59 protein-coding genes and 1 tRNA gene (1 of these 60 running past the window's edge) are annotated in these 57,671 nt (G+C 52.0%); 31 read left to right on the plus strand and 29 right to left on the minus strand.

Going from position 1 to position 57,671, the window contains the following annotated elements; translation table 11 throughout:
- The first annotated feature begins 28 nt into the window (after window positions 1-28).
- From mdtH to SJI19_RS18810, 3 genes are all read left to right on the plus strand, one after another.
- Window positions 29-1,234: a multidrug efflux MFS transporter MdtH gene (mdtH, locus tag SJI19_RS18800; RefSeq protein WP_323479800.1), complete on the plus strand. Its 1,206-nt coding sequence runs from the start codon at window positions 29-31 to the stop codon at window positions 1,232-1,234.
- A 157-nt stretch (window positions 1,235-1,391) separates the two neighbouring features.
- Complete coding sequence (gene grxB / locus SJI19_RS18805) at window positions 1,392-2,039, plus strand: glutaredoxin 2 (protein ID WP_323479871.1); 648 nt, start codon at window positions 1,392-1,394, stop codon at window positions 2,037-2,039.
- A 95-nt stretch (window positions 2,040-2,134) separates the two neighbouring features.
- On the plus strand, window positions 2,135-2,713 hold the full coding sequence (locus SJI19_RS18810; protein ID WP_416347569.1) for a lipoprotein: 579 nt from the start codon (window positions 2,135-2,137) through the stop codon (window positions 2,711-2,713).
- 4 nt (window positions 2,714-2,717) lie between these two features.
- On the opposite strand, the gene SJI19_RS18815 is transcribed toward SJI19_RS18810, so the two are convergent.
- Window positions 2,718-3,299: a molecular chaperone gene (locus tag SJI19_RS18815; protein ID WP_323479801.1), complete on the minus strand. Its 582-nt coding sequence runs from the start codon at window positions 3,297-3,299 to the stop codon at window positions 2,718-2,720.
- Window positions 3,300-3,820: 521 nt separating this feature from the next.
- Here SJI19_RS18815 and SJI19_RS18820 point away from each other — a divergent pair.
- From SJI19_RS18820 to SJI19_RS18840, 5 genes are all read left to right on the plus strand, one after another.
- Window positions 3,821-4,018, plus strand: coding sequence for a hypothetical protein (locus tag SJI19_RS18820; protein ID WP_323479802.1), 198 nt, complete (start codon window positions 3,821-3,823; stop codon window positions 4,016-4,018).
- A 1,126-nt stretch (window positions 4,019-5,144) separates the two neighbouring features.
- On the plus strand, window positions 5,145-5,954 hold the full coding sequence (locus SJI19_RS18825) for a winged helix-turn-helix domain-containing protein (RefSeq protein ID WP_323479803.1): 810 nt from the start codon (window positions 5,145-5,147) through the stop codon (window positions 5,952-5,954).
- A 340-nt stretch (window positions 5,955-6,294) separates the two neighbouring features.
- The gene (locus SJI19_RS18830; protein WP_323479804.1) at window positions 6,295-7,617 is read left to right on the plus strand and encodes a flippase; all 1,323 of its coding nucleotides are present in this window, start codon (window positions 6,295-6,297) and stop codon (window positions 7,615-7,617) included.
- Entirely contained in the window at window positions 7,586-8,536 is a 951-nt protein-coding gene (locus tag SJI19_RS18835) for an ATP-grasp fold amidoligase family protein (protein ID WP_323479805.1), read from the plus strand. Before SJI19_RS18830 ends, SJI19_RS18835 begins: the two co-directional genes overlap by 32 nt.
- Window positions 8,537-8,846: 310 nt before the next feature.
- Window positions 8,847-8,936 (plus strand) — tRNA-Ser (locus SJI19_RS18840).
- A 129-nt stretch (window positions 8,937-9,065) separates the two neighbouring features.
- Here SJI19_RS18840 and phoH read toward each other — a convergent pair.
- Window positions 9,066-9,857 (minus strand): phosphate starvation-inducible protein PhoH, encoded by a 792-nt coding sequence (gene phoH / locus SJI19_RS18845; protein WP_323479806.1) that lies wholly within the window; start codon window positions 9,855-9,857, stop codon window positions 9,066-9,068.
- Between the two features lie 803 nt (window positions 9,858-10,660).
- Here phoH and putA point away from each other — a divergent pair.
- A complete protein-coding gene (gene putA, locus SJI19_RS18850) occupies window positions 10,661-14,635 on the plus strand; it encodes a trifunctional transcriptional regulator/proline dehydrogenase/L-glutamate gamma-semialdehyde dehydrogenase (RefSeq protein ID WP_323479807.1) in 3,975 nt (1,324 codons plus the stop codon).
- 149 nt (window positions 14,636-14,784) lie between these two features.
- On the opposite strand, the gene fliZ is transcribed toward putA, so the two are convergent.
- The 3 genes from fliZ to SJI19_RS18865 all read right to left on the minus strand — a co-directional run bounded on the left by fliZ (window position 14,785) and on the right by SJI19_RS18865 (window position 17,612).
- On the minus strand, window positions 14,785-15,294 hold the full coding sequence (fliZ, locus tag SJI19_RS18855) for a flagella biosynthesis regulatory protein FliZ (RefSeq protein WP_323479808.1): 510 nt from the start codon (window positions 15,292-15,294) through the stop codon (window positions 14,785-14,787).
- Between the two features lie 61 nt (window positions 15,295-15,355).
- Window positions 15,356-16,078 carry an RNA polymerase sigma factor FliA gene (locus SJI19_RS18860; RefSeq protein WP_323479873.1) on the minus strand — a complete coding sequence of 241 codons (723 nt, stop codon included), beginning with the start codon at window positions 16,076-16,078 and terminating at the stop codon, window positions 15,356-15,358.
- Window positions 16,079-16,241: 163 nt separating this feature from the next.
- The gene (locus tag SJI19_RS18865; protein ID WP_323479809.1) at window positions 16,242-17,612 is read right to left on the minus strand and encodes a flagellin; all 1,371 of its coding nucleotides are present in this window, start codon (window positions 17,610-17,612) and stop codon (window positions 16,242-16,244) included.
- Window positions 17,613-17,891: 279 nt separating this feature from the next.
- Here SJI19_RS18865 and fliD point away from each other — a divergent pair, with 279 nt between their 5' ends.
- From fliD to SJI19_RS18885, 4 genes are all read left to right on the plus strand, one after another.
- Window positions 17,892-19,337, plus strand: coding sequence for a flagellar filament capping protein FliD (fliD, locus tag SJI19_RS18870; protein WP_323479810.1), 1,446 nt, complete (start codon window positions 17,892-17,894; stop codon window positions 19,335-19,337).
- Between the two features lie 55 nt (window positions 19,338-19,392).
- Window positions 19,393-19,782 (plus strand): flagellar export chaperone FliS, encoded by a 390-nt coding sequence (gene fliS, locus SJI19_RS18875; protein WP_323479811.1) that lies wholly within the window; start codon window positions 19,393-19,395, stop codon window positions 19,780-19,782.
- A gap of 138 nt (window positions 19,783-19,920) precedes the next feature.
- Window positions 19,921-20,304: a flagellar protein FliT gene (gene fliT / locus SJI19_RS18880; protein ID WP_323479812.1), complete on the plus strand. Its 384-nt coding sequence runs from the start codon at window positions 19,921-19,923 to the stop codon at window positions 20,302-20,304.
- Window positions 20,305-20,524: 220 nt separating this feature from the next.
- On the plus strand, window positions 20,525-20,686 hold the full coding sequence (locus tag SJI19_RS18885) for a YnfU family zinc-binding protein (RefSeq protein WP_323479813.1): 162 nt from the start codon (window positions 20,525-20,527) through the stop codon (window positions 20,684-20,686).
- An 84-nt stretch (window positions 20,687-20,770) separates the two neighbouring features.
- On the opposite strand, the gene SJI19_RS18890 is transcribed toward SJI19_RS18885, so the two are convergent.
- A complete protein-coding gene (locus SJI19_RS18890) occupies window positions 20,771-20,974 on the minus strand; it encodes a hypothetical protein (RefSeq protein WP_323479814.1) in 204 nt (67 codons plus the stop codon).
- A 497-nt stretch (window positions 20,975-21,471) separates the two neighbouring features.
- Here SJI19_RS18890 and SJI19_RS18895 point away from each other — a divergent pair, with 497 nt between their 5' ends.
- Together SJI19_RS18895 and SJI19_RS18900 are read left to right on the plus strand one after the other, a co-directional pair.
- A complete protein-coding gene (locus tag SJI19_RS18895) occupies window positions 21,472-21,753 on the plus strand; it encodes a type II toxin-antitoxin system RelE/ParE family toxin (protein WP_323479815.1) in 282 nt (93 codons plus the stop codon).
- A gap of 12 nt (window positions 21,754-21,765) precedes the next feature.
- A complete protein-coding gene (locus tag SJI19_RS18900) occupies window positions 21,766-22,047 on the plus strand; it encodes a HigA family addiction module antitoxin (protein ID WP_323479816.1) in 282 nt (93 codons plus the stop codon).
- 155 nt (window positions 22,048-22,202) lie between these two features.
- Here SJI19_RS18900 and fliE read toward each other — a convergent pair whose 3' ends face one another.
- On the minus strand, window positions 22,203-22,514 hold the full coding sequence (gene fliE / locus SJI19_RS18905) for a flagellar hook-basal body complex protein FliE (RefSeq protein ID WP_323479874.1): 312 nt from the start codon (window positions 22,512-22,514) through the stop codon (window positions 22,203-22,205).
- 233 nt (window positions 22,515-22,747) lie between these two features.
- On the opposite strand from fliE, the gene fliF reads away from it, so the two are divergent.
- The 13 genes from fliF to fliR all read left to right on the plus strand — a co-directional run bounded on the left by fliF (window position 22,748) and on the right by fliR (window position 33,821).
- A complete protein-coding gene (gene fliF, locus SJI19_RS18910; protein ID WP_323479817.1) occupies window positions 22,748-24,472 on the plus strand; it encodes a flagellar basal-body MS-ring/collar protein FliF in 1,725 nt (574 codons plus the stop codon).
- Entirely contained in the window at window positions 24,469-25,461 is a 993-nt protein-coding gene (fliG, locus tag SJI19_RS18915; RefSeq protein WP_323479818.1) for a flagellar motor switch protein FliG, read from the plus strand. Before fliF ends, fliG begins: the two co-directional genes overlap by 4 nt.
- On the plus strand, window positions 25,454-26,143 hold the full coding sequence (gene fliH / locus SJI19_RS18920) for a flagellar assembly protein FliH (RefSeq protein ID WP_323479819.1): 690 nt from the start codon (window positions 25,454-25,456) through the stop codon (window positions 26,141-26,143). Before fliG ends, fliH begins: the two co-directional genes overlap by 8 nt.
- The gene (fliI, locus tag SJI19_RS18925; RefSeq protein ID WP_323479820.1) at window positions 26,143-27,510 is read left to right on the plus strand and encodes a flagellar protein export ATPase FliI; all 1,368 of its coding nucleotides are present in this window, start codon (window positions 26,143-26,145) and stop codon (window positions 27,508-27,510) included. The genes fliH and fliI overlap by 1 nt, the downstream gene beginning before the upstream one ends.
- 80 nt (window positions 27,511-27,590) lie before the next feature.
- Window positions 27,591-28,031, plus strand: a complete 441-nt coding sequence (gene fliJ, locus SJI19_RS18930; RefSeq protein ID WP_323479821.1) for a flagellar export protein FliJ — start codon at window positions 27,591-27,593, stop codon at window positions 28,029-28,031.
- Complete coding sequence (locus SJI19_RS18935; protein ID WP_323479822.1) at window positions 28,031-29,470, plus strand: flagellar hook-length control protein FliK; 1,440 nt, start codon at window positions 28,031-28,033, stop codon at window positions 29,468-29,470. Before fliJ ends, SJI19_RS18935 begins: the two co-directional genes overlap by 1 nt.
- Window positions 29,471-29,626: 156 nt before the next feature.
- Window positions 29,627-30,115, plus strand: a complete 489-nt coding sequence (gene fliL / locus SJI19_RS18940; RefSeq protein WP_323479823.1) for a flagellar basal body-associated protein FliL — start codon at window positions 29,627-29,629, stop codon at window positions 30,113-30,115.
- 4 nt (window positions 30,116-30,119) lie between these two features.
- A complete protein-coding gene (fliM, locus tag SJI19_RS18945; RefSeq protein ID WP_323479824.1) occupies window positions 30,120-31,133 on the plus strand; it encodes a flagellar motor switch protein FliM in 1,014 nt (337 codons plus the stop codon).
- On the plus strand, window positions 31,126-31,569 hold the full coding sequence (gene fliN / locus SJI19_RS18950; protein WP_323479825.1) for a flagellar motor switch protein FliN: 444 nt from the start codon (window positions 31,126-31,128) through the stop codon (window positions 31,567-31,569). The genes fliM and fliN overlap by 8 nt, the downstream gene beginning before the upstream one ends.
- Window positions 31,570-31,971 carry a flagellar biosynthetic protein FliO gene (gene fliO / locus SJI19_RS18955; protein WP_323479826.1) on the plus strand — a complete coding sequence of 134 codons (402 nt, stop codon included), beginning with the start codon at window positions 31,570-31,572 and terminating at the stop codon, window positions 31,969-31,971.
- An 11-nt stretch (window positions 31,972-31,982) separates the two neighbouring features.
- Entirely contained in the window at window positions 31,983-32,738 is a 756-nt protein-coding gene (fliP, locus tag SJI19_RS18960; protein WP_416347571.1) for a flagellar type III secretion system pore protein FliP, read from the plus strand.
- A gap of 29 nt (window positions 32,739-32,767) precedes the next feature.
- A complete protein-coding gene (gene fliQ / locus SJI19_RS18965; RefSeq protein ID WP_323479828.1) occupies window positions 32,768-33,037 on the plus strand; it encodes a flagellar biosynthesis protein FliQ in 270 nt (89 codons plus the stop codon).
- Between the two features lies 1 nt (window position 33,038).
- Window positions 33,039-33,821 carry a flagellar biosynthetic protein FliR gene (gene fliR, locus SJI19_RS18970; RefSeq protein WP_323479829.1) on the plus strand — a complete coding sequence of 261 codons (783 nt, stop codon included), beginning with the start codon at window positions 33,039-33,041 and terminating at the stop codon, window positions 33,819-33,821.
- Window positions 33,822-33,919: 98 nt separating this feature from the next.
- On the opposite strand, the gene flgL is transcribed toward fliR, so the two are convergent.
- The 11 genes from flgL to flgB all read right to left on the minus strand — a co-directional run bounded on the left by flgL (window position 33,920) and on the right by flgB (window position 44,183).
- On the minus strand, window positions 33,920-34,888 hold the full coding sequence (flgL, locus tag SJI19_RS18975) for a flagellar hook-associated protein FlgL (protein ID WP_323479830.1): 969 nt from the start codon (window positions 34,886-34,888) through the stop codon (window positions 33,920-33,922).
- Window positions 34,889-34,939: 51 nt separating this feature from the next.
- On the minus strand, window positions 34,940-36,595 hold the full coding sequence (gene flgK, locus SJI19_RS18980) for a flagellar hook-associated protein FlgK (protein ID WP_323479831.1): 1,656 nt from the start codon (window positions 36,593-36,595) through the stop codon (window positions 34,940-34,942).
- A gap of 138 nt (window positions 36,596-36,733) precedes the next feature.
- A complete protein-coding gene (gene flgJ / locus SJI19_RS18985) occupies window positions 36,734-37,738 on the minus strand; it encodes a flagellar assembly peptidoglycan hydrolase FlgJ (RefSeq protein ID WP_323479832.1) in 1,005 nt (334 codons plus the stop codon).
- A complete protein-coding gene (locus SJI19_RS18990) occupies window positions 37,738-38,859 on the minus strand; it encodes a flagellar basal body P-ring protein FlgI (RefSeq protein ID WP_323479875.1) in 1,122 nt (373 codons plus the stop codon). The genes flgJ and SJI19_RS18990 overlap by 1 nt, the downstream gene beginning before the upstream one ends.
- A gap of 61 nt (window positions 38,860-38,920) precedes the next feature.
- Complete coding sequence (locus SJI19_RS18995; protein ID WP_323479876.1) at window positions 38,921-39,547, minus strand: flagellar basal body L-ring protein FlgH; 627 nt, start codon at window positions 39,545-39,547, stop codon at window positions 38,921-38,923.
- Window positions 39,548-39,833: 286 nt separating this feature from the next.
- A complete protein-coding gene (flgG, locus tag SJI19_RS19000) occupies window positions 39,834-40,616 on the minus strand; it encodes a flagellar basal-body rod protein FlgG (RefSeq protein WP_323479833.1) in 783 nt (260 codons plus the stop codon).
- Window positions 40,617-40,636: 20 nt separating this feature from the next.
- Window positions 40,637-41,392: a flagellar basal body rod protein FlgF gene (locus tag SJI19_RS19005; RefSeq protein ID WP_323479834.1), complete on the minus strand. Its 756-nt coding sequence runs from the start codon at window positions 41,390-41,392 to the stop codon at window positions 40,637-40,639.
- Between the two features lie 20 nt (window positions 41,393-41,412).
- Window positions 41,413-42,618, minus strand: coding sequence for a flagellar hook protein FlgE (gene flgE / locus SJI19_RS19010; protein ID WP_323479835.1), 1,206 nt, complete (start codon window positions 42,616-42,618; stop codon window positions 41,413-41,415).
- Between the two features lie 53 nt (window positions 42,619-42,671).
- A complete protein-coding gene (gene flgD / locus SJI19_RS19015; RefSeq protein ID WP_323479836.1) occupies window positions 42,672-43,349 on the minus strand; it encodes a flagellar hook assembly protein FlgD in 678 nt (225 codons plus the stop codon).
- Between the two features lie 12 nt (window positions 43,350-43,361).
- Window positions 43,362-43,760, minus strand: a complete 399-nt coding sequence (flgC, locus tag SJI19_RS19020) for a flagellar basal body rod protein FlgC (RefSeq protein WP_416347572.1) — start codon at window positions 43,758-43,760, stop codon at window positions 43,362-43,364.
- Window positions 43,761-43,772: 12 nt separating this feature from the next.
- Complete coding sequence (gene flgB / locus SJI19_RS19025; protein WP_323479838.1) at window positions 43,773-44,183, minus strand: flagellar basal body rod protein FlgB; 411 nt, start codon at window positions 44,181-44,183, stop codon at window positions 43,773-43,775.
- A 164-nt stretch (window positions 44,184-44,347) separates the two neighbouring features.
- Between flgB and flgA the strand changes: the two genes are divergently transcribed.
- From flgA to SJI19_RS19040, 3 genes are all read left to right on the plus strand, one after another.
- The gene (gene flgA / locus SJI19_RS19030; protein ID WP_323479839.1) at window positions 44,348-45,175 is read left to right on the plus strand and encodes a flagellar basal body P-ring formation chaperone FlgA; all 828 of its coding nucleotides are present in this window, start codon (window positions 44,348-44,350) and stop codon (window positions 45,173-45,175) included.
- Window positions 45,176-45,252: 77 nt separating this feature from the next.
- Window positions 45,253-45,549: a flagellar biosynthesis anti-sigma factor FlgM gene (gene flgM, locus SJI19_RS19035; RefSeq protein WP_323479840.1), complete on the plus strand. Its 297-nt coding sequence runs from the start codon at window positions 45,253-45,255 to the stop codon at window positions 45,547-45,549.
- 8 nt (window positions 45,550-45,557) lie between these two features.
- Window positions 45,558-46,001 (plus strand): flagella synthesis protein FlgN, encoded by a 444-nt coding sequence (locus SJI19_RS19040; RefSeq protein WP_323479841.1) that lies wholly within the window; start codon window positions 45,558-45,560, stop codon window positions 45,999-46,001.
- 231 nt (window positions 46,002-46,232) lie between these two features.
- Here the strand turns inward: SJI19_RS19040 and SJI19_RS19045 are convergent, their stop codons facing one another.
- From SJI19_RS19045 to cheA, 11 genes are all read right to left on the minus strand, one after another.
- On the minus strand, window positions 46,233-46,814 hold the full coding sequence (locus tag SJI19_RS19045) for a flagellar protein FlhE (protein ID WP_323479842.1): 582 nt from the start codon (window positions 46,812-46,814) through the stop codon (window positions 46,233-46,235).
- 32 nt (window positions 46,815-46,846) lie between these two features.
- A complete protein-coding gene (flhA, locus tag SJI19_RS19050; protein WP_323479843.1) occupies window positions 46,847-48,928 on the minus strand; it encodes a flagellar biosynthesis protein FlhA in 2,082 nt (693 codons plus the stop codon).
- A gap of 1 nt (window position 48,929) precedes the next feature.
- A complete protein-coding gene (gene flhB / locus SJI19_RS19055) occupies window positions 48,930-50,072 on the minus strand; it encodes a flagellar biosynthesis protein FlhB (protein ID WP_323479844.1) in 1,143 nt (380 codons plus the stop codon).
- A gap of 157 nt (window positions 50,073-50,229) precedes the next feature.
- On the minus strand, window positions 50,230-50,868 hold the full coding sequence (cheZ, locus tag SJI19_RS19060; protein WP_323479845.1) for a protein phosphatase CheZ: 639 nt from the start codon (window positions 50,866-50,868) through the stop codon (window positions 50,230-50,232).
- Between the two features lie 12 nt (window positions 50,869-50,880).
- Window positions 50,881-51,270 carry a chemotaxis response regulator CheY gene (gene cheY / locus SJI19_RS19065; RefSeq protein WP_323479846.1) on the minus strand — a complete coding sequence of 130 codons (390 nt, stop codon included), beginning with the start codon at window positions 51,268-51,270 and terminating at the stop codon, window positions 50,881-50,883.
- Window positions 51,271-51,308: 38 nt separating this feature from the next.
- On the minus strand, window positions 51,309-52,358 hold the full coding sequence (locus SJI19_RS19070; protein WP_323479847.1) for a chemotaxis response regulator protein-glutamate methylesterase: 1,050 nt from the start codon (window positions 52,356-52,358) through the stop codon (window positions 51,309-51,311).
- A complete protein-coding gene (gene cheR / locus SJI19_RS19075; protein WP_416347570.1) occupies window positions 52,355-53,215 on the minus strand; it encodes a protein-glutamate O-methyltransferase CheR in 861 nt (286 codons plus the stop codon). Before cheR ends, SJI19_RS19070 begins: the two co-directional genes overlap by 4 nt.
- A gap of 33 nt (window positions 53,216-53,248) precedes the next feature.
- On the minus strand, window positions 53,249-54,868 hold the full coding sequence (locus tag SJI19_RS19080) for a methyl-accepting chemotaxis protein (protein WP_416347573.1): 1,620 nt from the start codon (window positions 54,866-54,868) through the stop codon (window positions 53,249-53,251).
- Window positions 54,869-54,911: 43 nt separating this feature from the next.
- Window positions 54,912-56,591 (minus strand): methyl-accepting chemotaxis protein, encoded by a 1,680-nt coding sequence (locus tag SJI19_RS19085; protein WP_323479850.1) that lies wholly within the window; start codon window positions 56,589-56,591, stop codon window positions 54,912-54,914.
- 141 nt (window positions 56,592-56,732) lie between these two features.
- Window positions 56,733-57,230 carry a chemotaxis protein CheW gene (gene cheW / locus SJI19_RS19090; RefSeq protein WP_323479851.1) on the minus strand — a complete coding sequence of 166 codons (498 nt, stop codon included), beginning with the start codon at window positions 57,228-57,230 and terminating at the stop codon, window positions 56,733-56,735.
- Window positions 57,231-57,265: 35 nt separating this feature from the next.
- On the minus strand, window positions 57,266-57,671 hold the 3' end of the coding sequence (gene cheA, locus SJI19_RS19095; RefSeq protein WP_323479877.1) for a chemotaxis protein CheA. The gene runs 1,640 nt beyond the window's last position; 406 of the gene's 2,046 nt are visible here — the last part of the coding sequence; its start codon lies off the right edge, out of view — the gene reads right to left on this strand; the stop codon is at window positions 57,266-57,268.

The raw sequence follows: 57,671 nt of genomic DNA on the forward strand, positions 1-57,671 counted from the left end.
TATTAGATCATTTGATTCGTGGAGATGTATGTCATCGGTATCGCAAGCCAGGAGCTTAGGTAAGTCTTTTTTGCTGTTGGATAATATGTTAGTTGTTCTGGGTTTTTTTGTCGTGTTTCCGCTCATTTCCATCCGATTTGTTGATCAGTTAGGCTGGGCGGCGTTATTGGTGGGGATCGCCCTTGGTTTGCGCCAACTGGTTCAACAGGGGTTGGGGATTTTTGGCGGCGCCATTGCTGACCGGCTGGGTGCAAAACCCATGATTATTACGGGAATGTTGTTGCGCGCGATGGGCTTCGCCATTATGGCTATGGCGGATCAGCCCTGGATACTCTGGCTTTCTTGCATTCTGTCGGGGCTTGGTGGAACGCTGTTTGATCCACCGCGAACTGCGCTGGTGGTGAAGCTGATTCGGCCTAATCAGCGTGGGCGTTTTTTTTCGATATTGATGATGCAGGATAGCGCTTGCTCGGTGATCGGTGCGCTTATTGGCAGTTGGCTGCTGAAATACGATTTCCATCTGGTGTGTTGGGCAGGCGCGCTAATGTTTATTCTGGCGGCTATTTTTAACGCCTGGCTGTTACCAGCTTATCGTATTTCGTCGGTGCGCGCGCCGATGTTGGAAGGGATGCTGCGGGTCTTAAAGGATCGTCGTTTTGTCACTTACGTACTGACGCTGACTGGTTATTATATGCTGGCAGTGCAGGTGATGTTGATGCTGCCGATCAAGGTCAATGAAGTGGCGGGCCACCCCTCGGCGGTGAAATGGATGTACGCGATTGAAGCGGTGCTGTCACTGACGTTGCTCTATCCCATTGCCCGCTGGAGCGAAAGGCATTTTAGTCTGGAACTCAGACTGATGTGCGGGCTATTGATCATGACATTGAGCCTGTTCCCCATCGGTTTGATCGACGATCTGCAGATGCTGTTTAGCTTGATTGGGTTGTTTTATGTGGGGTCGATCATTGCCGAACCCGCACGGGAAACCCTGGGTGCCTCGTTGGCCGATAACCGCGCCAGAGGCAGCTACCTGGGTTTTAGCCGTCTGGGTCTGGCGTTGGGCGGTGCCATCGGTTACAGCGGCGGCGGCTGGTTGTATGATGTTGGCCACCAGCTTGCCCTGCCCAGCCTGCCTTGGTTTATGCTGGGTTTTATCGGTTTGGCGACCCTCTTGGGCCTGTATCGGCAATTTCACCAGCGCCGGATTGAACCGGCCATGCTTAGCGGACGCTAATAGACTGGGCAACACGTGGGGCGACAGGACCGGCAATATTGGTTATCCTTTGACAATGACGACCCTCACCCTTTTTGGGTGCGGGCGATCGCGAGCGCATTTCCTAGCCGACTTTACGCCTAGGCCCTTTGGCGTCTACCAGGAGAAGATCGTGATGATGAAACTCTATATATATGAGCATTGCCCGTTTTGTGTTAAGGCCAGATCCATATTTGGTCTGAAAAATGTTCCCGTCGGCCTAGAGGTACTGCTTAACAATAATGAGGCCACGCCAATCAGTATGGTGGGTCAGAAAATGGTGCCTATTTTGCAGATGGAAGATGGCAGTTATATGCCGGAAAGCATGGATATCGTGCATTATATCGATCAGCAGTATGGCCGGCCGCTACTTACCGGGACCCATAATCCAGCGATTGCCGAATGGCTGGCGATGAATCATGTCAGCGCCTATCCGCTGGTATTGCCGCGCAATGCCAATGCCCCGTTTGAGGAGTTTGCGACCCCAGCTGCGCGCGCCTACTTTTCCATTAAAAAACAGACGGTTAACGGAAGCTTTGAACAGCATCTTGCTCATAGTCCGACGTTAATCAACCAGGTTAACCAGCAATTTCGAGAACTGGAGCCGTTAATCGAGCAGACCCACGCTTGCAATGGCGAACTGTCGGATGATGATATTCATTTATTTTCGCGCCTGCGTACCTTAACCCTCGTCGCCGGACTGGACTGGCCAACCCGGGTAGCGGATTATCGCGATAATCTGGCGCAACTGACCCAGGTTAACCTGTTGACCCGTATGGCTCAATAATCACCCGCCTGGTGTTACCACCCTGCGGGCCGCAACCTGCGCGATGGCCAATACCAGCATTCACTACTCATCATTACACCACCATCGGGGACACAATGAACAAGCGGACTGTTGCGGTATTGGCCATAATGTTCGGCTGCACGTTGGCCAGCGGCCTGTTAAGTGGCTGTAGCAAGCTGACGCAATACCAGATAAGTGAGCAGGATGTGAACGGTTATCTGGCGAAACATAATAATTTCAAGAAGGACATTGGCGTTCCAGGACTGGCTAATGCCCAGATTGTCGTCACTGGACTGGCCAGTGAAATTGGCCGTGCCGAACCGAATAAAGTACGGTTGACCGGCGATGCCAAGGTGAATATTGACACCTTATGGGGATCACAGCAGGCCAATGCAAAACTGACGCTACAAGCCCAGCCGGTTTTCGACAAAACGCAGGGCGCGATTTATCTCAAGGATATGCAATTGCTGGATTACCAGGTGCAACCGGCTAACGTAGAGACCACGTTTAGCGCGTTAAAACCTTATCTGGATCGTTCGCTCAAGTCTTACTTTGACAATACGCCGGCCTATACCCTGGATGCCGGACGCAGTAAGAACGAAGCCCTGGCCAAAAAACTGGCTCAGGGACTTGAGGTTAAACCAGGCAAGCTGGTGATTGACTTAGGTTATTAGGGAATTATGATTGCGGCACATCGTCCGGCGTCTCGTCCAGCTCTTCGCGCAGAGCCTGCAGTGCTTCCCGTGAGACGATCGCTAGCGTGCGGTAAAAATCACCGTTAGCGCAGGCCTCGACTTTGCCGAGGAAACCCTGGCTCCAGGGCAGTAAATAGCTATCAAACAGCTGGCGTTGCGCCGCTGTTTCATCAAGCTGTGCATGATCTTCAAGCCAGGATCCCGCCAGCAGCAATGCGCCGAAATGGTCCGCTGGGCCGTCGCCACGGGGCATGGCTAACTGCTGTAAAAAGGGTATGACCTCGGGCGCCCCTTGTGCAACCCAGTCGCTACGCAACGGGGACACGGCCGCATCAGGGCCGCCATCCGCTGCATTATTAATAAACAGTCGCGTATAGTCAGCGGCCAGCGCCGGCAGATCACAGCTTTTCTGTAACCGCTGCAATAAATCGTCCTGTTCCAGAGGCCAATGGACCATCAGCTTACCCTCGGCAATTAACGCCAGCAACGGTGCCAACGTGGCATCCTGCGGATGGCGGTAAAATAACGTGCCTAATACACGACAGACCATGGAAAAATCATTCATCTTAGTGTCCGTTTCATTTGTTCAGTACGACAAAAGTCGCTTGTTTAACATCAAATGCCATTTAATGGTACCTGAAAAAACAAGATTATTCATAATGGGCTATAGCCAACATAAAGTTAACGGGGGATTTTTAAGAATTCACTCAGAAAAAAAACCGATAAACATTCCACTCCAAGTGCTATTCCTCTGCAAAAACCTGTCAATGCCAAATAGGGTAATTTCCTCGTTTACATCCGAAGGCAGCCTCAAAAATGTTAAGCGTTAAATGGGCGGTTACTGCCAAGTAAAATATATAAAATTTTATAAAATAAAATCAATGCCCGCATAAAGATAAAATCTAACAAAAATCGTGTGATTTCACATAAACCTAATTTTTTCATGAAATTAAGAATTAGCGTCATCCAGAATGACGAACGATTTTACTCTTGTTTATGATATTTCACATAAGGTATGATAAACCTCCCATAAAAATGGGTACTCATAGGTAGAATTTTCTCGTAATATGAATCGAGGAGGTTCCAATGAAACAATCACGTTCTAGCGACAATCCGATCACCGCCATTTCGATGCAAGCTATGGCAGGCCCACAAGTTTGCGGGTTTTGCCGACAACATGGATTTTTTAACACCATAGATGGATTTTATAAGTGTCACTCGCACTTTGGCGATATGAATACATTGATGGCGTCTATAAGTGTCACTCGCGCTTTGGCGATATGAATACATTGATGATGATGTGCCTGAACGTACTTGAAGATCAAAAAGAAGTTTGTATAAGAGCGTTTGACATCTAATATCATTCAGGAGACCATGCAAAATAGTGGTGAAATCATATCACCGAAGCAAGAGGGCACAGTATGAACTACCTGCTCACAACATCTGGACTCGGCAGGCCTGTTCCATTTTTGGTCTCAGTGAATATGGCTTGTGCTAATTGCGTGATGAACATCACCAAATAGCCTGCTGGTTTATTGAGTTAACAGCAAATCATCCTAATTGAGGATGTAGCCGATAGCATTTATTTCTGCATAACATTAAAGGCTATCGTCAGATACCATAACCGGGTTTACCGAATCGATTGCGTGCTAAAGCTGAAGTTACAGACTACATTAATAAAAAGGATTATTTGTCCTCATACGGCTTGGTTAGTTGTCGTTGAACACGTAAACCCTACTTGGCCAATTGACTTTACATGATCCATTAGGTGATATAAAAAATCAATTAAATTCAATATGATAAATTATTTTTTGAAAAATTTTCATCTTGAATAACAACTTTTTTATGACGTCAGGACCGATGATCCGCTATTTTGGCCCACTGATAGAATAGCCAGGAGAGTTCTCATGTATTCGCCGTGGTAATAGGCCAGAACAGATAAGTGGTAAATGAAAAAATGGAGCATTAAATAAAAAATAATGTGACTTTATATTCAAAAAAAACAGTTCCTAGTCGGATACTTATATACAGCGATTTAGCTGTAGGGCACGTTACGTACTGGCTAAATCAATACATGTTTAGCTATATTATGCAGTGCCAAATTTTGCAACGCAATGGTTATGGACTTAACACCACAGACCAACCAATATGGACTTAAACAGCGAAACATCAATGCAACCGTTTGCATCGATGTAAATCGATTACACTAAATACTTCCGTTTAACATGGGAGGATCCCCGCATTTCATATGCGTTATTAGGAGGTGATATGAAAAAATTATGGTGCTGATTTTATAATAAAAAAAATAAAATATTACTGACTTGTGCGTTACAAGTCTTGTAAATTTTAGGTTGCAGTGTAACGTGCAAGTAGAAAATGATAATAAAAAATAAGCTTGAGGTATTTGGAAATGAAACTTACACAACCCATTACTATCAATCATCTTGATGTGAAAATTGCACCCAGCACACATAATCGTCTTCGTTGGAAAGAGTACCAGATACTCAGCGTCCTGGTTCAGCGCTCACCAGAAGCGGTTAGCAGGGCTGATTTAATTGACCAGATATGGAAAGGAACATACTGTTCCGATTCAACCATTAACCAAACAATAAAATCCATACGCCAAAAGATCGGTGATGAAAAACATGAAATCATAAAAACCATACCGCGCATCGGTTATATAATAGAAGAAAATCAAATGGTTAATATTGTATTTAATGATAATCATCATACCGGAACAAACGAGACAGAATCTTCCGTGAATACCGCACCGAAAGAGGCAATAGTGAAGGATGACATCACTGAAACTAAAAAAAACACTGTCCCTGAGGAAGACATTCATACCCAACCGATCTGGATTTTACCTTCACATTCCAGGATATCTAAAGCTGCCACGACACCACCGATGAGTGGAATACATAGGTTAATAAATTCAATAGTTTATTTTTTTCATAAATTTCAGAGGAAAAAAACAAAAGTGATATTGTATACTTCCCTATTGATTATGCTAGTGGTGTTCAGTATGTACAGCTTTCCCGCTGTTAAGCAAACGTTTGATAACCGCAACCAGGCGCGGGTGGAATTTAATCAAACTTCGGCATTCAGTGTTACCTGTCCATCAGGGCACAGCAATGAAACTAATGCGGAGTTGACCTGCAATAACATGATAGTTAAATTCGACGATGTGGCTTTTGATTGTCTTACATTAAAAAACAAATAGTTATCACCACGCGTTTTCTGCATATATCCAACGTTAAAAAGAGCAAGAATATCCATTCTTGCTCTTTTTTTATTGTATAAATCTTTCAATAACCCACATTGAGATGAAATTGTTAAAAATACCGTTACATTTTATATAAAAATTTATATTACTTTTATTATTTTGAATAAATTTTACTTTTTTTTATTTGTGTGCGAGATGAACGAAGTATATTTTTTTAATCATTCGGCAAGTTATATTCCGGACGTATGTCTTATGGTCGCCCCTGCGGTTTAGTACCCATTAATACTGCAGACAGCAAAGTTATTGCGCAATTCCATTCAATGACATCAGGGGAAGCATGAGGGCGATTATATTTAATTCGTGTTGGATTATACTGGAAAAATGTTGCTTAGCTGCTGCGGGCATCATCTCTGCAATGTATGTTGCACGTTACTTGGGGCCAGAAAATTTCGGCACACTAAGCTATTTGATTTCAATCATTGCGTTAATACTCCCCTTTATACAAATGGGAAGTGACAATGTTTTATTTAATCGCATTGCAAAAAAACCGTTTAGTGGCATGAGTTTAATGGCGGCGTCGCTTCGATTAAAATTTATTCTATTTATTATTTTCAGTACAGGTTTACTGATTTGGGCCCACTATTTTTTACCGCGCCCACAGTTAGCCATTTTGGCAGTGCTTTTATTGGGTACATTTTTTACCTTATGCGATATCTACAAATTGTACTATGACGCGACATTAGCATCGAAAATGAATCTGATCATTAACAATAGCGCATTGGTTATATTTGTTGCTGTTAACCTATCATTGGTTTATATGCATATGGGTCTGTTCTGGTTCGCAGTTTCGTTAGTGGGCAGAAGTTTTATTCCTTTTGTGGTCCGCGGGTGGATATACCAACATAGCTCAATGGCAAAAAAAACCAGCCACAGAGGACCGTTAAAAACAAAGTACCGCAATTTTTACAATTTGTATTTATTAAAAGTCGGTTTTCCCCTGACGTTATCAAGTCTGGCGATAGTGATTTATACCCGGATAGACCAAATTATGCTGGCGAAGTTTGTGGGTTACCATGCGGTAGGATTGTATAGCGCAGCCATGGCGATTGCACAAGGTTGGGTATTGGTGCCCATGGCGATAATAACCTCTTTCATGTCATTAATTGCGGCCGAAAGAGATAATAGCCGGGCCAATGACCGTATCCGTCTGCTTTATATGATTACCTTGACACTCAGTGCACCAGTCATCATTGCAATAGGTTTTTTTAGTCAAGATATCATAAAAATAGTCTACGGTGAGGCCTATGCAGCCTCAGCATCAATCATGTTGATATGTACACTGACCGCCCTGTGCGCTGTGCTAGGCACCATCTCATACCGGATTATCCTCATGTATTCCGGCTACCGTTTTGTCGCATTTAAAATGCCGGTTATTGCCTTACTTAATGTTGGCCTTAATTATCACTTTATTCCTCTATTTGGCATAAAAGGGGCGGCACTATCTACGTTGTTTTCTGAACTGATGTCTCTACTTGTACTTAATGCAATATTTAAAAAAGGGTTAGTCACTCAGCAATTATTCAGTGCCTACAAAAGCATTCCAAAATTTATAATTGAGGTGCAAAATTATGTTAAATCTTATCGCCAGACAAGCCGCTAAATTACTTCCTGATATGTTATTTCATCAATTGCAGTATACGGTGGTTTTTAAAAAATTGAGGTATAACCCCATATTACATATTCTCACCCGGCAAGCTTATAAGTTTCTTCCGGATATGTTATACCATCAATTAAGATATGCCCGCATTTTTAAACACTGGCCAAATTTTAGTAAACCCACTACGTTTAGTGAAAAAATCGTCATCCGCAACTTTCGACCAAAACCCATTTATACTAACCTGGCCGATAAATTTAAGGTGCGGAACTATATCGCCGGGGCTATAGGTGAAAAGTATCTGATTAAACTGCATGCCTGCTGTAGCGAATTGACTCCGGCGATCTATGAATCCTTACCTGACGCGTTTGTCATAAAAGCGAATCATGGCTCGGGTTTTAATTTAGTGGTACCTGATAAATCACAAACCACTTTTTCCCAACTGAGTACCCTGACCCGGTATTGGACGGAAAAAAATTTTTATAAAATAAACAGAGAAAGACATTATAAAGCGATCACCCCGTGCATTATGGTGGAAGAGTTATTGCAACAAGACGGCCATGTGCCTAACGACATTAAATTCCATTGTTTTAATCAGCAGGGTGAGATGAATATCTTTATCCAGGTCGACTATGACCGTTTTGGTGTGCATCGGCGCGACGTGTTTGATACCCAGTGGAATAAAACCGATATCAGGATGGGATTGCCCAACAGCACTACGCCGATGGACAAGCCGAAGAACCTGACAGAAATGGTTGCTCTGGCTACGAGGTTAGCCTCGGATTTTAACTATGTACGGGTGGATTTCTATGAAGCGGACGGTAGCGTGTATTTTGGTGAATTAACCTTCACACCTGGCGCAGGGTTGTGCAGAATGTATCCAGAGGGTACGCAACACCAATGGGGCAGCTTGTTTGCCGAGTAATCCTACATCACGGTTTATTAGAAGAATAAATGCATTTACTTAGGCGCCTTTTAAGTGCGCCTGAGTCACGTGGTTTTATACGGGAAATGGCGATACCCTGTGACGTTTTTTCTGGGTGCCGTTATTTCCTGTTTTTTCGACGACGTCACTACTATGCCGCCTTCTTACCCTACCCTGCCCCGCGGATCAGCGTTAACAGGCCAGAGTGCTCAAAGCCTGAGCAAACGGTACTTGCGTGAAAAATTATACTTGACCGGAATCCGGCTAATCCCTATAGTACCGCCCCGTTAGCCCTCGTGGTTAACAGCGTGGTGAGGTGTCCGAGAGGCTGAAGGAGCACGCCTGGAAAGTGTGTATACGAGAAATCGTATCGAGGGTTCGAACCCCTCTCTCACCGCCATAATTTAGCTGATACTCGTCGCTACCTTTGGTTGGGCGGGGTCAAGAAGACGTGATGTAAAAAAAGCCCGGATAATTATCCGGGCTTTTTTTTGAGTGTCAAAAATTGACGGTATGTTACGCGATAGGTTTAGCGATAGGCATTTAGCGTGCGCTGGCACAACGCCGAACGTACGCAATCCTGTTGACCAAAACGTATTACGCCGACCATGTCATCATCTTGTGAAAAACGCTCCAGCGCATCCTGCAGGCCGGATTTCACGCCTCTGGGTAAATCACACTGCGTAATATCACCATTGACGATAACCGTCACATTTTCGCCCAGTCGGGTTAAAAACATTTTCATCTGATTGACCGTCACATTCTGCGCCTCATCTAAAATAACCACCGCATTTTCAAATGTGCGACCCCGCATATAGGCAAACGGCGCGATTTCAACTTTACCGATTTCCGGACGTAGGCAATATTGCATAAAAGACGACCCGAACCGGCGCAGTAAAATATCATAAACCGGTCGAAAATAAGGGGCGAATTTTTCAGCTATATCCCCCGGCAAAAAACCCAGATCCTCGTCAGCCTGTAATACCGGACGGGTAACGATAATACGCTCAACCTCTTTGTGGATTAAGGCCTCGGCTGCTTTTGCAGCGCTAAGAAAGGTTTTCCCGCACCCCGCCTCTCCGGTAGCAAATATCAGCTGCTTGGTATCGATAGCGTGTAAGTAAGCGTCTTGTACTTCATTACGTGCCTCAATTAACGTAGTATCGCGACTGTCGCGCGCCATGCCAATCGATTCAATCCCGCTCATATGAACAAGAGATGTGACCGAGTCCTCTTCCCGCATTTTGTGGTTGCGTGACTCACGCCGGATAACACGTTTTGCTTCACGACGAGCCTTGATCACAACTTTTTGTCTTCCCATAAGTGGCACCTTACAGTTTGTTTCACCATTCACAGGGCGTGGGCCTTGTGACTACGCTTCACATTCAGATGAGGTTGTGGCTCCCTTTAAAGCCAATAATGTACTTTACATACGTTGCGTTGCCGCAAGGCGGCAACGCTGCCAATCCCCAGAAGACGGACCGGGATTGACACCGGGGGTATCATCAGAAAATAGTGAGTGCTGCGATGGCATGCATCGATTAAGTGTAATATTGAGGGGGGTGATAAAAGTGCTGCTGGAATAACAAGTGTCGGTATGGCAACCGCCGTGAATCGGTGGTGCGGTGAATAATAAAACAGGTGGTGTGATCAGCCCATAAAAGGACATTATCATTAGCATTCCCCGCGTTGAGGTTACCTTCTCTTATCAGGTCAGCCGTTTTAAAACAGATTTTTTAAAACGTCGCTGCCTTAAGAACCCGCGTTTTTTTAATCCACACTTGATGCTTTTAGTATAATGACATTGCAACATTTTGTGGGTTATATGCAACCTTTTTTTTCGATTGAACAATAAATAATCGGTATTAACCCCGAGATATCGACCCCTTTTGCCCATCGGAGGTAGTGATAAAAGAAATAATAGGTCGTCGATACCCGCGCAAATAATTGATTTATCCAACGGCATGAGGCAATAACCCTCGCGGCGGTATCGATTACACTTTCTTACACTCTTAATTCACCCACACGGGAAAGGCAACCATAAGATAAAGGAATGTTAATGGGGTTGCACAAAGTTGCAACATTGGCGATAGTGAGTCATCTTCTGCTGGCCAGGATAGCAACATGGCGACGACAACCATGGGCGTCAAGCTTGACGATGCCGCCCGAGAACGCATTAAACTGGCCGCCAGCCGGCTCGATCGCACGCCACACTGGTTAATTAAACACGCTATTTTCCTTTATCTCGACACGCTGGAGAATGACGCGGCGAGCGCTACAGTGGAGTCGTTGCCGGTCGACGATACCGACGAGGTCCAGACACGACTTTCGTCGCCGGCGGACCCACCACAACCTTTTCTGGATCTTGCCTGGCAGATTTTGCCACAGTCGGTACTGCGCGCGGCCACCACCGCGGCATGGCGGCGACCGGAAAGCGATATTATTCCGTTATTGGTCACCCAGGCCCGCCCGTCCCCTTCCCTTGATCAGCCCATCAACGCCTTGGCGTTGCGTCTGGCGCAAGGTCTGCGACAACAGAAAATACAAGGTGGTCGCGCCGGCATGGTGCAAGGTTTTTTGCAGGAGTTCTCACTCTCCTCCCAAGAGGGGGTCGCGTTAATGTGTCTGGCAGAGGCGCTACTGCGCGTACCGGACAAACCGACCCGTGACATTCTGATCCGCGACAAGATCAGCCAGGGCGACTGGCAGCGCCACTTGGGGCGTAGTCGGTCGGTGTTCGTCAACGCCGCCACCTGGGGCCTGTTATTCACCGGCCGCCTGGTGTCCACCCATAACCAAACCAATCTGTCGCACTCCCTCAACCGTATCATTGGCAAACGCGGAGAGCCGCTGATCCGCAGGGGGGTGGATATGGCCATGCGCCTGATGGGCGAGCAGTTCGTCACCGGCGAGAATATGGGCCAGGCATTAGCCAACGCCCACCGACTTGAACAGCAGGGCTTTCGCTACTCTTACGATATGCTGGGCGAAGCTGCGCTGACGGAACAGGACGCCCAAGCCTACTTCGTCTCCTACCAACAAGCCATTCATGCCATCGGCAAGGCGTCCAACGGCCGGGGCATTTATGAAGGTCCGGGCATCTCCATCAAACTGTCCGCGCTGCATCCGCGCTATTGCCGCGCACAGTATGGCCGGGTGATGGACGAACTTTATCCGCGTCTGCTGGCATTGACACAACTGGCGCGTCACTACGATATCGGCCTGAATATCGACGCGGAGGAAGCGGATCGGCTGGAACTGTCCCTCGACCTGCTGACTAAACTGTGTTTTGAGCCGGACCTGGCGGGCTGGAACGGTATTGGTTTTGTTATCCAGGCGTACCAAAAGCGCTGTCCATGGGTGATTGACGAGTTGGTCGATTTGGCGCAACGAAGCCGCCACCGCCTGATGATCCGGCTGGTGAAAGGCGCGTATTGGGATAGCGAGATCAAACGCGCACAGGTGGATGGGCTGGAGGGTTATCCGGTATATACCCGTAAAGTCTATACCGACGTCGCTTACCTGGCGTGTGCGCGCAAACTGCTGGCGGTGCCGCATCTGATCTATCCGCAATTTGCCACGCACAACGCCCAGACCTTGGCAGCGATTTATTACTTCGCTGGTGAGAATTATTATCCTGGACAGTACGAATTCCAATGTCTGCATGGCATGGGCGAACCCTTGTACCATCAGGTGGTGGGGGCTACCTCGGCGGGAAAACTCAACCGACCTTGCCGAATCTACGCCCCGGTGGGCAGCCATCAAACCCTGTTGGCCTACCTGGTGCGGCGACTGTTGGAAAACGGCGCCAACACCTCGTTTGTTAACCGCATCGCCGACGCTAACTTATCCCTTGAGACGTTAATCACCGATCCGGTGGCACAGGCCTTGGCTCTGGGGGAACAAGAAGGACAACTGGGCCGGCCACACCCCAAAATACCGCTGCCGCGCCAGCTTTATGGCTCATCGCGCCTTAATCCGGCCGGCATCGATTTGGCCAATGAGCAGCGCCTTGCCTCGCTGTCCACGGCATTGCTTAACCATGGTGCCCAAAGTTTCCATGCTGGGCCGATCTCCGATGACCCGTCGCATGACGCCCCCCCCCAAGACGGGACACACCAGATCCTCAACCCGGCAGATTCCCGGGACAGGGTCGGCGTTTGCCGGGATGCCGACACCACCGACGTGCAACACGCGCTGGCGAGCGCAGCGGCCAATGGTGAGCTGTGGTCGGCAACACCACCCTTGCAGCGGGCGACTATTTTGTGCCGTGCGGCGGAGCTGTTTGAACAGCAGATGCCGCTGCTGATAAGCCTGTTAATCAGAGAAGCGGGTAAAAGCCTGACCAATGCGATCGCGGAAGGACGCGAAGCAGCGGATTTTTTACGCTATTACGCCGGTCAAATTCAGTATTTTGAGCAAGAGGACTGCCGTGCGCTGGGTCCGGTGGTCTGCATCAGTCCGTGGAATTTCCCGCTGGCGATCTTTACCGGCCAGGTGGCCGCCGCACTGGCCGCCGGCAATGCCGTGCTGGCCAAACCGGCGGAACAGACGCCGTTGGTGGCGGCCCAAGCGGTCAGGTTGCTGCTGGCTGCCGGAGTCCCTGCCGGTGTGCTGCATCTGCTGCCCGGCGCAGGTGAAACCGTGGGCGCCACGTTGGTGGCAGACGCACGGGTACGCGGTGTGATGTTTACCGGTTCAACCGCCGTGGCGCGGTTATTACAGGCTTCTTTGTCCACCCGCTTGGATCCCGATGGACGCCCGGTGCCGCTGATCGCCGAAACCGGTGGCTTGAATGCCATGATTGTCGACTCTTCAGCCTTAACCGAACAGGTGGTGAACGACGTCATTGCCTCGGCGTTCGACAGCGCCGGACAGCGCTGCTCCGCCCTGCGTCTATTATGTCTGCAGGACGATGTGGCCGACCACACGTTACACATGCTGCGCGGTGCCATGGAGCAATACCAATTGGGCGATCCACAATATCTGTCTACTGATATCGGCCCGGTGATTGACGCCGACGCCGCGTTGTCGATCACCGCGCATATCGCCGCCATGGGGCTGGCCGGACACCGGGTATGGCAACCGACGACGGCGCAGGCCACTGCGCAGGCCCTTAGCGCATTTGGCACGTTTATCCCCCCGACGCTGATTGAATTGGATGACGTCGCGCAGTTAACGCAGGAGGTATTTGGTCCGGTATTACACGTGGTGCGCTATCAAGGTCGCGATTTACCGGCGCTGCTGACCCACATCAATGCCAGCGGCTACGGCTTGACCCTGGGGCTACATACCCGTATCGACGAAACCATCAATCAGGTGATCGCCCACGCCAAGGTCGGCAATTGTTATATCAATCGCAATATCGTTGGTGCCGTGGTAGGGGTGCAGCCGTTTGGCGGCGAAGGCTTGTCTGGTACCGGGCCAAAAGCCGGCGGGCCGCTTTACCTCTATCGTCTGCTTTCCCGACGCCGTTGCGACCAGCAGTTGGCAGCACTGCGCGCACTGGATGCCGGACGAGAAACTGCCGGTGCGCCGCGTCCGCTACCGCCGGCGCATCAGGCGCTGATCGCCTGGGCGCAAACCCGACGCCCCGCGGAGCAACTCGCGCTCTGGCAACGTTTTGGGGCCCTGTCGGAAGCCGGCACGGTTCGCCCGCTCATCGGCCCCACCGGCGAGCAAAATACCTACCGACTGCTGCCCAAGGAACGGGTGTTATGCCTGGCTGACGAGGAACATGATCTGCTCAATCAGTTGGCGGCGGCGACCAGCCAGGGATCAACCGTGCTCTGGACCGATACACCCGTCACTCGCGCCCTGCTTCCAACCTTACCGCCTGCGGTACAGCAACAGATCGCAATAAATACCGACTGGCTGGCCGCCGACCGCCCGATTGACGCGGTTCTGTTCCATGGCGATGCGGATCGGTTGCTGTCGTTATGCAGTCAACTGGCGCGCCGCCCCGGCCCACTGGTTCAGGTACAGGGTTATACCCGTGGTGATACGGCTATTTTGCTAGAGTCGTTGCTCATTGAACGCGCGGTAAGTATTAATACTGCCGCCGCCGGTGGCAATGCCAGTTTAATGACCTTGGGATAATATAGAGTGGAGGTAATAGCGATAATATGCCGTTGGCAATGCCCTGTTGATAATAATGTAACAGGAATTGTCAATGTCCCGCCATTGCACTAACAGGTTGATAGCGTTCAATGGCAGGGCACAGTCAAGGTTTTCAGAACTAAAACGTACTAGAAATTACGTTGCCAATTCAGGTACTGATCATATTTACGCAGCGCTATGCGGTAATTACTCCGTCCAGCGTCGGGGACATCCTCAATTAACGATAACGAACCACTCGGCTGTGAAAATTTATCATGCGGGTAGTTACAGGTCGCCAATATTTCATCCAGCCGCCTCAACCGCACCACATATTCCCGAATAGTACTATGGCTCATTGCCGTTTGTTCAAATAGATATTGCTTGAACGCTTTAATATCAAAATAGTTGGTCGCACTATCACAAGATATGACACTGCAAAACCGACACAGGGCGGTCAGCTCTTGACTAAGTGTGAGCCACACAGCATCGTCCACCAGTTGGTCCATGCCGGCAATGGCTTCTTTGTTGATAATCTGTCCGCGAAATACCAGCGTCATTCTGTCCAGTGGCTTACCGCATTGGCAGCAGTGGGTCTGAGTATGTTTAAAATCTTTGAGATAACGGCTCAGAGGCCGTTTCTTTTCCACTTTGGCTAACATGTCGTTTTCCCTAGTGCTAACGATGTGCTTAAGAAAATACGTCTCCACTTATTCTAACGCCTTAGAGATCGTTATTTAATCGAGCACGCAAGCGTTTAATTGCCTGGCTGTGCAACTGACTAACCCTAGATTCACCGACTTCCAGCACGGCACCGATTTCTTTCAGGTTCAGTTCTTCTTGATAATACAAAACCAGAACCATCTTTTCCCTTTCCGGCAGTGCGTCAATTGCGTCGATTACCCGTTCACGAAGTTTGCCCTCCATTAATAAATAAAGGGGGTTAGATTCTTCATGTCCCGGCATAAGGTTATCGGCACTATCGCCATGATCTTCACACCATTCGTCATAAGAAAATAACTGACTGTTATTAGTATCGAATAATATCTGCCGATACTCTTCCAGGCTGATATCCAGCGTCTGGGCCACTTCCTGTTCGGTCGCACTGCGGCCGAGCTGTTGTTCAGTCCGGTGAATAGCCTGCGCCACTTCGCGCCCATGGCGTCGCACGCTTCTGGGTACCCAGTCGCGGCTGCGCAGTTCATCAAGCATCGCACCACGTATGCGTTGTACCGCATAGGTGGTAAACGCCGTGCCCTGCAATGAGTCATAACGTTCCACCGCGCTCAGCAGGCCGATCCCCCCCGCCTGCAGTAAATCATCTAATTCTACGCTGGCAGGCAGACGAACCTGTAGCCGCAAGGCCTCGTGACGGACCAAAGGAATATAGCGTTGCCATAGGGACTGTTTATCTATTACGCCCGTGGCTGTATACAGATCGTTCACCATGACCACCTTACTTTGACCGTTTTATCGCCGTTATTATCCGGTTAGCGGCGAAGATCAATCGCTGGAATAGTCGTGTTATTACCCCTCTATTTGATAATGCCAGGCCAAAAAAAAAACCCCGCCGACGCGGGGTTTTGTGCAGCATAACGTGAAAACTAACTTATTTCAGCAGGGACAATACGGTCTGCGGAACCTGGTTAGCCTGTGCCAGAACCGAGGTACCGGCCTGTTGCAGGATCTGCGCTTTGCTCATATTTGACACTTCCGTCGCGTAGTCAGCATCTTGAATACGGGATTGCGCTTCGCTCAGGTTGCTGGTGGTGCTGGTCAGGTTATTGATTGTAGAATCAAACCGGTTTTGCACCGCACCCAGGTTGGAACGCAGGGTGTCAACTGTGGCCAGTGCGGTATCCAGTTCTTTCAATGGGTTTTTGTCAGCGGCCTGAAGTTTTTTGCTGGAATCATAGCTAACAGCAGTAATGGTCTTGGTACCATCGGCAGCGGTGGCAGTGGAGACGTCAGCTGCGTAATATGCACCATTACTGCTATCTTTAACAAATGTATGTCCGTTCTTGTCCTGTACCAATGACATATTAGTATCGCTGTAGGTACTTGGCGTTGTCTTATTGTTGTCTGTAGCTACAGTAGAGACTTTCGCATCCACGCCAGCAGCAAAGACTGGTTGTGCCGTACCTGCGGCTGCGGCAGTCGTTTCGGCGCCAGCAGTTTCAGCTGTACCGCTAGCAATGGTATAAGTTTTGTTCCCATCAGTGTCTGTCGACAAATCTGCTTGGAAATAATGCACTCCTGCGGTGCTGTCAGTAATTTTGACGTAATAATTACCGCTAGTGCCGTCCTTTAGGACTGCTGGGTCTATGGTACCGCCGGTAGCCGCTGTGGTTGCTGCAGCATTACCACTTGAAACTATAGCCCCATTGTCTTTGGTGCTGCCGGTAACTTTCGTTGTTATTGCTGTGATATCACCAGCGTCACCTACCGGGCCGTTAACATTAAAAGTATTCAGTTTCAAAGTACCGGAATCGATTTGTTTCAAATTAATATCGATGGTTTCGCCATCGTTGGAACCCACCTGAATCGACAGGTTCTTATCGGAGCTCAATACTTTCACGCCGTTGAAGTCGGTTTGTTTGGAGATACGGTCAACTTCAGACAGACGTTGGGTAACTTCGTCCTGTATGGACTGCAGGTCACTGGCGGAGTTGGTGCCGGTCTGCGACTGCACGGTTAGGGTACGAATCGCCTGCAAGTTGGTATTGATTTCGTTCAGCGCGCCTTCAGTGGTCTGCGCCAGGGAGATACCGTCGTTAGCATTACGTGATGCTTGGGTTAACCCGTTAATGTTGGAGGTGAAACGGTTGGAAATCGCTTGACCGGCGGCATCATCTTTTGCACTGTTAATACGCAGGCCAGATGATAGGCGTTCGATAGCGGTGCTCAGTGAAGCCTGAGATTTGTTCAGATTGTTCTGAGCCAGCAGGGAAATGCTGTTAGTATTGATAACTTGAGCCATGGTAATGTTCCTTATAAAGCATCGGGACTGAGTAAAATAATTCGGACATTTAACTGGGAAGCGTTGAATGACCGTCCCCCTAGGTATCGGCTAGGCCCGGACAACCTTTAATGAAAAAATCAAAATTCGATCGCATTGTCAGCCTTAAGGGGCCAATAGCGGGAATTACCCCCATGAACGCGCCCTTTCCTCCCTATCGCGGTAAAAATATTAAGGTAAACTTCTTCGCATTGGTGCCGATAACCGAATGGCTTATCGCGCATCAGGAGAGGATTAATCATGACAACTGCAATCAGTTCATTAGGTGTTGGGTCGGGTCTGGATCTCGGTGGATTACTTGATACCCTGCAAGCCAGCGAAGAAAAACGGCTCACGCCCATTACCACCAAACAGACCAGTTATAATGCCAAGTTGACCGCTTATGGCACGTTGACCAGCGCGCTATCGACTTTTAGTACCGCCTCTAAAGCGTTAACCGACCCGACGCTTTATACCGAAAAGGTGGCCAGTACCAACGACGGATTTACCACTAAGGTTGGCACCAATGCCACCAGCGGTAGTTACAGTATTTCCGTACAGCAATTGGCGGCGGCGCAGTCATTATCGTCGAGCCATGTTTTTACCGATACCTCTACCCCGGTGCTCGATTCCACGACCAGCAACAGCACCGCGCAGTCACTGAGCATTCAGGTGGGTACCGCCACGGCGGTAAAAATTCCGCTGACCGCAGCGCAAACCAGCCTGACCGGTATGCGCGACGCCATTAATGGTGCCAATGCCGGCGTGACCGCCAGCCTGGTTCAGACCGGGGACAAAGCCTATCAATTGATAGTGACCTCCAATACCAGCGGTACCTCCTCGGGCATCACCATGGGTGTCACCACCGACGGCACCGGTGCCGGAGATACCACCCTCCAACAGATGCTAAGTTATGACGGTACCACCACCACTACCGGCATGACGCAAACCGTCGAACCGTTGGATGCGAAGTTGACTTTTAACGGTGTGGCGATCACCCGCAGCAGCAATACCATCGATGATGTGCCGCAGGGTGTCACGCTGACCCTGACCGCGCCCACAACCACCACACAAAATTTAACGGTGCGTCAAAGCGTTACCGATTCCACGAAAGCAGTGGAGGACTGGGTCAGTGCCTATAATACCCTGCTGAGCACCTTCAACTCGCTGAGTCAGTTCACCGTAGTGGCCGCTGGGGCAAGTCAGTCGACGACCAATGGCGCATTGGTGGGAGATAGCGTATTAAGTTCGGTTAAAAACCAGATTCAAACCGCCATCAGTTCCGCACAAAGCAGCTCGTCCATTAGGGTATTGAATCAAGTTGGCATTACGCTGAACAAAGACGGAACCTTGGCCACCGATGAAACCAAGTTAGTCAAAAACCTGGCGGACAATACCGCTGCCGTCTCGGCGTTTTTTGTCGGTAACGGCTCTACTACCGGGTTGGCCAGTCAGATGGTCTCCATTGCCGACACCTTTACCTCAAGCACGGGCGTCATTACCGGTGCCACCAACAGTATTAACACTGTACTAACCGGGTTGACCAAACAGGCTACGCAGGTACAAAGCAGTATCGACGCCAATATTGCCCGTTATAAAAAACAATTTACTCAACTGGATGTATTGGTGGAAACGTTAAACAATACTAAGACCTTTCTGACACAACAGTTTAATACGATGAACAACACGTCCAGCTCGAGTTCATAGTTATAGCGCGACCCTTTGACAACCCGAACAATGCCAAAAAGAGAGAGTACCCCTTATGTACGGTTCACAAGCTTATGCCGTGGTCGGTCTGCAAAGCAGCGTGATGAGCGCCAGTCCACATAAACTGATCACCTTATTGTTTGACGGGGCGCTTAGCGCGCTGACCAAGGCTGATATTTTTTTGGAGCAGGGCAATATCGCCGCCAAGGGTAATGCGATATCCAAAGCCATCGACATCATTACTAACGGATTAAAAGTGGGTTTGGACATGGAAAAAGGCGGTGAGCTTAGCCATAATCTTTCTGAGCTGTATGATTATTTCTGCCGGCAATTAATTCTGGTTAATCTGCACAACGATCGCCCGCTACTCAAGCAGATTCGTGAGCTGCTAAGCGATATTGCCGACGCCTGGAAATCAATTTCACCGGATGCAGTTCAACCATAATCTGGCTAATCTTAAGCATATTTGTATGTTTGGTTTCTAATCACGATTATCGGTACACAATCAAACGTGTCCGATAAAAATAGCTAGAAAATGAACAAGATTAACCCACTTTTGATGTTTTATACTTTTAGGATAGCCATGATGGATGCTTGCCCTTCCCTTTTAGCCCATTATCAACACATTATCGCGCTTAGCGAAAATATGCTGTTGATGGCACGTCAGTCAGAGTGGGATGCTTTAGTTTATATTGAAGAAAAATATGTGCAGGCGGTGGCAAAGATCTCAGAGCTCAATGCCACCGTTGAACAGCCGCTGCCCGCTGTATTACAAGAAAAAATCACCTTGTTGTTACGTCAACTGTTAAACAATGAAGGTGAAGTTAATCAGCTGTTACAGTCGCGGATGACTGAGTTGCAACAGTTAATCGGCCAATCTAGCCGGCAACAGTCGTTGAATTCCACCTATCAAAAATTTGCTGACCGGACATCGGTTCTGTCGGGCGAAATAAAAAGTACCGATTAAAGGGATGATAGCATATCGAGCATCCAGGCCGGCGCACCTTCTCCAGCCTTCAGGTTGGTTGCCAACGCTTGGGCCAAAATCGTACAGGTGGCGTGACGGCAAGGGCGTATGATTGCCGTTTATCCCTTGGATAACCGCCGCCGTTGCGCAAAAAGCACCGCGAGCTATCCCCCGCACTAAGTGGTATGATCAAACCTCTAGTACAACTGCGGCGGATGTTATGTCTCTATTTGATGCGCTAAAAATGTTCGGCAATACGTTGGTAAAAGTCAGTTGTCCGGAATGCAAACATGTATTCCAACAACCCGCAGAGAAAATACGTAAAAATACCACCTTGGTTTGTCCAAAATGCGGTCATTATTTTTTACCGAAAGATAAATAATCGTAGCTACCACCACACCTTCAACCAACCATTTACGCTCTGCCAGCGGGCGCCAGCCTCTTTCGCAATAAACATCATCCACTGTTATAGTGACAATAACCGCACAGCCAAAGCCAGATAACATCGTTGGATTTCATCCGGTTCGGTTTCTTGCCGCTGGCGCAGAGAACTTACAATCGTCGGCTGCTGTATGATTTTGCCATGCTTATGCAGATCAAGAATAACTTGACCGACAAGCTGGCTGATAATTTCCGCAGCCGGCCGTTCGGGTACATCGACAGAGTGCATAACGCCCCCTCCCCCAACCTTGACACAATAATAAGAACTATTATGTTGCCGGTATATGTCAGAAATATGACTTGGTGTAGGGTGAAAAGACACCAGCGTGGTTATTTTTCCGCTACCGTGTCGGCGTTTGCCTCGATAAACTGGCTTACCGACATCAGTCGGATAAAATGCGACAACAGCAAATCGGCGTCGGACTGCAGAATTATTACGGTTTAAAACTGCCGAACCTATCACAGCAGTAAAAAAGCAAAACGGTGAAGATAAAACCACTTCAGCTGGCGTGAATGAGGGGGTAGTGATGCGGGTCAAATTCGATTGGCATATGTTCCTATTGGGTGTATTCACGCTGTGCGTTCTGATTGCTCTAGCCGTAGGGTGACCCTCGCAGTGTCCCGCACGACAAAAAGCCCCAGCATGCTGCTTTTGAAATCCCAAAAATATTGACCAACATATTGATATGTGTATACTGTGACTATACAGTATACATGGTGGTTAGTATGATTAAGAGTTTCCGGCATAAAGGACTAGAGAAATTTTTTGCTACTGGAAAAACTACCGGGATCCAAGCGAAACATACCGTAAAGCTACAAATCCAATTAACTGCACTAAACGCCGCCAGACGCCCCGAGGATATGAATGCGCCTGGTTGGAAGTTGCACCCACTGAAAGGCGCTGATCTTGCTGGACATTGGGCGATATCCGTTAATGGCAACTGGCGACTTACGTTTAGATTTGACGCAGAGGACGTTATCCTCGTTGATTATCAAGACTATCATTAAGGAAGGATCATCATGGTCAGAATGCATAACCCAGCACACCCAGGCCTGGTTTTACGCGAATATCTTGGTGATGTTTCTGTCACTGAGGCGGCAAAAGCGTTGGGCGTTACCCGTGTTACATTGTCGCGGATACTCAACGGCAGTACAGGAATTTCCGCTGATATGGCGTTACGTTTAGAGGCGGCGCTTGATACCAGCGCAGAAATGTGGACGAGCATGCAGTCACAATATGAGCTTTGGATCGCTTCTCAGACTGAGCGGCCAGCTATCAAACATCTTTTGGCGCAGACATAACCTGCAGCAATCAGCATGACCCGCGCGCTTTTGCTGAGCACGATCTTAAAAGTGCTCGATTTTTAATTTGGATCAACAGCGAAACGAATGGGCGAGATAAAACCTGGCCTGTTCGGCAAGGTTTTATAAGTTGATAGTGTGTTTTAACACCACCACTACACCGACATGTTCATGACCGCTTGATAAGCCGCTACCATTTTATTGCGAACCTGTACTCCGGTTTGCAATGAAATTGCCGATTTTTGTATATCGACCATTACATCATTTAATCCCAGCGACGACGTGCCGGTGGCCAGTGCTTGCGATTTTGCACGGGATTGGTTTTGCGTATCGCTGATTTTATCCAGCGCCGCGCTAAATAACGTTGAGAAATCATCACCCGCAACCGGGCTTGCTTTGGCACCACTTGCTGCCAGGGACATGTTTTGCAACTGCTGCAGCGCGGATTCAATACCCACAATAGCCATCATCCTGCCTCTACTTTTTTACGAGGCTGCCACCTTAACAGAACCTTACCTTAGCTAAGGCGCTAAATAACGCCAAAAAACCCGGCTATTTCACCCATCGATTTACTCTCTAAAGGCAAATAATGCACTCACATTTATAAGATGACCGCCGGCACGTTTATAAAACTCAGCAGGGAGTGTGTTTTGTTACCAGTAATTATACAACTCCGTTCGATAATAGACGGGATTACACGATGAGTACGGCTAAAAACGGTTCAGGCGTTCAGGGAAAGAATCTGTTTGCGCCGTTGCTCGAACGTTTGCGCATCCATCCTAAGGTTTTTGCCGCCATTGCCGCCGCGGCGACCATCGCTATTGTTGTGGTCTTGGCCTTATGGGCCAAAAGTCCCGATTACCGCGTGTTATATAGCAATATCAGCGATCGTGATGGCGGCGATATCGTCACGCAGCTCACGCAAATGAATATTCCCTTCCGTTTTGAGCAACAGGGTACGGCCATTTTGGTACCGGCGGATTCGGTACATGAAACCCGGCTCAAACTAGCAGCCTTAGGATTGCCAAAAGGCGGCGCGGTAGGTTTTGAACTGCTGGATCAAGAAAAATTCGGCATCAGCCAGTTCAGTGAACAGGTCAATTATCAGCGTGCGCTGGAAGGCGAACTGGCCCGCACCATTGAGACCTTGGGTCCGGTGCTGTCGGCGCGGGTGCATTTGGCTCAGCCGAAACCCTCGCTGTTTGTGCGGGAGCAAAAAAGCCCTTCCGCCTCGGTTACCCTGAATTTACAGCCGGGAAGAGCCTTGGACGACGGTCAGGTTAATGCCATCGTTTATATGGTATCGAGCAGCGTCGCCGGATTGCCGCCAGGCAACGTCACAGTACTCGATCAGCAGGGTCATCTGTTGACCCAAAGCGACAGTACGGGACGTGGGTTAAACGCCTCGCAACTGAAATTTACTAATGAACTGGAAAGCCGCTACCAACGACGGATTGAAACCATTCTGGCGCCGATGGTGGGCAGCGGCAATGTTCACGCGCAAGTTACCGCACAGATCGATTTTGATAGTCAGGAACGCACGGAAGAACAGTATAAACCCAACGCTGCCGAAGATGCCGCCGCCATCCGCTCCAAACAAGTCACACAAAGCGAGCAGCTTGGCGCATCCTCGCAGGGTGGCGTGCCCGGCGCGCTGTCTAACCAACCTTCTGCGACCCCTACCGCCCCGATTAACCGTGCCGCCCCGGCCACCCCGGCCGCAGGCCAGGGTACGGCGGCCAATGCGCAGTCAGGACAAAATGCGCCGGCCACCGCCGGTGCGCAAACCGGAACACAGAAATCGACGCCATCCAATACGCGTCATGAAGAAACCATCAATTATGAACTTGATCATACTGTTCGCCATGTCAAGCGCAGCGAAGGCAACCTGGAGCGCCTGTCGGTCGCGGTGGTAGTGAACTATGCACCGGGCGAGAAAGGAAAAGCGCCAGTGCCGTTATCGGCAGAACAGCTTAAGCAGATCGATGACATTACCCGTGAGGCGATGGGCTTCTCAACCGAACGCGGCGATAGCCTTAATGTGGTGAATACCGAGTTTGTGCAGACCGACGATCTTGGCGGCGCCCTGCCATTCTGGCAACAAGCCTTCTTCATTAATGGCTTGATAAGCGCCGGGCGTTGGCTGCTGGTGCTGTTAGTGGCCTGGATACTGTGGCGCAAAGTTGTCAAACCGCTGATGCCGTCGAGAACCTCCGCGGCGGTTGCCCCTGCCGCCCCGCCGACGGCAGCGCGCACCGTTGACGATGGCGTAGCAAAACAAACCAAAGATCAGCAAGAAGAGAAAAAACGTTCGCAGCAGCGTGAGAATACCGAAACCCGCGTCCAACGCGTTCGCGAGATGACGGATCAAGATCCGCAGATCGTGGCGTTGGTTATTCGCCAATGGATGAGCACTGAACAATGAGTATGACCGGAACCGAAAAAAGCGCCATTCTGCTAATGACCTTAGGTGAAGACCGCGCGGCGGAAGTGTTTAAACATCTGTCCTCACGGGAAGTACAGCAGTTGAGTACCTCTATGGCCAGTATGCGTCAAACCTCGCAGGCCGAGTTGCTAGAGGTGCTGCAGGAATTTGAAGATGAATCCGAACAGTATGCAGCGCTGAGCATAAACGCGCCGGACTTCCTGCGCTCGGTGTTGATCAAGGCCCTCGGAGAGGAGCGCGCCTCCAGTTTGTTGGAAGACATTTTGGAAACCCGCGAAGCCACCACCGGCATGGATACCCTCAACTTTATGGAACCGGTGGTCGCAGCCGATCTTATCCGCGACGAGCATCCACAAATTATCGCCACGATTCTGGTGCATCTGCGCCGCAGTCAGGCTGCCGACATCCTGGCACTATTTGATGAAAAAATGCGCAACGACGTGATGTTGCGTATCGCCACCTTTGGTGGTGTACAGCCCGCCGCTCTGGCGGAGCTTACCGAAGTGCTGAACGGCCTGCTGGATGGGCAGAACCTCAAACGCAGCAAGATGGGCGGCGTGCGCACCGCAGCGGAAATCATCAATCTGCTCAAGACCCAACAAGAAGAGTCGGTTATCAGCGCGGTACAGGACTTTGACCGTGAGTTGGCGCAAAAAATTATCGACGAAATGTTCTTGTTCGAAAACCTGGTGGAGGTGGACGACCGCAGCATCCAGCGCTTGTTACAGGAAGTGGAATCGGAGTCTTTGCTGATCTCGCTGAAAAATGCCGCCGAACCATTACGCGAAAAATTCCTCAGCAATATGCCGCAGCGCGCAGCGGAAATCCTACGCGACGATTTGGCTTCCCGCGGGCCGGTGCGTATGTCGCAGGTAGAAAACGAACAGAAGGCCATTTTGCTGATTGTCCGTCGTCTGGCGGAATCTGGCGAAATCGCCATCGGTGGAGGCGAGGATACGTATGTCTGATGCATTTAACCAATTGCCATGGCGCCCCTGGGCCTTAAACGACCTGGCCCGTAAAGCGCCGCCACTGGCCTTGCCGTCCTTAGCCGGTGAAACCGAAGATCGGATCATGGTGCGCCAGGCAGCCCTGGAGGAAGCACACAATAAAGCGCTGCAAGAGGCCAAGCGCAACGGGTTTGCTGAAGGTCATACCCAAGGACAGCAAGAAGGCTATCAGGCCGGGTTGCTGCTTGGACAGGAGGAAGGCCGGCGGCAAATACAGCTGGAGCAGCAGCCCGTGGTTGCCCAGTTGCAAATGCTGGTCAGCGAATTTCAACATTCGCTGGATGCGCTCGATAGCGTGGTCACTGAACGGCTGGCGCAGTTGGCGCTTTCGGCCGCCAAGCTGGTGCTGGGACAAACCAGCGATGAAGGTAACAATGCCATGCTGCAGCAAATTCAACAATTTTTGCAGCAAGAGCCAACGTTTACCGGCAAACCTCAGTTGCGGGTGCATCCCTCATTATTGCCGCTAGTGGAACAGCATTTAGGGGCAACCCTGAGTCTTCAAGGCTGGCGCCTGATCGCCGATGCCGATCTGCACCCCGGCGGTTGCAAAGTGTCCGCGCCGGAAGGCAGCCTGGATGCCAGTCTGGCCACCCGCTGGCATGAGTTATGCCGCTTAGCCGCCCCAGGTGAGCTGTAATGTCCGCCCGCCTCGGTCGCTGGCTCAATACCCTTGATTCGCTAGAGCAACGCCTGGCGGCCACGCCCATGGTGCGACGTTATGGTCGCCTTACCCGTGCCACTGGCCTGATCCTTGAAGCAACCGGGCTTCAGTTACCCCTTGGCGCGTCTTGCCTTATAGAGCGGCAAAGCGGTGTCAACCTTGAGGAAATTGATTGTGAGGTGGTGGGGTTTAACGGCGACAAATTGTTTTTGATGCCACTTGAGGAAGTGGAAGGCATCGTACCGGGCGCACGTGTGTATGCTCGCATGCGCCCCGATGGCCAGTCCGGTAAACAGCTGCCCTTGGGGCCGGAACTGTTAGGACGGGTACTCGACGGTGCTGGTCGGCCGTTGGATGGGCGCCCGGCGCCCGATACCGGGTTTAGCGCACCACTGATCACCGCGCCGGTGAATCCGCTGCAGCGCACGCCGATCACCCAGGTTTTGGACGTTGGGGTGCGCGCCATTAATGCACTATTAACCGTCGGCCGAGGCCAGCGTATGGGACTTTTTGCCGGTTCAGGGGTCGGTAAAAGCGTGCTGCTGGGCATGATGGCGCGTTATACCCAGGCAGAGATCATTGTGGTGGGGTTGATTGGCGAACGTGGCCGTGAAGTGAAGGATTTTATCGATAATATTCTCGGCAGCGACGGCCTGGCCCGTTCGGTGGTGGTTGCTGCCCCGGCGGATGTGTCGCCGCTGCTTAGATTGCAGGGTGCCGCCTATGCAACACGGATCGCCGAAGATTTTCGCGATCGGGGTTGCCACGTGCTGCTGATCATGGACTCTCTGACCCGCTATGCCATGGCGCAGCGGGAGATCGCACTGGCGGTTGGGGAGCCTCCGGCCACCAAAGGGTATCCGCCTTCGGTGTTTGCCCGCCTTCCCGCGCTGGTGGAACGCGCCGGCAACGGCACCAGCGGCGGCGGGTCCATTACCGCTTTTTATACCGTGTTGACTGAAGGGGACGATCAGCAAGACCCCATCGCTGACGCTGCACGCGCCATTCTCGACGGACATGTGGTGCTCTCGCGTCAGTTGGCCGAGTCCGGCCATTATCCGGCCATCGATATCGAAGCCTCGATTAGCCGCGCCATGACCGCGCTGGTCACACCAGAGCAAGAGGCACAGGTGCGCTTACTCAAACAACTGCTGTCACGTTATCAACGTAACCGGGATTTGATTAGCGTGGGTGCCTACGCCGCCGGCAGCGATCCACAGTTGGATCAAGCCATTGCTTTATACCCGTCCATGGAAGCATTCCTACAACAAAGGATGGACGAACGCTGCGATTATTTGCAGGCCTGTGAACGCTTACAGGCGCTTTTTGTACATACCCCATAACTTGCGAATCGCAGCCAATGCAGCTGCAGCGCGAAAGAAGAAAGGTATAGGCATTGTTTTACGGCAGTTAACGAGGTCAGATGAAAAGAGAAACACCGCTGGATATCCTACGCGGACGGGCTAAAGAAGATATGGAACAGGCGGCGATCCGTCTGGGACAGATTCGCCAATCTCATCAATTGGCTCGTCAACAGCTCGAACAACTGCTGACGTATGAAACGGAATACCGGCAGAAATTACAGCAAAGCATGACCGACGGCATGCCCTCTTCCAGTTGGTATAACTACCAGCAATTTATTATTACGCTCGAGACCGCCATCGAACAGCATCGCACGCTATTGGCACAATGGGTCCAGCGGTTACAACAAGCGATGCAAAACTGGCAGAATAAGCAGCAGCGCCTAAACTCGTTTGTTACGCTGCAAACCCGTGGTGCACGGGTATTGCAGTTGAAAGCCAATCGACTAGACCAAAAAAGCATGGATGAATTCGCCCAGCGGGCCGCTATGAGGAAACAGTAATGTTGATACCGTCTAACGTAGGCCAAACCCACTCAAGCAGCGCCGCTGGAAGTCACGGCAGTAAAGCGCAAACGGATAATACCGAGCTTAATCAGGATTTCGGCAATCTGCTCAACGCCAAAGTTGGCGGTAGCACGCGCAACGCGTCTACTTCCGCTGGCGACGCGAAAGCCTCTTCTGCCAGCGCGGATTCGCCAAGCAAAACGGTGGTCGATGACGCCGCCCAAGGGCAGGATGACGATCATCTCACCGCCAACGTCACCCCTGACACAGAGGCGGCGATAGCGACACCGCCTACCCCCACCGATGGGGGGAAAACCGGGGTAAAAACCGCCACCCCATCAGCGGATGATACTGAGCCCGCACTGGACACGTCAGCGGCACAAGCGCTGATGGCCCTGCTGGCGCAAACCCAGCCCACACTCGCCTCAAACCGCGCCACCGGCACCCGTGCCGATGGCGCCACTACCGCTGGCGATAAGAATCAACTGGCCGGCGTTTACGCCGCCAACGGCGACCAGCGTCAGGTTGCCAACACTGATGCAACCACCGGCGACCAGTCGCTGAATGCCGCCGACAAGGCACTCACGGCGACGGCCAATGCCGCCGGTACCCTAGTCGACCAGGCCGCCCTGCTGAGCACCATCAAAGCACAGGGTAGCGATAAAACCACCACGAGTACCTTGGCGAGCACGGCACCTGCGGGGAAAACCCTCAAGAGTGGCGTATCAACCGAAAGCGACCAGCACCATAAGGCCGCCGATAGCAATGACTCGGCTCGTGCCGCCGCTGCAGTACAGGGACTCACCGCCGTGATCCGTCAGGACGCCGGCGAGGCTCAAGATGCCACCACCTTCTCGTTCGGATCGGGCGCGACGGTCTTGGACAAAAAAACCGCCGGGAACGTTGACGCGACCACCGCACCAACCTCACCTATCGCTACCCCGACGCTGAGCGCCGCTGGCAGTGCTGCCAACGCCACCCCGGCGCCGGCCGCCGCCCTGATCAGCGCCCAGTTGGGCAGCGACGAGTGGCAACAGGCCATCAGCCAGCAGGTGGTGATGTTTAGCCGCAATGGTCAGCAAAGCGCGGAGCTTCGCCTGCACCCCGACAATTTAGGCGCACTGCACATTAGTTTGCAGGTCGATAACAACCAGGCTCAGATCCATCTCGCATCCGGGCATAGCCACGTGCGCGCCGCACTGGAAGCCGCACTGCCGCATCTGCGTACTGCTCTGGCCGACAGTGGTATCACGCTGGGACAAAGCAGCGTTGGCAGCGACGCCACGCCCAACTGGAGCGGTAATGACGGCTCGGCCAACAACCAGAGTTCAGGACAACGCGCGTTTACCATGACGCACACCGTGACCGCTGCCGATAATGTCACCTCGGTCGCCAGCGCGAGTCGCAGCCTGTCCGGCATCGATACCTTTGTGTGACGACTAAAAAAACAAACGCGTAAGTTAATGCAAATTACCTCGTCTATTCGCCCTATTGAATAAGGCAATAGGCGGGATAATCCTCGTCAATCATCGGTATTTTTTTGGTTTACGCAATGGAAAGTGCCGTCATGCTTACAGGAATACCAAAACGTTATGTCTGAGAATGCGCTGTCTAAGCCTCGGAAAAAAAAGTCAAAATGGAAACTCATGGTGGTTCTGCTGGTGCTTATTTTGGCCGGCGGAGGGGGTGCGGGCTACTACTGGTGGCAACATCAATTACATAACAGCGCCTTGCATGCCGTTGTGGTACCGCCGCCGCCTATTCCTATTTTTTTGCCGCTTGACACCTTTACCGTTAACCTGATTAATCCGGCGAACGATCCCGACCGCGTACTCTATATCGGCATAACCCTGCGTTTGCCTGACGAAGAAACCCGTAAAATGCTGAATAACTTTTTGCCGTCAGTACGCAGCCGATTGCTATTATTACTTTCCCGGCAAGACGCGGGGACGTTATCTAACGAACAAGGTAAACAACAGTTGATTGAGCAAATCAAACAGGTGTTGAGTGAACCGCTGGTAGCCGGTCAACCGCGACCCGTTATTGACGACGTGCTGTTAACCGCTTTTATTTTGCGCTGATCCCATGGGCGATAGCATATTATCTCAAGCGGAAATCGATGCGCTGCTCAATGGCGACGATACCGTACCGACGGCACCCATCAGCAATAGCGTGGTTGGGAACAATAGTGACGTAAAACCCTATGATCCCAATACCCAGCGCCGGGTGGTTCGAGAACGACTTCAAGCGCTGGAAATCATCAACGAGCGTTTTGCCCGGCAATTTCGTATGGGGTTATTTAACCTACTGCGTCGTAGCCCGGATATCACCGTCGGGGCTATTAAAATCCAGCCGTATCATGATTTTGCCCGTAACCTGCCGGTGCCCACCAACCTCAACTTGATTCATCTAAAACCGCTGCGTGGCACGGCATTATTTGTCTTCTCTCCCAGCCTGGTATTTATCGCGGTCGATAACCTGTTTGGCGGTGACGGACGTTTTCCGATTAAAGTGGAAGGCCGCGAGTTTACCCATACCGAACAGCGGGTGATCAGGCGCATGCTAAGCTTGGCCCTTGAGTGCTATGAAGACGCCTGGAACGCCATTTATAAGCTGAGCGTCGAGTATGTGCGTGCTGAAATGCAGGTGAAATTTACCAATATCACCACCTCCCCCAACGATATTGTTGTGACCACCCCGTTTCATGTGGAAATCGGCACTATGGTAGGTGAATTTTATATCTGCATCCCGTTTTCCATGATTGAACCCCTGCGTGAACTTCTGGCTAACCCGCCGCTGGAAAGTTCTCGGCAAGAGAACCAAGGGTGGCGCGAAAACCTGGTCAAGCAGGTTCAGCATTCAGAACTGGAGCTGGTGGCCAATTTTGCAGAAGTGTCAATGCGGTTATCTGAGATCCTAAAACTGGCTCCAGGTGATGTATTGCCCATTGATAAACCCGATTACCTGATTGCCCACGTGGACGGCGTGCCGGTACTAACCAGCCAGTACGGCACCATAAATGGCCAATACGCCCTGAGCGTAAAACAACTGATCAATCCCGTATTGAACTCCCTTAATGAGGAACAGCCCGATGAGTGACCCCAAGAAACCGTCTGATGAAAATCCATCCGCAGACGATCTGTGGGCTGAGGCGTTAAACGAACAACAGGCCGTGACCAATGAACCACCACCGGCTGCTGCTCCCGCCACCCCGGCCACCGAGGGTATTTTTCACCAATTAACCGCTGAGGACAGTGCCGGTCCCCTACAGGATATCGACCTGATCATGGATATCCCGGTTAAGCTGACCGTGGAATTGGGCCGGACCAAAATGACCATCAAAGAACTGCTGCATTTGTCGCAAGGTTCCGTGGTGGCGTTGGACGGACTGGCCGGCGAACCGCTGGATATTCTGATCAACGGTTATCTGATTGCCCAAGGTGAAGGTGAAGTGGTGGTGGTGGCTGACAAATACGGCGTACGCATCACCGATATTATTACCCCATCGGAACGCATGCGTCGGTTAAGTCGTTAAATGAGCACAACTCAATCTGGCACGGTCACTGCGGTTGTCGCCGAACCCGCACCGGCATTTAGCGCCGCTGGCGCGCTGACTCAGGTCGGTGGTGCTCTGGGTGGCATCTTACTGCTGATTATCATCGGCGCTTGGATCGTGCGTAAACTTGGCCTGGCTCCGGTAGCAAAACGCTCTGGTCGTTTAACGTTGCAGGCCAGTTGTGCGTTGGGACAACGGGAAAAAGTGGTGATTGTGCAAGTCGAGGGAACCTGGCTGGTCCTGGGTGTCACGGCACAACAGATTACCCCGCTGCATACCCTGCCCGCACCACCGGATCTCGATGAACCCACCGCCGCGACCGAGATGAATTTTCGTCAACGTTTGCGCCAGGTGATGGGTCATAAGGACGAGCGCCAATGAAACACACATTCCTGCGGCGGTTATCTTTGCGTCACGGTTGGACCGCGGTGTTGGCACTGGGGTTATGGTCGCTGACCACCAATGGCTGGGCGCAATTACCGGGTATCGTCAGCCACCCGCTCGCGGGCGGCGGACAAAACTGGTCGCTGCCGGTACAAACCCTGGTATTCCTGACCTCGCTGACCTTTATTCCGGCGGCGTTGTTGATGATGACCTGCTTTACCCGCATCATTATCGTGCTCGGTCTGCTGCGCAGCGCCATCGGTACCCCCTCCGCACCGCCTAATCAGGTGTTGCTGGGCATGGCGCTGTTTTTAACTTTTTTTGTCATGTCGCCGGTGTTTAATACCATTTATGACCAAGCTTATTTACCGCTGAGTGAAAATAAGATCACCATGCAGGCCGCCTTGGAAAGAGGTGCCAAGCCATTGCGCACCTTTATGTTGCGTCAAACCCGTGAAGCGGATTTAGCGCTGTTCGCGCGCCTGGCCAATGCACCGCCGATGGACGGTCCCGAGGCGGTGACCATGCGTATTTTAGTACCGGCCTATGTGACCAGTGAGCTCAAGACCGCTTTTCAAATCGGCTTCACTATATTTATTCCTTTTTTGATTATCGATTTGGTGGTAGCCAGTGTGTTGATGGCTCTAGGCATGATGATGGTGCCGCCGGCCACCATTTCGTTACCCTTCAAACTGATGTTGTTTGTGCTGGTGGATGGCTGGCAATTGATACTGAGCTCGCTGGCGCAAAGTTTTTATAACTAGTGTCTTACCCAAGACCTTATAGGCGGAATATGACACCCGAATCGGTAATGGCCCTTGGCCATCAGGCAATCCTGGTGGCGCTGGCGCTGGCTGCGCCATTATTGATGGCCGCCTTGTTTAGCGGACTGATTATCAGCCTGTTGCAAGCCGCCACACAGATCAATGAAATGACCCTGTCGTTTATTCCCAAAATCCTGTCCGTGGTGGCCGCCATCATCATCGCCGGGCCCTGGATGCTTAACCTGATCCTTGATTATATGCGCGCACTGTTCGCTAGCCTACCCGGCCTCGCCAGTTAATATGCTTGAAATTGACACGTCACAGTTAGCCGGTTTGCTCAGCCAATATTTTTGGCCTCTGGTGCGCATTCTGGCGTTAATCGCCACCGCGCCGTTATTTGGCGAAAAATCGATCCCGGTACAGATCAAGCTAGGACTGGGCATTATGATCACCCTACTGCTGGCACCGTTGCTGCCGCCGGTGGTCACACCGCTGTTTTCCGTGGCCGGTTTCTGGCTGGTCATCAAGCAGATACTGGTGGGTTCGGCGCTCGGTTTAACCATGCAGTTCGCGTTTGCGGCGATTCGCATGGCGGGCGAGGTGATCGGATTGCAAATGGGCCTGTCCTTTGCCACCTTTTACGACCCGGCCAGCGGCCTGAATATGCCGGTATTGGCCCAGCTGCTCAATTTGCTTGCCATGCTGGTATTCCTCAGTCTTAACGGCCATTTGTGGATGATTTCACTGCTGGCGGACAGTTTTCATAGCCTGCCCATTTCCGGGGATATGCTAAACGCCAATGCGTTTATGGCGCTATGCCGCGCCGGGAGCTTGATTTTTATTAACGGCCTGATGTTGGCCTTGCCGATGATCACACTGTTATTGACATTGAATATCGCTCTGGGTCTATTGAACCGCGTTTCGCCGCAGTTAACGGTATTCGTGATAGGTTTTCCCCTTACACTGACCCTCGGTATACTGACCTTCGGCCTGTTATTACCGTTATTGGCACCGTTTTGCGAGAAGCTGATGGGTGAAAGTTTTGATCTGCTTGGGGATATTCTTAGTCAAATGCCGCAGTGATAAAAAAAGGTATGTTACCCGTTGTTACCCGAATAACATACCAAAGAGTACCGAGGGCAATCCATCGATACTCAAGGCGGTGTACCACCCGACGTGCGTTACGAGTTGGTCTGGAACAGGGAGAGCTTTTGCATGCTGTTAAACGTGCTGTAGGCCGCCTGTAGCGCCACCTGCTGCAAACTATAGTCAGAGACGGTGGAATACCAGTCCGCGCCGGTCAGGTCGCTGATGCGCGTTTCGTAAATGGTCGATCGATCGGTACCGACGCTGTTCAACGCATCCAGTTGATTAAGCTTGCTGCCTAACGAGGACTGTACCGTGAGCATATTGTTCAGGGAATTGGTCATGCCCCGCGCGGCCTTGCCCATATCAGCACTATAAGCCGCAGTGGTGGCGGCATCGGCGTCTTCCTGCGGCGTATTCAATGCGCCCAGGGCGGTATCGATACTGTTAAAAATATTGCTTTCACTGGCGCTGCCGTCCGGCTCCACCGTATAACCGGCAGACAGATGAGTAAACACTTGGTCGCCGGTGTCGCCGATGGTCATTTCGCTGCTATCATCCACCTTCTGACTGATGGCTTTGGTACCGCCAACGTAGCTGACCGCACCGGTGGTAGCATCGGCAACAAAAGGCGCCGTATCGGTTTTGTATCCGGCAAAGATGTAGTTACCGTTGCCGTCCTTGCTGTTGGCCAAGGAAAGGAGCTGGTCTTTATACGATTGCAAGGTGGTGGATAAGGATTGGCGATCTTTGTCGCTCAGCGTGCCATCCCCTGCCTGTACCAGCTTGGTTTGTATAGCATGAATCACATCGGTGACCTGACTGACTACCGTGGTTTCAAGAGAGACACTGGCGGTGGCGTTACTGCGTGCCGCGCTATATTGGGTGCCAAGTGCTTGTGAATTTTGCAGCCCAATCGCCTGCGACGAGGCAATAGGATCATCCGCTGGCGAGTTTACCCGCATCCCGGTAGCCAGTTGTACACCGGTGGTCTGCCATTTGGAATAGGCGTTGGTGATACTGGATAAATTCTGCTGATAAATCATGCTGGTACTAAGACGCATGGGGTTTATCCCTTTAACTGTGAATTTTGGCGACAACCCGCCGGGCGCCGGTTAACCATTAACGGCCGACAGAATAGTGTTAAATAACGTACCGGCGGTGCTAAACACCTGAGCATTAGCCTGATAATACTGCTGGTAACGCTGCAAATCGGCATATTCCTCATCCAAATTGACCCCTGAAATCGACTGTTGTTTGGTGGTCAACTGGGTGACGATATTGGTTTGTGAGGTTGCCGTAATGGTGGCATTGCTGGCGTCGGTACCGACGGTACTGACCAGTGACGCATAGGCGGTTGATAAGGTGGAACTGCCGCCGACCACTTTGCCGGTCTGCAGCGCCAACAGCGCCTGGGCGTTGCGGTTATCACTGTCGCCGCTGTCGCTATCGGCCTGGCCGGCGGCGATGGCGCTCGGATCGGTTACCGCCACCGACATGCCGGCGATGGCATTGGTCACCGGGTTAAGTGTGTATTGGTCATTGGCCACCGGGGTGCCGCCGCTGATATTCACCGCCAGTCCGTCAAAACCCAGGGTGGAGGTCCCATCACCATTGGCCGTCGTGGTGTAACTCACGCTGGTGCCGTCGCTGGCACGCGTCACTTGCCAGGCGCCGCTGGCGTATTTCACGTTATAACTGCTGGCCTGGACCGCGCTGGTATCGGCAAAGGAGGCGGTTAACGTCGCACCACCCACGCTATTTTGGGTATTGGCGATCACCGAGGGCGCTGCGATGTTAAAGAAATCAGCACCCGCATTGCCATTCAAATCCACCCCTTGGGCGTGCTGGGTGTTAAAACTGCCCGCCAACGCCACCGCCATTTGCCCCAGTTGGTTACGCGCGTCGTCCAGCGCGCCGGAACGAAACGCCAGCACCCCGCCAACGCTACCGGTCGTCAGGGATTTTTCGTTGATGACGGACGCCGAACCGGTACCGTTATCATAGGCCAGGACAGTGCGCGACGCATCGGCCTTGGACGCCACTGCTTTGACTTGGGACGCGGTACTGCCCTGGACCAAGGTCAAACCACCAGCGAAGGTGACGGTCAGCGAATTGTCCTTCTGGGTCGTGGTGGTCACCCCAACCAACTGGTTAAGATTGTTCACCAGTTCATCACGCTGATCGAGCATTGAATTGGAGGCGCCATCGCTACCCTGGCGGACAATTTGGTCGTTCAGATTGGCAATTTGTTTAGCGTAGGTATTGATCTGATCGGCGCTGGATGACAGCTGTTTGTTTACCGCATCATCCAGGTTACGCAGATAGGTATCATTACTCTTAAACTGACTCACCAGACTTTGAGCACTGCCGATCACGGTTTGACGTGCTGCAGAGTCGCCCGCGTTGCTGCTTAGCGACTGCAGGCTGCTAAAAAAAGTGCTCATCGAGGTGGACAGGCTGCTGGTACTGTTCGACAGCAGCGAGTTAATCTGTGAAATCTGGTCGGAGTAACTGGTGGATGCAGCGGAGGTGCTGGATGCGTTGCGCAATTGTCCCATCAGCAACGCATCATAAGCCCGGCTAACCCCGGTCACCTGAACACCTGTGCCCGTGCCCGTGGCACCATTGGTGCCCATCTCGGCCAACTGTGTGGTCTGACGGTTATAACCGCTAACATAGACATTACTGATATTGCTCGCCACGCTATTGAGTGCGTTCTGACCGGCATTCAACCCGGTCAAGGCAATGTTACTCAAAGAACTGGACATTACGTTTCCTTTTATCCGGATCCGTCGGTGAGCCTAAGCATCACGGCAACGACAGACGTCACAACCTCTGTATAGTATCGTCCGCAACCGCGTAAACTTGAGCCCGTTGGCTAAAAACATCCCAACGTAAACCTGAGATTAAAATAATCCACCAAGATCGTGTGTATAGGCGCCGGCCGCCCGCTGGGCAGAATGTTTTAACTGCGAAATAATCTGGATAAGCTTGGTGGCGTAAGCCGGATCGGTAGCATAACCCGCCCGCTGCAGGGCATAAGCCCCGGCTTCCGGTTGCTCGGCGGCCACCACCTCACGGTAACGCGGATTGGTGGTCAACAGATGGATATAGTCCCCCAGAGCATCCATATAGGAGTCGTAGACTCTAAAACGCTGCTGCACCTTAACCGGCTGACCATTTTGGTATTCGGTGGTGGTCACGGTAGTGGTTTTACCCTGCCAATCACTTGACGCCTTGATGCCGAACAAGTTGTAACTGGGTTGGCCATTGCTGGTGGGGATTTCATTTTTACCCCAATTCGATTCCAACGCGGCCTGGGCCATGATCAAATGGTGAGGGATACCACTTTGCTGGCTGGCGAGCATAGTCGGAATCGACAGGCGATCGGTAAAACTGTTGCCGGTACGGGAGGCCACCGCCGCTGGTTCAGCTGACTGTTGCCGTTCACGCCGCCAGAATTCCCCGGCCAGCGCCGGCGACATATATTGAGCATTAATGGCGTTGGCGCTCATCGGGACATCCCCCGCCGCCAGCGACGCGGTTTTCACCGCTGCCGGATCGCCAGGCGTGCCAGTGAGCGCATCGCCATTGGCTCCCGCGCCCGGTTGTCCTAGCTGCTTCACCATCATATCCGCCAGCCCCAACCCCTTGGCCGACAACTGCTGCGCCATCTGCTGGTCATAAAGACTGGTATAGAGTTCAGTTTGATTACTGCTCAACAAGCCGCCTTTGGGCAACGCTGCGCGCATGCTTTTCAGCATCATGGTCACAAATACCCCTTCCACCTGTTTGGCCACTGCTTTGAGCGCGTCGGGTGATGATGTCACCGCCTGATTGTGCAGCTTTTGCAATGATTTTGCGTCAAACGCAGCAGAGGAGACATCAAAAGCGTCATTATTAAGCTGCATCAGATAACCTCCAGCGTAGCCTGCAGACAGCCGGCGCTATGCATGGCCTGTAAAATTGACATCAAATCATTAGGTGTGGCGCCCAGCGCGTTTAAGGTCCGAATGACGCTATTAAGATTGGCGCTTGAATTGACTTTTTGTAGCGAGCCGCCACCTTGGTTAACCGAAATCTGTGTTTGTTGGGTGACCACGGTCTGACCACCGCCAAACGGCGTATTAGGCTGGCTGACACTTTGTTGGTTGTTCACCACCACCGACAGATTGCCCTGAGCCACCGCGCAGTTATCCAGCATAACGTTACGGTTCATCACTACCGATCCGGTACGGGAATTAATAATCACCTTGGCATCCATTTCGCCCACTGTGATGTTGATATTCTGGATCTGAGCGAGAAAACGTACCTGACTGCTTCTACTGGCGGGCATTTGCAATTCAATGGTGCGGGAATCCAGCGCCCGGGCGACACCCATGCCATTTTGGCCATTGATGGTATCGCTGATACGCTGGGCCAGCGTGAAATTTTCATCTTTGAGCTGCAAGGTAGTGGTACGGCTGGTACCAAAGGTACTCGGCAGTTCCCGTTCTATCACCGCGCCGTTGTTGATACGACCACCGGACAACTGATTGATTTGTACTTTGCTGCCGCCGGAGGACGCCCCTGCGCCACCCACCAGCAGATTGCCCTGCGCCAGCGCGTAAACCTGGTTATCCGCGCCCTTTAACGGCGTCATCAGCAGCGTTCCGCCGCGCAGGCTTTTGGCCGACCCCATGGAGGATACCACCACATCGATATTCTGGCCGGCGCGCGCAAATGCGGGAAAATTGGCCGTCACCATCACCGCGGCGACATTTTTCAGCTGCATATTGGTGCCGGATGGTACCGTGATACCCAGTTGCGACAGCATATTGCTCAGACTTTGTTTGGTAAAGGGAACTTGGGTGGTTTGGTCACCCGTGCCGTCGAGTCCTACCACCAATCCGTAGCCAATCAGCGGATTGCTACGTACGCCCTCGATATCCACCAAATCCCGCAGACGCTCCGCGTGGGCCGGTAGAAGTCCCAAGCCCAACACCAGCACCACACTCAGAGATAGCGCCCAGGCATAACGCCAACCGCGCATGGCACCGGCGGCGAGCCGGCTTAGTTTCAAAATTGAAATCCACATACTGCTGGCTACCTGTTTAGAAAGGTGAAATGTTGAGGAAGAAGCGTTGTAACCACCCCATTTGCTGCGCTTCATTGATATAACCTTTGCCGACATACTCGATGCGCGCATCCGCCACCTGGGTAGAAATGACTGCGTTGCTGCCGTCCACGGTGCGTGGGTTAACTATGCCGGAGAAACGAATATATTCAGCACCCTGATTAATGGCGATCTGTTTCTCGCCCACCACCCGCAGGTTGCCATTGGCCAAGACCTCCGCCACGGTAACGGTAATGGTACCGGTAAAGGTATTTTTGGCGGTGGCGCCGCCCTTACCGTCAAAGGTATTTTTGCCGGAGGCGTCCAGATCGGCCTTGCCGTTACCCAGCAGCCCGGTGAGCATACTGGGGGTGGTGGTCAGAGAAACCGCATTACTGCCATCACGCGCCGCGTTAGCGGTGGAACTTTTACTGGCACTGACGTTTTCTTGCAGCGTAATAGTCAGGATATCACCTACGTTGCGCGGCCGTCGGTCTTCAAATAGCGGCTGATAACCGTAGTTCATTGGCTGCACCGCCTGAAAAATCGAGCCGTTGACCATCGGTGCGCTGGCGGGTGCCGGCTGGGCAGTTGTCACGCCTTCGACCAGATTTTTGTGCGGCATATAAGCACACCCATTCAGGGTCAGCGCACCGACAGCCAGGATCCAGACCGCTGGCGACAAACCCGCCACCTTGCGCTTGGTCGGCCGGGTCAGAGCGATGCTATTATATTGATTCATATTAAAAATTAATCCTGGCAGACCGGATAAACCCGGGTCGCGACGGGCGGGATTTACCGGTATGACTCCTGGTTATTCACGTCACTGAGGTTAAAGTGACATCGTCACTAAACGCGTCCCCAAGGATGACATGTCGCCACACAAGAGGTGACGGTGTCACATTAATGTATTACATGGTGGTGAGTTTCTGTAGCATGGCATCTGATGCAGTCACAGCTTTACTGTTGATTTCGTAAGCGCGCTGCACTTGGATCATATCGACCAATTCCTCTGCTACGTTAACATTCGAGGTTTCCACATACCCTTGGTATAACACCCCAACGCCGTTTTGCCCTGGTGAGGATTCATTCGGCGCGCCCGAGCTGTCGGTTTCCTGATACAGATTTTCGCCGAGACTTTCCAAACCCGCCTCATTAATAAAATTGCTCAAGTTGATTTGACCTACCGAACTGCTGGCAGTTTGCCCGGGCACGGTCACGGTGACCGCCCCGCTGCGTGCTACGGTCACCGTCAGCGCATTGGCGGGGATGGTGATCGCCGGCTGCACCGGGTAACCACTGGAGGTCACCATCTGGCCATTCTGGTCAACCTGGAACGAACCGTCGCGCGTATACGCCGTGGTACCATCAGGCATCTGCACGGCAAAAAAACCTTTACCGTTGATCGCCAGATCCTTAGTGTTTGAGGTTTGCTGCAGGTTACCCTGGCTGTGCAAACGCTCGGTAGATACCGGACGCACCCCGGTGCCCAACTGCAAGCCAGAAGGCAACGTGGTTTGATCAGAGGACTGCGCACCCGGTTGACGCACGGTCTGGTAGAGCAAATCTTCGAATACCGCACGCTGGCGTTTAAAACCATTGGTACTGACGTTGGCCAGGTTATTGGATATCACATCCATGTTGGTCTGCTGCGCATCCAGACCGGTTTTGGCAATCCACAAAGAACGGATCATCCGTTTTATCTCCGATTGAGTTAACTCATTGACAGCAGCTGATTGGCCGATTCAGCGTTTTTATCTACATCAGAAATTATCTTCATTTGCATTTCAAAACGTCGTGAATTGCCAATCATATCCACCAGGGTTTCAGCGGTATTGACGTTACTGCCTTCCAGTACGCCAGGCATGATTTTTATGGTCGGGTCGGTCGGTAAGGTATTGCCGTTTTGCGCCTGGGCACTGGCGGTCAGGTGAAATAAGCCATCGTCGCCACGCTCCAGATCGGTAGGCGCGGGTTTGACCCGCTTAAGCTGACCCACCTGGCTAATCGAGTTCGGCGCATCACCATCGCCTAGCGCCGAGATCGTACCGTCAGCACCCAGAGTAATGGAGGACTGCGTCGGGACCACCAGCGCGCCGGCATCACCCACTACCGGGTAACCCTGAATGGTCAACTGTCCAGTGGCATCCACCTCAATATTGCCGTTGCGGGTATAGGCTTCGTCGCCGTTAGGCATCTGCACCACCAGCCACCCTTGATCTTGCACCGCGGCGTCCAGCGGACGCCCGGTATCGTTAAGCGGCCCCGGGGTCATCAATGCACCCGGCGTCGACGCCACTACCAGGGTACGGGTGGCCAGCGTCGGGCCATCAATCGGCACCGCGCGCATAGCGGACAGCTGTGCCCGAAATCCAGTGGTGGACGCGTTGGCCAGGTTATTGGTGATCACCGCTTGCTGATTGAGCGTCTGGCTAGCGGCGCCCATCGCGGTATAAATTGCATGATCCATAGGGCTACTCCGTCAAAATGTTAACTCAGGCTGACCAGCGTTTGCATAATGGCATTTTGCGCTTTGATGGTTTGCGCATTCGATTGATAGTCGCGCTGGGCCACAATCAGATTGACCAGCTCTTTGCTCAAATCGACATTGGAGCTTTCCAATGCGCTCGCGGTCAGAGTACCGAAGTTACCGCTGCCGGCGGTGCCGACAATCGCCTGGCCCGAGGTCGCCGTGGCGCTCCAGGTATTGTTACCGTCGGATTTCAGCCCTTCCGGGTTGGCGAAATTGGCCAACACCACCTGCCCGAGCAATTGGGTTTGGCCATTGGAATAGGTGCCGGTAATGGTGCCGTCGTTATTGATGGCGTACTTGGTTAAATCCCCGGCTGAATAGCCGTTGACATTCTGACTGCTGACACTGCTGGTGGTGGCGTACTGCTGCTGGGTCCCGGTGAAATCCAGAGTAAAGGCGGACCCGCTGGATCCGTTTATCGAATCCATATTAATGCTCACTGTAGCAGCACTGGTCAATTGGCCGCTGGCATCAAAACTCATTGTACCCAGGTCTTGTACTGCAGCAGTACTGCTGCTGCTGTCAAGACCATGTACCTTCCAGGTATTATCGGCGGTTTTAACAAAATACAGGCTAACATTGTGCGGATTGCCCTGGCTATCGTAGCTGGTCATTGGCTGCGAAAAACTGTAGGTAGACGAATCGGCAGTACTGAATTTGGTGTCATCCAAGACAGCGGCGCCGGAGGTTAATTTGACCACCATGGTCCCGCTGGTAGTGGCCTTGGCCGTCAATCCCGCCGTAGGGATGGTCAGGTCAACCGGCTGGGTGCCCTGCTGAATGGTCGGCGGTGCACCGGTGGCCGCATATCCGGTCACATGCAGTCCGCTGTTGTTGACCAATTGGTTATTGGCGTCTTTGGTAAAATTACCGTCACGAGAGTAATGCACCGCGCCGCTGTCATCCGTCAAACGAAAAAAACCACTGTTGGAAATGGCGACGTTTAACGAGTTGCCCGTACTGCTGACGGTGCCATCGCTGAAATCCTGCGTGACGGCAGCCACCTTGACGCCAAGGCCGACCTGAGAGCTGGCGAATACATCGGCAAAGGATACTGATCCGGCTTTAAAACCCGTGGTTTCGGAGTTGGCAATATTATTACCGATAACGTCCAGGTTAGTGGACGCGGCATTCATCCCGGTGACCGCTTGTGAAAAACCCATTTGACTCTCCTGTGGTAAGGCTGGCAAACCCGCCATGCGGGCATCGTTAACTGTTAAATAATCTGCCGCACCTGATCGAGGCTGACATTGCCCGACAAGCCGAGATTGAGCTGTGAAGCACCGGTAGACGAGGTATTAACACCATAGACCTCGGCATATTTAAGTGGCGTAGCGTTCACTGGGCTACCGTTGGACGAGGTAGCCGCCACACTGAATGTATATGAACCTGCGGCGAGTGCCGCGCCGGCGCTATCGGTGCCGTCCCAACTGAAGGTATGTACGCCAGCCGTTTGCGCCCCAAGATCATCAGTGCGCACAACGTTGCCGTTAGCATCCTTGATGATAACGGTAGTATCGTTGCTGGCGGCATCCAACGAGAGGCCGAAGGGCGTTGCGACACTCTCGCTGCCCACCAAAATGGTGTTGCCGTCGATCATCACGCCATGGCCTACCAGGGTTGAAGCCTGTAAGGTCTGTCCTGTGGTGATTTGCCCGGAAATAGAGCCCAGGGTAGTATTGAGGTTTTCAATGCCGCTCAGGGTGCTGATCTGTGCCAATTGGGTGGTCAACTGAGAGTTGTCCATCGGGTTGGTGGGATCCTGGTTTTTTAACTGTGCCACCAGCAACGTCAAAAATTGACTTTGCAAATCAACACTGGTACTGCCAGCGGCACTCGCGGCGGCAACAGTGTTGTTGTCGACCGGGTCATTCATGTTAACGGAAACGCCCATCGTATCCTCCGGTTATTGGCCAAGCGTCAAGGTTTTTTGCATCAGAACCTTGGCGGTATTGAGCACATCAATGTTGGCCTGGTAACTCCTAGAGGCCGACATGCTGTTCACCATCTCTTCAACCACATTAACATTCGGCATGCGCACATAACCCTGCGGATCTGCCAACGGATTGCCTGGCTGGTAAATCAATTTGTCCGGCGCCGATGATTCCACAACGTCGCTGACCTGCACCCCGCCAATCTCTTGACCCGCCGGAGCCGCCACCTGAAAGACCACTTCTTTGGCTCGGTATGGTTGACCATCCGGCCCAGTGACGCTGTCTGCATTCGCCAGGTTGCTGGCGGCGACATTCATGCGTTGCGATTGGGCGGTTAACGCCGAACCGGAAATCGCGAAAATCGAAGTCATACCCACGGGCTATTACTCCTGTAAAACCGACATCATGTTTTTGATCTGCCCACCCAATACTGTCAGGTTGGTTTGATATTGCAGGCTGTTCTCAGCAAACTGGGTTCTTTCCCGATCCATATCGACGGTGTTGCCGTCCAACGCGGGTTGGTCGGGTACCCGGTAAAGCAGATCCATCGTCGGCACGGTGTCCCCAGCGGCGGCAATATGGCGCGCAGACGTGGTATTGAGCGACAGCGACGTTTCACTGGCTCGACCCTGGGTCAGCGCCTTATTCAGTTCGCTGGCAAAATCAATATCCCGCGCCTGGTATCCGGGTGTATCCGCATTGGCAATATTGGCAGCAAGAATCTCCTGGCGCTGCGCACGCAGATTCAGGGCCTCCTGCTGAAATTGCAGGGCAGCGTCAAGTCTATCTAGCATCTTGGGTTCCCAAAGTAGTGAGGAAAATTCGCAGCATTGATGACATGGACGTCAGCTTAGACTTATCAACCACCGGGCTATCGCTGGAATAAGCATGAGTTATGGCGCTAATTTAACCATTGGAAAGAAATGGACCTAGGTACACTGTGACTGCCGGATCGGGCATGAGGTTTGGTTCTGCAAAAGTCAGTGCGCGATATCTGCGCAACATAAAGGATGAGGATGGTGGCGTGCGAAAATCTATTGTGACCAACGCTAACCTCGGCAATGCCTGCGGTTGGTTTCATCAGTGCGGTAGTCGGGCCGGTCATTGGCTATCGACGATGTTGGTGAACCTGGGTGGTTATCGCGCATTAGCCGGCAGTTTGCTGCTGCTGAGCGCCGCCGCCGCCGCCGATCCATTGACACAACAGCTTACCGACTTTATGCAGCAGCAATACCCAACGGCGCCGAAGTCGCTGCTGGTGGTGATCAAAACGCCGTTAAATCGTCAGTTACATTGTGAGCATCCACAATTTTCTTTGCCCTCGCGCAACAGGATTTGGGGCATGCTCAGCATTGCTATGGTGTGCAATGGCAACAAACGGTATTTACAGGCCGACGTGCAGGTCACCGATCGTTATTTGGTCGCAGCCCGATTTATCGGCGCGCATCAAATGCTGACCGAGCAAGACATCGCCTGGCGTACTGGCCGGCTGGATATGTTAAATACCCTGCCGCTTAACGATATGTCACTGGCACTGGGCAGCGTAAGTGAACGGACGCTGGGCAGCGGGCAACCATTAACCAGTGCCATGCTGCGTCGGGCCTGGCTCGTCAAAACCGGTCAGATGGTACGGGTGACCGCCCAGGGTGACGGTTTTTCCGTACAAAGCACCGGCAAGGCGATGAATAATGCGGCGATAAACGATCAGATCAGGGTGCGTTTGGATTCTGGTCAGATAGTGAACGGACAACTGATGGCAAATGGTGACGTCGACGTGGTATTTTAAATTAAAGCTTTAGTGAACCGGGCCGATACCTTAGGTATCCGAAGGCTATGTTAGAACATAAATTTAAGCGAGGCTGTATGAGTATTGATAGTACCCGTCCAATTTTGCCGCTGTCCCCTTTAAAAGGGTCAGATGCTGGTACTGTTCAGCCGCAAAAAAGTAAAACAACCGCCAGCACCGAAGCCTCCGGTCAACAGACCCAGGTCAATCTCAGCGATGCACAAGCACGCTTGCGTGAGCCAAGCGATAAGGATATCAATACGGACAAGGTAAACAATTTAAAGGACGCCATTCGGCGTGGTGATTTACAGGTTAATACCGGCAAAATCGCTGATGCAGTGATTGCCAATGCGCAATCGATGGTAGATGAGTAGACGCAGCCATGAATGAACTGGGAATCACTTTTGCAAAAATGATGGACATTTTGCATGAGCTGGCGCTTTCTCTTACCCAAGAGCAGGACTTGCTGAGCGAAGGGCAGGTTAACGCCGCGCTATTGCATCGGGTGACGGAAAATAAAAACGAGCAGCTTGCCACGTTGCAGTATCTGGATCATCAACGCGAGTCGTTGGAAAAGCTCAGTGGTGTGAGTCGTCCCCCTTATGATGATAATCCGGCGCTGAAACAGCAATGGCAAACCATTATGGACATGACCGAACAGCTCAAACAGCATAACTACCGCAATGGCCTGTTGCTGGCGCAACACTTGGTACTGAACCAACAAATGTTGTCTTTACTCGAACAGCACCAGACCCAGCGCCGTCTCTACGGTCCCGACGGTCAGGCCTGTACGGGTCAGATCCTGGGCCGTAAAATCAGCGTTTAACGCTGCTGGCGACCAAACCATGGTACTACGACACCTCAATTTACACCTCCAACGTTGCCTGCAGGCGACGTGCAGCGCGTTGCCAGGCGTTTATACTGGAGAATAACGGGGGTGAGCGAAGACAAATCAGCAGCAGAAATGAGCGCGACCTGTCGCTGACCTGGTGGGTCGAGCCCAGGTAAGGGGCATGTAGACTACGCACCTGCAACGTGAAATATAACGGGTATACTGTCAAGGAGAGACATGATAATTAACCAACACCTGATAACGTGTCAGCAAAATCGGCGGATAAATCGCACCTCTGCCATTAACGTTAATTTGCAACGTGAGTGGATTATCCGCCGGCAACCCCGCCAGAGCATCACTTCTCCCCGCCAGCCCATGCAACACCACACACTTTCCCGATAAGCAAATAGCCATCGACGCACCCGGCGGCAAAGGTTGTTGGTTTTCAATACGCCAAATGATAGAGGTTACCTGCGCTCCGGACGTTAACGCATCGGCTGGTCGCATCGGCTCGCTGGTTATTATGCTGCCGCGACGTGACACGCGTAGCATATGTCCCATGGCCTCCCAGCCACCATCCGCCAACACCCGCCGCCGGGCCGGTTGCCCAATCGATGCCGTAGGATGCGCAGTGGCATTCATTATCGAGCGCGAATCAACAGTACTGATGGCCTTTATCGAGGGAGGTAACACCGGCAGTCTGGTGACGGGACCCGCGGTGTCCGGCGACGATACAGCGCCGCGAACCTGTAATGCTGCGGCAATGCCCTTGGGTGCCATGGTCAGCATGAGTGCGAACAACGCCATCGTGCTGCAGTGAAACCTATCGCAATGAAAAATCAATTGGGACCGCCCAACACTGACGTCATACGAATTTGCCGTTGGTCACTGACCTCCAGATTCGATAGCACAATCAACTGCGGCAAACTGCGGCGCAGGAAGCGCGCCAACAACGGTCGCAGGGCATGATTGACCAACAGTACCGGCGGCGCATTCATCTCCTCCTGCTTTTTGAGGACATCTTTCGCCTGCGCCAGCACCCGATCCGCCATACCTGGTTCTAAACCACCACCGCTTTGCAGCGCCTGCAACAGCACCCGTTCGAGCGCCAAATCCAGACCGATAGCCTGAATCTCCCCTTCGCCGGGGAACCAACGCTGAGTGATTGCCCGGCCCAGCGCGATTCTCACTACCACCGTCAATTCCGCCGGGTCTTTTTGTATTGGTGCGTGCTCTGCCAGCGTTTCGATAATAGTGCGCATATCACGGATAGGCACATTTTCCGCCAGCAGGCTTTGCAACACCTTGTGGAAAATCGTCAACGTCAGGGTGGTAGGGATAAAGTCTTCGGTAAGTTTTGGCATCTCTTGGGTAACGCGATCGAGCAGTTGCTGCGTTTCCTGACGCCCCAGCAGTTCACTGGCATGAATACTGATGAGATGATTGAGATGGGTAGCGACCACGGTACTGGCCTCAACAACGGTATAGCCCTGAGTTTGTGCCTGTTCCTTGAGCGCACTGTCAATCCACACAGCCGGCAGGCCAAAGGCGGGATCCTGGGTAACATCGCCCACCAGATCGCCGGCCGCGCTGCCAGGGTTTATAGCCATCCAGCGACCTGGAAACGCTTCACCGCGCCCCATCTCCACGCCCTTAAGCAAGATACGGTAACTGGCAGGCTGCAGCTCCAGGTTATCGCGGATATGCACCACCGGCGGCAAAAACCCGGTCTCCTGGGCGAATTTTTTCCGAATGCTTCTAATGCGTCCCAGCAGTTCGCCGTTTTGCTGAAAGTCCACCATGGGAATCAACCGGTAACCCACTTCCATGCCGAGGGGGTCTTCGAGCTGCACATCATTCCAGCTGGCTTCCTTATTTTGCGTACTGTCGGGTTTCTCCAAAACGGCGGTTTCCACCGGTGCCAGATCAATATTGCCACGCAGCCACCAGGCTAACCCCAACAACATGGCAGTAAACAATAAAAACACAAAATTAGGCATGCCCGGCACCAGACCAAGCAACCCCAACACCCCGGCGCTGAGTAGCATGACCCGCGGATTATTGAACAGTTGACCCACCATTTGCTGGCCAACATCCTGGCTGGTCCCCACGCGAGTAACGATAACCCCGGCGGCAGTGGAGATCACCAGCGACGGAATCTGCGCTACCAGGCCGTCGCCGATGGTGAGTAGCGTGTAACTTTCAGCAGCGTCACCCAGCGCCATACCATGCTGCATCATGCCTACCAGCAGGCCCCCGATGACGTTAATCACCATGATCATCAGCCCGGCAATGGCATCACCACGCACGAACTTGCTGGCCCCGTCCATCGAGCCGTAAAAATCCGCTTCCTCAGTTACTTCGCTGCGGCGCTGCTTAGCTTCTTCTTCGCCGATTAAACCGGCGTTCAAATCGGCGTCGATGGCCATCTGTTTACCCGGCATACCGTCGAGAACAAACCGCGCCCCCACCTCGGCAATGCGCCCGGCCCCTTTGGTGATAACCATAAAGTTGATCACCACCAGAATAATAAATACCACAATACCAATGGCAAAATTGCCGCCGACTAAAAAGTGGCCAAAGGCCTCGACCACTTTGCCCGCCGCCGCCGTGCCGGTGTGACCATACAATAAAATAACCCGCGTTGAGGCCACATTCAGCGACAGGCGCAGCAAGGTGGAAAACAACAAAATGGTAGGAAATGCCGCGAACTCCAAGGTTTTGCGAGTGAACATCGCCACCAGCAGCACCATGATCGATAAGGCAATATTGAAGGTAAACAGCAGATCCAGGAGAAACGGCGGTAACGGCAATACCATCATCGACAGGATCACCAATATTAATACCGGGCCAGCCAGAAACTGCCATTGAATGGTATTAAAATTGGTGGGCAAACGTAATAACGCTACCAGCTTGGCCATATCACTTGTTCTCTTGGGCAAAATCCAGTGCCGCCGGCACCGGTAAATGTTCAGGTTTTTTCGGGATCAGTCCGCCCTGCTGTCGCCAGCGTTTAAGCTGATAGACCCAAGCCAGTACCTCAGCCACCGCAGAATATAGCGTGGCGGGGATCGCCTGCCCTATTTCGCTATGTCGGTACAAGGCCCTGGCCAGAGGGGGGGCTTCCAGTTGGGGGATCCGATGGCTATCGCCAATCTCGCGAATACGCAATGCAATGTCCCCAGCGCCTTTGGCGACCACCTTAGGCGCGCTCATTTTGCCGTCCTCATAACGCAACGCCACTGCATAATGGGTCGGGTTGGTGATGATGACGTCAGCGCTCGGGACATCACTCATCATCCTCCGGCGCGACATGGCACGTTGCCGCTGGCGGATCTGGCTTTTAACCTGCGGATCCCCTTCCTGATCTTTAAACTCGTCGCGAATCTCCTGGCGGGTCATGCGTAATTTTTTCACATGGCTCCAGATTTGCCAGAACACATCAAAAACGACCATGGGAGTCAGCGAGACAATATCGAACAGCACACAGGTGGCGATAAGCCTTAATGCATCACCCAGGGCAGCGACCGGTGATTCCATTACCAGATGCATCATGGCCGGCCAGTTGTGCCAGAGGAAAAAACCGGTCACCCACCCGATCAACAGTGCTTTGAGCACTGCCTTAAATAATTCCGACAGCGCCTGGCTGGAAATAACCCGCTTAAGCCCGGGCAATGGATTGACCTTAGTCAGGTCGAACTTGATCGAACCTGGGTTAAACATGATGCCGCCCAATAGCATCGGCGCGGCTATTGCGGTGATCACCAGACCAGCAAACACCGGCAGCAACGCCAATACCGTCTGCTTAAGCAGCGCTTCGACTCTGAACAAGATTTGCTGGTCGTTACTAATAACCCCATGATCAAAGCGCAATCCTTGGGAAACCATAGCCGCCAGCTGACGAGCCAACAGCTCACCGCCCATCCAAAGAATGGCCAGCCCCACTAACAACATCAGTACCGATGTCAATTCGCGGGAACGCGGAAGCTGTCCGTCTTCACGGGCTTTTTCCAACTTATGGGCGGTAGGGTCCTCGCTTTTCTCTAGATCGCTGTCTTCAGCCATCAATCGTCCCGATCGCTCTACGCTATAAGTTTAATGGTGCCTAGCATGACAAAAAGCGGTCCAGCCGATGGTGGGAATAACGGGCTAAAGCGGTGGGTATTTAACGGATAGCCGTTACCCGGACGATCGGAGGATCGCCGGGTCCAGGGGGAGGTATTTAAAAACCGAGACTATCGAGCAAATCGTCAACCTGGTCTTGGTTGGCAACCACACCTTCAGCGGTATGATCCATTTGCGGTCCATTAAGCAAACCGTCGTTCGCCCGTTTCGCCTGTACGGGTTCCGGCATATTTTCCAGTAACACCATCAGCAATTGTTTTTCAATTTCCTGGATCACATCCATCATGCGTTTGATGACCTGACCGGTGAGATCCTGAAAATCCTGCGCCATCATGATTTCCATCAGCTGCGCGTGGGTGAACGCGGTGTGCTCCGGAACCTCGCCAAGAAACTGACGGGTATCCGTCACCAACTCACGGGCGTCGCCCAGCTCAATAGGTTGTTCGAACCAACTGTCCCAGCGCGCGGTCAGGGCTTTGGCACCCGAGGCCATCTGCGTTTGTCGGGGTTGCGCTGCGTCGACACAGTTGAGCGCCCGTTCTGCTGCTTGGGCCGTCATTTGTACTACATAATCCAACCGATCGCGGGCGTCGGGAATTGCTTCGGCAGCCTGGGCAATTGCTTGATCCAGACCTAATTCTTTCAGGCTGTCGCGCAACATCCTGGTCAACTGGCCGATGCGGGAAATAATATCCGTAGCGGCTATGGTTGTCGGCATGATAGGTGTTTTATTCATATCCCCTCCTGATTACATCCCCAGCTTTTCGAATATTTTGCTCAGCTTTTCTTCCAATATGGCCGCCGTAAATGGCTTGACCACATAACCGCTGGCCCCTGCTTGTGCCGCAGCGATAATATTCTCTTTTTTCGCTTCTGCCGTGACCATTAATACCGGCAGCTTGGCCAACGCCGCATCGGCACGAATATTTTGTAACAAAGCCAACCCATCCATATTCGGCATATTCCAATCGGAAATGACAAAATCAATGGGGCCGGCACGCAGCTTATTTAAGGCATCCGCACCGTCCTCAGCTTCATCGACATTATTAAATCCCAGTTCTTTCAGTAGATTACGGACAATTCGTCGCATTGTTGAAAAATCGTCAACCACCAGAAATCTGAGTTCTTTATCCGCCATACCTACTCCTGTTATGAATAATTACCCAATGAGGGTTGCTAAATACGTAACGCCTGCCCCACGCTGATCTGGGTCATCATGCGCTGGCTAATCTGGTGTAACGGTACGGTTTCGTTAGTGCCGCCCATGGCAATAGCTTCCCTCGGCATGCCGAAAACCACACACGTGGCCTCGTCCTGCGCGATGGTATAGGCGCCGGCGTTGCGCATGGCCAACATGCCAGCCGCGCCGTCGTTACCCATACCAGTGAGGATCACGCCCACTGCGTTGCGTCCGGCATATTGGGCTACGGAGTGAAACAACACGTCCACCGATGGCCGATGGCGATTAACCGGGTCTGCGTCGTGCAGCCGGATTTGGTAATTAGCGCCGCTACGAGCCAGTTCCATATGGCGCGCACCGGGGGCGATATAGGCATGCCCAGGCAATATCCGCTCGCCATCTTCAGCTTCCTTTACCGTAATCTGACATAATTTATTCAGCCGATCGGCAAACGAACGCGTGAATCCCGGTGGCATATGCTGAGTGATCAGCAGTGCCGGACTGGTCGGTGGCAACGGCTCCAGTACATGACGAATCGCTTCGGTTCCACCGGTGGAGGCCCCGATAGCGATCAGCTTTTCACTGCTTAACAACGGGACCTTTATCATCTGCACCGCAGCGGATACATGATGGTGTTGTGGCAATCGGGCGCGTGCTGCCGTGCGGATTTTTTCAGCGATGGACTCGCTGTAGGCCAACATGCCGTCCCGCAGACCGGTTTGCGGTTTGGTGACAAAATCTATCGCCCCCAACTCCAGAGCGCGTAGCGTGATTTCCGATCCTTTGCCCGTGAGTGACGAGACCATCACCACCGGCATTGGACGCAAACGCATCAGTTTTTCCAAAAAATCCAGCCCGTCCATGCGCGGCATTTCCACATCCAACGTGAGGACTTGCGGATTTAATTTTTTAATCAGATCACGTGCCACCAAAGGATCAGGCGCGGTTGCCACCACTTCCATATCGGGAAAACCGTTGATGATTTCCGTCATCAACTGTCGCATTAGTGCGGAATCATCGATACAAAGCACCCTGATTTTGCTCATTTTCTTTCCTTAGTAAGCTGGTATACCGTTTGCCCGCGCAGTTTGAATTCTTGGCTGATTTGGCTAAAATTCTCAGAATGCCCAGCAAACATCAAACCACCAGGTTTTAACAACGGTACAAAACGGCGCAGGATCCGCTCCTGGGTTTCTTTATCAAAATAAATCATTACGTTTCGGCAAAAAATAGCATCAAAGGGTCCGGGAAGCGCCCACTCCCCCGCCAACAGGTTCAAGTACTGAAAACGCACCATATTGTTCAACTCTGGACGAACCCGTGCCAAGCCTTCATGGGGGCCGGTGCCGCGCAAAAAAAAGCGCTGCCGCTGTGCGGGGCTTAACCCACGTAACTCTTCATGCCGATAAACCCCAGCGCGCGCCTTCTCCAAAACCAACGTATTGATGTCACTGGCAACCACCTGCATCTGGCTGGCCCCCCCCGGCCGCGTTTCCAGCAATGTCATGGCAATGGAATAAGGTTCTTCTCCGGTGGAGGCTGCGGTGCTCCAAACGCTATAGGGCCCTGGTCGTTCGCTGACATGCCGCGCCAGAATAGGAAAATGGTGCAACTCGCGAAAAAACGCCGTCAAATTGGTGGTTAATGCATTGATGAACACCTCCCACTCTTCACCGCTGTTGCTCCCCTCCAGCCGCGTTAGATAGGTTCCAAAATCAGCAATACCCAGCGTCCTTAACCGCCGCACCAGTCGGTTATACACCATCTCGCGTTTATGGCTGGCCAGCACAATGCCGGCCCGTTGGTAGATTAACTGGCAGATGCGCTGGAAATGAGCATCTGTTAACGGCACCTGTTGCGCCCAATTAGACCATTTTGCGGCAATTTCAACTTGATTCGACATACGTTTTCTCATTGCCCGCGCAAGCGCCTGGCGTTAGGTTAATGACCCAAGTTGCCGGACGCTAAGGTCAAGTGCCCCGGTGACTTTCTCATGATCTTGCGTTGTATGCTGTTCCAGCCGGAATACCCGCACCGCCTGCATCAGCGATTCGGCCTGAGACTCCAGCGCATTAGCGGCAGCGGCGGACTGCTGTACTAACGCCGCATTTTGCTGGGTCGCACTGTCCATTTGATTAACGGCCACGGCCACCTGATCTATTCCCTGACTTTGTTCATCCGATGCTGAGGCAATTTCAGCCATAATGTCGGTCACCCGTGCCACTGAGCGAACGATCTCATCCATGGTTTCACCGGCGGACGCCACCAGGTCGGACCCCTGCTGAACACGCGTCACCGATTCGTCAATTAACGCTTTGATCTCTTTTGCCGCCTGGGCGCTGCGCTGCGCCAGACTCCGCACTTCGCCGGCTACCACCGCAAAACCTCGGCCCTGCTCACCGGCTCGCGCCGCTTCTACCGCTGCATTCAACGCCAGGATATTTGTCTGGAACGCAATGCCATCAATGACGCTGGTGATATCACTGATTTTGCGTGAACTGACGGCAATATCAGCCATACGTTGCACTACATTGCCGGTCAGCGTACCCCCTTTGTGGGCAGTCAAAGATGCATCGCTGGCCAACTTGCTCGCCTGCCGGGCATTTTCGGCGTTCTGTTTTACCGTTGAGGTCAACTGCTCCATACTGGCGGACGTCTCCTCTAGGGAGGCAGCCTGCTGCTCGGTACGCGAGGACAGGTCGTGGTTCCCTGAGGCAATTTCTTGTATGCCGCTTAGCATGGCGTCAGTGCCCTGGCGCACGGCGGATACCGTCTGCACCAGCTCATCTCGCATCACCTCTAATTGGTGAAACAACTGACTGATTTCATTACGGCCTTCAACGTGAATAGAACTTGCCAGATCGCCACCGGCAATCGCGCTAAAATGACCGCTCATCACCGATAACGGCTTAAGCAGCATGCGTTTAAGCCAGATCAACGCCATCAGCGCCAACCCCACCGTCATGGCTGTCATCATAGCCAACATCCATCCAGAGCGGTTATAGGCAGAACGGTTTCCCTCGCCGGCCGCCGCAATCACGCCGGAAAGATGGCTCATATTGGCGTTATATTGTTGCTCAAACGCATCCTGAAAACGCTGCGTCGGTTGCGACATGAAAGCCTGATAATTACCGTTCTCAAGCATCCCTATAGCTTCATGCAACGTCTGGTCGTATTCTTTGAACGCTTTATCTGTACTGACACGAAGTGCCCGGTCGCCATCGCTGTCAGTGTCATACGTGCTAAATTGCTTATAAATCGCTTCCGCATTTTTCAGCTTGGTCTTGGCACTGTCCATAATCGGTAAAATCTGTTCTAACGGCGTATCAGCCGCAAAACGCGTTGCCGCGCGGTTCAGTGAATTGCGGGTCTGCAATAATTCCGACCAACTCATGCTGAGGGAGTTACGTTTAATATTGTCCGCTTCAACCTGGTGAAAATTGTTACTGCTGCGTCTGAAATTCTCAAACGACAGCCCGCTGCTGATTAACTGCATCAGGCCAAAGATCAAAACGATCAAGATCAGGCTGGTGGAGATTCGTATACGCGATAACATCATTAACCTCATGCCAATATTGGCTATTTTTTACCAAGCAGAATTAAAAAGTGTCCCAATTATCCGTTAACGCATTTGCTCTGGTAGAGTCCGGGGCCCGCTCGGCTGGCTGGCCCAAACGGGGCGAGCTACTGGCTACCACCGGGCTAACCATCGAATGGGTGGGCATAATTAACCGGAATACTGATACGGCCTGGGTCAATAACCCGGCCTGCTTTTCCATGGCGCTGGCGGCATGTGCTGCTTGTTGCACCAACGCAGCATTTTGCTGCGTGGTGCGATCCATCTCGGTCACCGCCTCGCCCACCTGATCAATCCCTCGGCTCTGTTCATCCGAGGCTGACGAAATTTCGCCCATGATATCGGTGACACGCGTTACGGCAGTGACGATTTCCGACATGGTTTCACCCGCACTTTCAACCAGCGTTGAACCTACCTCCACCCGATTAACCGAATTCTCAATCAGCGCTTTAATCTCTTTCGCCGCCTGCGCACTACGTTGTGCCAGGCTGCGGACTTCACCAGCCACTACCGCAAATCCACGCCCCTGTTCACCTGCCCGCGCAGCTTCCACGGCCGCATTAAGCGCCAATATATTGGTCTGAAAAGCAATGCCGTCAATAACCCCAGTAATATCGGCAATCTTCTGCGAACTACCGGCAATATCAGTCATAGTACTGATGACGTTAGCCACCACTTTGCCACCCTTTTGCGCGGTTTCTGACGCACTTAACGCCAGCAATTTGGCTTGACGGGCGTTTTCCGCATTCTGTTTCACGGTGGCAGTGAGCTCTTCCATGCTGGCAGCAGTCTGTTCTAGCGCCGACGCTTGCTGTTCGGTACGCGAGGAGAGATCGCTATTGCCGGCAGCGATCCCACTGGCGCCGCTGAGAATGGAGTGGGCGCTTTGGCGTACACTATGTACCGTACCCGTTAACGAAAGTTGCATCTCACACAAACTCTCCGCCAGCATCCCCATCTCGTTATGACTATCAATGCTGAGTTTCTGGGTTAAATCCCCTGCAGCAATACCGCGTATATGGCTCATAAGATAGTTCAGCGGATGCAGCAAAATACCGCGAATACCTATCCAGGCCAGTAGCGAGAGCAATAAGACCATGACCAGGGCTGCACCCAACACGCCTATCGACTGCACATAAGATTGTCGGTTTTGATCAACCGCGTAATTATATAAACCGGTATTTACCGTGAGGAAACGGCTATAGGCCGTTTCGAAATTGTTTTGCAGACCTTGAGTGGGCTGGGCAAAAAACGCATTAATCTTGCCGTCGTTAAGCATAATATCCAATTCAACGAGTGCGGCATGCAACGCGTCATAATGCTGTTTAAGCGCCTGCTGGTTCGATTCATCCTGTCCATCAATACGGGGCATCGCCAGGAAAGTCGCAAACATTTTTTCCGAACGCGCCAAGCTGCCCCTGGCGTCGGTTAATAATTCCTTCACCGTGGCGCCACTGCCGATGTTGTTGCTATCCATTAAATAACGCACCGCCGCCCGGTTCAGGGTATTGCGGGTTTGTATCAAGTCAACCCAGCTGGCGCTCAAGGCGGTCTGTTGTTTACGCAGGTCTTGGTAAACGCCAAAATGATACTGATCTTGCTTTAAAGAGTGATAAAACACTCCACCCGAGAAAATTTGCAATAAACAAAATACAGTCAATAAAATAATTAACCCGGTAACCACTCTGATTCGCTTAAACATACCTGTTTTCCTACTACACCTAGTGTTAGTTTTATCGGCACAGGTATGGCAAACTTTATCGGTAAATGCAGAAATTAACGGATAAGCAAAACCGGCAGATAATGATGCCGGTTTTGCCATTTTAGTGCAGTTAACACGCCATCAGGCATTGGTTACGGTATCAACCAACGCCATCTCATCACTGTTTAATAAACGCTCAATATCGACCAAAATCAGCATGCGTTCACCCAGCGAACCCAGGCCGGTGAGATATTCCGTGGCCAAGGTGACGGCAAACTCTGGCGCTGGACGAACCTGGTCCGCCGTCAGGGAGAGAACATCCGACACCCCGTCGACCACGATGCCCACGACTCGCTCAAAAAGATTAAGGACAATCACGACCGTATTGTCATCATATAACACGTCTGATTGGTCAAATTTAATCCGCAAATCCAGTATCGGCACGATGACACCGCGCAGATTGGTTACCCCTTTGATAAACGGCGGTGTATTGGCGATCCGGGTCACCTGATCGTAACCTCGGATCTCCTGTACTTTCAGTATATCGATACCATATTCTTCATCGCCAAGGGTGAAGATCAAAAATTCTTGCCCTTCATTTTCCCCGGTCAGCGCGGTGATATTTGCAAGTCCTGCCATGGTTTTCACCTTTTTTTAGTCGGCTAAATATAAAATTAAGCAGCACCGCCCTGCCGTTTGTTACGGTTAAGGGCCTGTAATGCGGAAACATCAATGATCAACGCCACGCTACCATCACCAAGAATGGTGGCGGCTGAGATTCCCGGTACTTTGCGGTAGTTGCTTTCCAGGTTTTTCACCACAACCTGATGCTGGCCGATCAACTGATCCACCAGTAAGGCGTAACGACGGCCTGCGCTTTGCAGTATCACGACAATCCCCTGGGTAGGGTCAGTCTTGGCACCGGCCACATCAAACAGTTGGTGCAATTCCACCAACGGTAAATACTCACCACGAACCTGCAGCACTTGTTCACCGCCGGCAAGAGGATGCAGATCTTCCGACTGCGGTTGCAGTGATTCCATCACCGTATTCAGCGGCAGAATAAACACATCCGAGCTT

Origin of the sequence: Acerihabitans sp. TG2, assembly GCF_035013185.1 — a bacterium.
Classification (GTDB): domain Bacteria; phylum Pseudomonadota; class Gammaproteobacteria; order Enterobacterales; family Enterobacteriaceae; genus Acerihabitans.

Coding starts and splice junctions, on each gene's coding strand:
- mdtH (WP_323479800.1), top strand. CDS start 29: ATGTCATCGGTATCGCAAGCCAGGAGCTTAGGTAAGTCTTTTTTGCTG.
- grxB (WP_323479871.1), top strand. CDS start 1,392: ATGAAACTCTATATATATGAGCATTGCCCGTTTTGTGTTAAGGCCAGA.
- SJI19_RS18810 (WP_416347569.1), top strand. CDS start 2,135: ATGAACAAGCGGACTGTTGCGGTATTGGCCATAATGTTCGGCTGCACG.
- SJI19_RS18815 (WP_323479801.1), bottom strand. CDS start 3,299: ATGAATGATTTTTCCATGGTCTGTCGTGTATTAGGCACGTTATTTTAC.
- SJI19_RS18820 (WP_323479802.1), top strand. CDS start 3,821: ATGAAACAATCACGTTCTAGCGACAATCCGATCACCGCCATTTCGATG.
- SJI19_RS18825 (WP_323479803.1), top strand. CDS start 5,145: ATGAAACTTACACAACCCATTACTATCAATCATCTTGATGTGAAAATT.
- SJI19_RS18830 (WP_323479804.1), top strand. CDS start 6,295: ATGAGGGCGATTATATTTAATTCGTGTTGGATTATACTGGAAAAATGT.
- SJI19_RS18835 (WP_323479805.1), top strand. CDS start 7,586: ATGTTAAATCTTATCGCCAGACAAGCCGCTAAATTACTTCCTGATATG.
- phoH (WP_323479806.1), bottom strand. CDS start 9,857: ATGGGAAGACAAAAAGTTGTGATCAAGGCTCGTCGTGAAGCAAAACGT.
- putA (WP_323479807.1), top strand. CDS start 10,661: ATGGCGACGACAACCATGGGCGTCAAGCTTGACGATGCCGCCCGAGAA.
- fliZ (WP_323479808.1), bottom strand. CDS start 15,294: ATGTTAGCCAAAGTGGAAAAGAAACGGCCTCTGAGCCGTTATCTCAAA.
- SJI19_RS18865 (WP_323479809.1), bottom strand. CDS start 17,612: ATGGCTCAAGTTATCAATACTAACAGCATTTCCCTGCTGGCTCAGAAC.
- fliD (WP_323479810.1), top strand. CDS start 17,892: ATGACAACTGCAATCAGTTCATTAGGTGTTGGGTCGGGTCTGGATCTC.
- fliS (WP_323479811.1), top strand. CDS start 19,393: ATGTACGGTTCACAAGCTTATGCCGTGGTCGGTCTGCAAAGCAGCGTG.
- fliT (WP_323479812.1), top strand. CDS start 19,921: ATGATGGATGCTTGCCCTTCCCTTTTAGCCCATTATCAACACATTATC.
- SJI19_RS18885 (WP_323479813.1), top strand. CDS start 20,525: ATGTCTCTATTTGATGCGCTAAAAATGTTCGGCAATACGTTGGTAAAA.
- SJI19_RS18890 (WP_323479814.1), bottom strand. CDS start 20,974: ATGCACTCTGTCGATGTACCCGAACGGCCGGCTGCGGAAATTATCAGC.
- SJI19_RS18895 (WP_323479815.1), top strand. CDS start 21,472: ATGATTAAGAGTTTCCGGCATAAAGGACTAGAGAAATTTTTTGCTACT.
- SJI19_RS18900 (WP_323479816.1), top strand. CDS start 21,766: ATGGTCAGAATGCATAACCCAGCACACCCAGGCCTGGTTTTACGCGAA.
- fliE (WP_323479874.1), bottom strand. CDS start 22,514: ATGGCTATTGTGGGTATTGAATCCGCGCTGCAGCAGTTGCAAAACATG.
- fliF (WP_323479817.1), top strand. CDS start 22,748: ATGAGTACGGCTAAAAACGGTTCAGGCGTTCAGGGAAAGAATCTGTTT.
- fliG (WP_323479818.1), top strand. CDS start 24,469: ATGAGTATGACCGGAACCGAAAAAAGCGCCATTCTGCTAATGACCTTA.
- fliH (WP_323479819.1), top strand. CDS start 25,454: ATGTCTGATGCATTTAACCAATTGCCATGGCGCCCCTGGGCCTTAAAC.
- fliI (WP_323479820.1), top strand. CDS start 26,143: ATGTCCGCCCGCCTCGGTCGCTGGCTCAATACCCTTGATTCGCTAGAG.
- fliJ (WP_323479821.1), top strand. CDS start 27,591: ATGAAAAGAGAAACACCGCTGGATATCCTACGCGGACGGGCTAAAGAA.
- SJI19_RS18935 (WP_323479822.1), top strand. CDS start 28,031: ATGTTGATACCGTCTAACGTAGGCCAAACCCACTCAAGCAGCGCCGCT.
- fliL (WP_323479823.1), top strand. CDS start 29,627: ATGTCTGAGAATGCGCTGTCTAAGCCTCGGAAAAAAAAGTCAAAATGG.
- fliM (WP_323479824.1), top strand. CDS start 30,120: ATGGGCGATAGCATATTATCTCAAGCGGAAATCGATGCGCTGCTCAAT.
- fliN (WP_323479825.1), top strand. CDS start 31,126: ATGAGTGACCCCAAGAAACCGTCTGATGAAAATCCATCCGCAGACGAT.
- fliO (WP_323479826.1), top strand. CDS start 31,570: ATGAGCACAACTCAATCTGGCACGGTCACTGCGGTTGTCGCCGAACCC.
- fliQ (WP_323479828.1), top strand. CDS start 32,768: ATGACACCCGAATCGGTAATGGCCCTTGGCCATCAGGCAATCCTGGTG.
- fliR (WP_323479829.1), top strand. CDS start 33,039: ATGCTTGAAATTGACACGTCACAGTTAGCCGGTTTGCTCAGCCAATAT.
- flgL (WP_323479830.1), bottom strand. CDS start 34,888: ATGCGTCTTAGTACCAGCATGATTTATCAGCAGAATTTATCCAGTATC.
- flgK (WP_323479831.1), bottom strand. CDS start 36,595: ATGTCCAGTTCTTTGAGTAACATTGCCTTGACCGGGTTGAATGCCGGT.
- flgJ (WP_323479832.1), bottom strand. CDS start 37,738: ATGCAGCTTAATAATGACGCTTTTGATGTCTCCTCTGCTGCGTTTGAC.
- SJI19_RS18990 (WP_323479875.1), bottom strand. CDS start 38,859: ATGCGCGGTTGGCGTTATGCCTGGGCGCTATCTCTGAGTGTGGTGCTG.
- SJI19_RS18995 (WP_323479876.1), bottom strand. CDS start 39,547: ATGCCGCACAAAAATCTGGTCGAAGGCGTGACAACTGCCCAGCCGGCA.
- flgG (WP_323479833.1), bottom strand. CDS start 40,616: ATGATCCGTTCTTTGTGGATTGCCAAAACCGGTCTGGATGCGCAGCAG.
- SJI19_RS19005 (WP_323479834.1), bottom strand. CDS start 41,392: ATGGATCATGCAATTTATACCGCGATGGGCGCCGCTAGCCAGACGCTC.
- flgE (WP_323479835.1), bottom strand. CDS start 42,618: ATGGGTTTTTCACAAGCGGTCACCGGGATGAATGCCGCGTCCACTAAC.
- flgD (WP_323479836.1), bottom strand. CDS start 43,349: ATGGGCGTTTCCGTTAACATGAATGACCCGGTCGACAACAACACTGTT.
- flgC (WP_416347572.1), bottom strand. CDS start 43,760: ATGACTTCGATTTTCGCGATTTCCGGTTCGGCGTTAACCGCCCAATCG.
- flgB (WP_323479838.1), bottom strand. CDS start 44,183: ATGCTAGATAGACTTGACGCTGCCCTGCAATTTCAGCAGGAGGCCCTG.
- flgA (WP_323479839.1), top strand. CDS start 44,348: ATGAGGTTTGGTTCTGCAAAAGTCAGTGCGCGATATCTGCGCAACATA.
- flgM (WP_323479840.1), top strand. CDS start 45,253: ATGAGTATTGATAGTACCCGTCCAATTTTGCCGCTGTCCCCTTTAAAA.
- SJI19_RS19040 (WP_323479841.1), top strand. CDS start 45,558: ATGAATGAACTGGGAATCACTTTTGCAAAAATGATGGACATTTTGCAT.
- SJI19_RS19045 (WP_323479842.1), bottom strand. CDS start 46,814: ATGGCGTTGTTCGCACTCATGCTGACCATGGCACCCAAGGGCATTGCC.
- flhA (WP_323479843.1), bottom strand. CDS start 48,928: ATGGCCAAGCTGGTAGCGTTATTACGTTTGCCCACCAATTTTAATACC.
- flhB (WP_323479844.1), bottom strand. CDS start 50,072: ATGGCTGAAGACAGCGATCTAGAGAAAAGCGAGGACCCTACCGCCCAT.
- cheZ (WP_323479845.1), bottom strand. CDS start 50,868: ATGAATAAAACACCTATCATGCCGACAACCATAGCCGCTACGGATATT.
- cheY (WP_323479846.1), bottom strand. CDS start 51,270: ATGGCGGATAAAGAACTCAGATTTCTGGTGGTTGACGATTTTTCAACA.
- SJI19_RS19070 (WP_323479847.1), bottom strand. CDS start 52,358: ATGAGCAAAATCAGGGTGCTTTGTATCGATGATTCCGCACTAATGCGA.
- cheR (WP_416347570.1), bottom strand. CDS start 53,215: ATGTCGAATCAAGTTGAAATTGCCGCAAAATGGTCTAATTGGGCGCAA.
- SJI19_RS19080 (WP_416347573.1), bottom strand. CDS start 54,868: ATGTTATCGCGTATACGAATCTCCACCAGCCTGATCTTGATCGTTTTG.
- SJI19_RS19085 (WP_323479850.1), bottom strand. CDS start 56,591: ATGTTTAAGCGAATCAGAGTGGTTACCGGGTTAATTATTTTATTGACT.
- cheW (WP_323479851.1), bottom strand. CDS start 57,230: ATGGCAGGACTTGCAAATATCACCGCGCTGACCGGGGAAAATGAAGGG.